Below are 56,174 nucleotides of genomic sequence, written 5' to 3'. Positions count from 1 at the left end.
TCGCGGCGGCCGGTGTCGGCGCCGGCTTATTAGTGGTGAACGCGAACGCCGAGGCCGTCGACCTGTACCATCAGGCCCTGCCCGCCAAGGACGGCTGGGCGGCCTCCGGGTCCGGTACGACCGGTGGCGCCAAGGCCGACTCCGCGCACACGTACACCGTGTCCACCCGCGCGCAGCTCGTGAAGGCGCTGGGGTCGGTTTCCGACACCACCCCGCGGATCATCAAGGTCAAGGGCACCATCGACGCCAACACCGACGACTCGGGCAAGAAGCTGAGCTGCGCCGACTACGCCGCCGGTACCGGGTACTCGCTGGACTCGTACCTGAAGGCGTACGACCCCGGCACCTGGGGCAAGAAGGCGCCGTCGGGCGGCCAGGAGGACGCCCGCGCGGCCGCCGCGGCCAAGCAGAAGAAGAACATCGTCTTCAGGGTGCCCGCCAACACCACCATCGTGGGTGTCCCCGGTACGAACGCCGGGATCAAGGGCGGCAGCCTCCAGGTGCAGAACGTGGACAACGTCATCGTCCGCAACCTCACCTTCGCCGCCACCGAGGACTGCTTCCCGCAGTGGGACCCGACGGACGGCTCGGCGGGCGAGTGGAACTCCAACTACGACTCCGTCACCCTGCGCGGGGCGACCCACGTCTGGGCCGACCACAACACGTTCACCGACGCCCCGTTCTTCGACAGCGCTCAGAAGACGTACTTCGGCCGCAAGTACCAGATCCACGACGGCGCCCTCGACATCACCAACGGCTCCGACCTGGTGACCGTGGAGCGCAATCAATTCACCAACCACGACAAGACGATGCTGATCGGCAGCAGCGACACCGACAGCACCGGCAAGCTGCGTGTCTCCATCCACCACAACGTGTGGAAGGGGATCGTGCAGAGGGCGCCCCTGGCCCGTATCGGCCAGATCCACCTCTACAACAACTTCTACGACACGACCACGCTCAACGGCTACGCGGCCAAGTACAGCCTCGACTCGCGGGCCAAGGCCCAGGTCGTCGCCGAGCACAACGCCTGGCAGCTGCCGTCCGGCGCGAAGGTCGCCAAGCTGCTCAGCGGCGACGGCACGGGGTCGGTCGCGGGCGGCGGCAACCTCGTCAACGGCACGGCCACCGACATCGTCGCCGCGTACAACGCCGCGAACTCGAAGAAGCTGAAGACGACGGTGAACTGGACGCCGACGCTCACGGCGGGTCTGGAGAAGTCCGCGAAGAGCCTGCCGACGGACCTGCTGAAGACCACGGGCGCCGGGGTTCTTTCCTGACTCCCCTGACCACATGAACTCATGGGAGGGGCCTGGGACTTGACGTCCCGGGCCCCGCTCACTAGGCACGGGAACCGTCAGCACAACCGCTCAGTCCCGCTACGGAAGGCGGCGCCCGTGAAGTTCAGCTACGCCATGCTCCCCGACTACCCGCTCCAGAGTCGCTGGCCTCGATCAGAGTCGCCGACGAACTCGGCTTCCATGCCTGCTACGCCGCCGACGAGACCTGGCACAAGGACATGTGGCTGCTGTTCGCGGCGGCCGGGCAGACCAGCCGGATCCGGTTAGGGCCGAGCGTCTCCCCCGTCACGCTCCGCGAGCCGACGCTGATCGCCCAGGCGCTGGCCACGCTCGACGAACTGTCCGGCGGGCGCGCGGAGGGCGTGCTGTCCAGCGGGAACTTCGGGCTCCTCGCGCAGTACGGCATCGACTGGGCCCGCACGCGCCCGCTGTCCCGGGTGAAGGAGGCGCTGCACGTCGTACGCACCCTGCTGGACGAGGGGGCCATCTCGTACGACGGGGAGTTCTTCTCCTACCAGGGACTGTTCACCTTCGCCCGGCCGGTGCAGGAGCGGGTGCCGCTGAAGCTGGGGGCGATGCGCGGGCCCAAGTCCTTCGAGGCGGCGGGTGAGCTGTCGGACGGCTGCCACCACGCGCTGAGCTACACGCGCGAGGCATACGACTACGCGGTGCGGCACATCCAGGTCGGAGCCGAGCGGGCGGGCAAGGACTGGCGGTCGCTGGACATCGGTGCCTGGGTCGTTTTCGCCACCGGGCCCGACTCCGTCGCAGCCAAGGACGCGGCCCGCAGCATGGTCGGCATCTACGCCACCTCGATGCCCGAGGAGCAACTGCGCCGCAATGGCGTGGACCCCGGCGAGCTGAAACCGGTCATCGACGCCATCGCGGCCGGTGACCTCGCCCGCGGCATCGAGCTCACCACCCCCGAGATCGCCGAACGTCTCTCCATCGCCGGCACCCCCGAGGAGTGCCGGGACAAGATTCAGCGGGAGATCGCCCCGGCCGGTGTCAACCACATGATCTGTGCCGTCACCGACCGGACTCTCGTGAAGGCTTTCACGGGCCGTGATCTGGAGGATGTGGCGGATGTGAACACCCAGCTGCGGCTGATCCACGACACGATCATGCCCGCGTTCGCCTGAGGGCCCTGGAGCGGTGGCCCCGGAGAGGCCAGTGCCAGGTCACTCCGGGGCGCCGCCGAAGCGCTCCTTGTACGTCTCCAGGTCCTCGTCCGTGATCTTGGTGAAGAGGACCGGGGGGACCGTGAAGGACGTGCCGACCGGGACGGAGGACAGGGCGCGGGCCTCGTCGGCCGTGACCCACTGGGCCGTGTCGTCGGGCAGGGTGAACGCCGAGCGCATGGCCTTCGCCGAGGCCGGGATGAAGGGCTCCGAGACCACCGAGTAGAGGTGGATGAGGTTCATCGCCGTACGCAGGGTCAGGGCCGCGCCCTCCGGGTTGGTCTTGATCTCCAGCCAGGGGGCCTTCTCCTCCAGGTAGGAGTTGCCGGCCGACCACAGGGCGCGCAGGGCGGCCGCCGCCTTGCGGAACTGGATGGCCTCCATCTGCTCCTCGTACTCCGCGAGGAGGCGGGTGATCTCCTCACCCAGCTTGGCCTCCGCCTCGCCGGGCTCGCCGCCCGCTGGGACGTCGTCGCCGAAGCGCTTGCGGGAGAAGGACAGGACGCGGTTGACGAAGTTGCCGAGGGTGTCGGCGAGGTCCTTGTTCACCGTGGCCGTGAAGTGCTCCCAGGTGAAGGAGGAGTCGTCGGACTCGGGGGCGTTCGCCATCATGAAGTAGCGCCAGAAGTCGGCGGGCAGGATCTCCAGCGCGTCGTGCGTGAAGACACCGCGGCGCTGCGAGGTGGAGAACTTGCCGCCGTAGTAGTTCAGCCAGTTGAAGGCCTTGATGACGTCGACCTTCTTCCATGGCGCGCGGGTGCCCAGCAGGGTCGCCGGGAACATCACGCTGTGGAAGGGGACGTTGTCCTTGCCCATGAACTGCGTGTAGTGGACGTCCGCCTCCGACTCCCACCACCACGAGCGCCAGTCGCGGTTGCCGGTCGGGTCCTGGTCCGCCCATTCCTTCGTCGCCCCGATGTACTCGATCGGCGCGTCGAACCAGACGTAGAAGACCTTGCCCTCGGCTGCCAGGTCCGGCCACGTGTCGGCCGGGACCGGGACGCCCCAGTCCAGGTCGCGGGTGATCGCGCGGTCGTGCAGGCCCTCCGTGAGCCACTTGCGGGCGATGGAGGAGGCGAGGATCGGCCAGTTGTCGGCGCGCTCGTCGACCCAGGTCTCGACCTCGCCGGCGAGGGCCGACTGGAGGAGGAAGAGGTGCTTGGTCTCGCGGACCTCCAGGTCACTGCTGCCGCTGATCGCCGAGCGGGCGTCGATCAGGTCGGTGGGGTCCAGGACGCGGGTGCAGTTCTCGCACTGGTCGCCTCGGGCCTTGTCGTAGCCGCAGTGCGGGCAGGTGCCGATGATGTAGCGGTCGGGGAGGAAGCGGCCGTCGGCGTTGGAGTACACCTGGCGGATCGCCCGCTCCTCGATGAAGCCGTTCGCCTTCAGCTCGCGGGCGATCTCCTGCGTGATCTCGCGGTTCTGCGGGGAGGAGCTGCGGCCGAAGTAGTCGAAGGCCAGGTCGAAGCCGTCGTATACGGCCTTCTGGGCGTCGTGGGCCTGCGCGCAGAACTCGTCGACCGGGATGCCCTGCTCCTTCGCGGCCAGCTCGGCGGGGGTGCCGTGCTCGTCGGTCGCGCAGATGTAGAGGACGTCGTGGCCGCGCTGGCGGAGGTACCGGGAGTACACGTCCGCCGGGAGCATGGACCCCACCATGTTGCCCAGGTGCTTGATCCCGTTGATGTACGGAAGGGCGCTGGTGATGAGGTGTCGAGCCATCGGGGGCTGCTCCCAGGTCGGGTGGTTTTACGAGGCTTGCGTACGAACCTTGAAATCGTATCCGACATGGGTGGGCCGCCCGCTTCCCGTTTTGCGGGGTGGGAAGGGGCGGCCTGGGTGGTGCGGGGAGCTGTGGTGCCGGTGGTGGTCGTGGTGGCCGTGGTGGTAGTGGTGGGGGTGCGGTGGCGTGGTTACGGGCGCCAGGTTGCGAGTACGCCCTCGTAGAGCTCGGCGTCCGTGAGCTCGCGGGGGGTCGGGCCCGCGTGGAAGAAGGACGTGTTGTCGGTCTTCAGTTTGCGGAGGTAGTCGAAGGCCTTGTTGTCGTGCTCGCCGAAGGCGACGAAGGAGAAGAAGACGGAGGGGTGGTTGGCCGCCGCGTCCGTGAGGGACTGGGTTGCGGGGGTCTTGGCGTCGGGGGCGCCGTCCGTCTGGAAGATCACCAGGGCGGGGTGGCCGGCTGCTTCCTTGGTGTGGTGCGTGAGGACGTCTTCTACGGCTGCGTGGTAGCTGGTACGGCCCATGCGGCCGAGGGTGGCGTGTACCTCGTCGATCTTGTTCTCGTGGTCGGTGAGGGTGAGGTCGGCGGTGCCGTCCACTTCCGTGGAGAAGAAGGTGACGTGGACGGTGGCGTCGAGGGCCTCGGGGTCGAGGTGGGCGGCGAGGGCGAGGGTCTGCTCGGCGAGGGCCTGGGCGGAGCCGTCCTTGTAGTACGGGCGCATGGAGGCGGAGCGGTCGAGGACGAGGTAGACCTTGGCTCGGGTGCCGGTGAGGTTCTTTGTCTCGAGGGCGGTGGCGGCGGCTTTGTAGGCGGTGGCCAGGCCAGGTGCCTGCGGCAGCGGGGCGTCGTCTGCGGCCTCGGCTTCGCGGGTTGCCTGCGGCTGCGGGGCCTCCGCTACGGCCTCGGCTTCGCGGGTTGCCTGCGGCTGCGGGGCCTCCGCTACGGCCTCGGCTTCGCCTTCGGCCTTGTTGTTCCCACCCGCACCACCCGTGCTGCTTTCGTTGTCGGGTGCGGGTGGCCCCGGTGGGGTGTCCTCGCCGTCGGCGGCTGACGGCTCTGGGGTGGGGACCGGTTCGGGGGTGACCTCGGCGGTCGGCTCCGGCTCCGGCTCGGCGGTCGGCTCCGGCTCGGGAACGGCCTCCGCAGCCTCCAGCGGCTCCTCGGACACCGCTGCTTTCTCTACCGGCGCCTCGGCCTCTACCGGCGCCTCGGCCTCTACCGGCGCCTGGGCCTCTACCGGCGCCTGGGCCTCTACCGGCGCCTGGGCCTCTACCGGCGCCTGGGCCTTCACCGGCCCCTCAGCGACCGGCTCCGGCGTCGGCTCGGGCTTCTCCGCCGCTGCCTCCGCTGCCTTCTCCGCCGTCGCCTTCTCCGCCTTAGGCGCCTCCGTCGGCTTCGTCGGTGCCGGGACCGTCACCTTGTCGAAGGCGGCCGCGACCAGGTCGTGTTCCTCCTTCGTGGACAGCGTGGATGTCCGGGGCTCGGGTCCCGGTGCCGTCGGCTTCGGGTCGGGGGTGGGCTCCGTCGACGGGGACGGGACCTTCGGTGCCGCCTCCTGCGCGGCAACGTGCTCCGCCTCCTGCGGAACAGCCCGCTCCGCCACCTGCGGAACAGTCCGCTCCGCCTCCGGCGAAACAGTCCGCTCGGCCTCCTGCGAAGGAACCGCCTCGGACCCAGTCACCTTGCGTGACCGGCCGAATGCGTTCCGCAAGAGAGTGAGAATGCCCATGTGCGCAACCCTTCGCGTGAGTTGAAGCCCGTCAATCGCTGGCCAGGACGGACACGTAAGGTTAGCGGCCCCAGACGGCGATCTTGGGCAGGGGCGGGCGCCGACCGCCCCTGACGTCAAGGCCTACATCAGGACGCCGTCGGTCGGCAGCTCGGCAGGACGGCCAACTGGGTTACATCCACCCCGGGTTCACTCTTAGTTCACCGTCGCGCCCCGCTCCCGCACAAACGCACGCCTACCGTCCGTCACGCTGGATTAAAGGGGAAGCAAATGGGGAGAGTAAAAGTGCGCATGCAGTTGCCGTTGATCAGCACCTCGAACGAGTCGCATCCCGGCGGACGATCCGCCCTGACCTGCCGTTTCCGGTGTGGTGACGCCTGTTTCCACGAGGTGCCCAACACCTCCGCCAACACGTACGTCGGCGATGTCATCGCCGGCGCGCTCAGCCGCCGTTCGATGATGCGGGCCGCCGCCGTCGTCACCGTGGCCACCGCCGCCGGTGCCGCCGTGGCCCAGCCCGTCGCCGCGGCCGAAAACAGCGCCACCACCGGAACGACGACGCACAAGCCGGGCACCTCCAAGGGCGCGCGCGGGCTGCGGTTCGCCGCCGTCGCGCCCAACACCGCCGACGTCGTGACCGTGCCGGACGGGTACCAGCAGAACGTCGTCATCCGCTGGGGCGAGCCCATCCTGCGTGGCGCGCCCGCCTTCGACCCGGACAAGCAGACCGCCGCCGCCCAGGCCGGTCAGTTCGGGTACAACAACGACTTCCTTGCCTTGCTGCCCCTCCCGGGGGAGCGGAACCGGCAGCTGCTCGTCGCCAATCATGAGTACACCGATGAGGTGCTCATGTTCCGGGGGTACGACAGCGTCAACCCCACCCGTGAGCAGGTCGAGATCGCCTGGGCCGCCCACGGACTGTCCGCCGTCGTCGTCGAGGAGGACCGCAGGACCGGGAAGCTCACCCCCGTGCCCCGGCACCACCTCAACCGCCGCGTCACCGCCACCACCGAGTTCAAGGTCACCGGGCCCGCCGCCGGGTCCGAGCTGCTGAAGACCTCCGCCGACCCTTCCGGCCGCAAGGTCCTCGGCACCCTCAACAACTGCGCGGGCGGCACGACCCCCTGGGGCACCACCCTCCACGGCGAGGAGAACTTCAACCAGTACTTCGCCAACGCCGGCCGTGCCACCGACAAGCGGTACGGCATCGGTACCGCCGCGAGTGAGCGCAAGTGGGAGCGGTTCGACAAGCGGTTCGACGTCGCCCAGGAGCCGAACGAGGTGCACCGCTTCGGGTACGTCGTCGAGCTCGACCCGTACGACCCCACCTCCACGCCCCGCAAGCACACCGCGCTCGGCCGGTTCAAGCACGAGGGCGCGACCGTGCGGCTCACCCACGACGGGCGGCCGGTCGTCTACTCCGGTGACGACGAGCGCTTCGACTACATGTACAAGTTCGTCGGCAGCAAGCGGATGAAGCAGGGGCACTCGCGGGCCGTGCGGGAGCACAATCTCTCGCTGCTCGACGAGGGGACGCTGTACGTCGCCAAGCTGACCGGTGACTCCCCCGCCATCGAGATCGACGGCACGGGCAAGCTGCCGGCCGACGGCGAGTTCGACGGCAGTGGCGAGTGGATCCCGCTGGTCACCGCGACCGCCAAGGGTGCCGTCTCGCACGTCGAGGGCATGACCGCCGAGGAGGTCTGCGTCTTCACGCGCCTCGCCGGTGACAAGGTCGGCGCCACCAAGATGGACCGGCCCGAGGACATCGAGCCGAACCCGCACACCGGCAAGGTGTACGTCGCCCTCACCAACAACTCCAACCGCGGTGTCGGTACGAACGCCAAGGCCGACGAGGCCAACCCGCGCAACGCCAACAAGCACGGGCACGTCCTGGAGCTGACCGAGCGCTGGAACCAGGCCGACAGCACCAAGTTCGCCTGGTCGCTGTTCCTGGTCGCCGGTGACCCGAAGGACCCGGCGACCTACTTCGCCGGCTTCCCGAAGGACAAGGTCAGCCAGATCTCCTGCCCGGACAACGTGGCCTTCGACTCGTACGGCAACCTGTGGATCTCCACCGACGGCGCCCAGCTCGGTTCGCACGACGGGCTGTTCGGGGTTGCCACGAAGGGTGAGCGGCGTGGTGAGCTCAAGCAGTTCCTGACCGTGCCGAAGGGTGCGGAGACCTGCGGTCCGGTCATCCAGGACCGGCGCGTGCTGGTCGCCGTACAGCACCCCGGCGAGCTCGACGGCGCGTCCCTCGAGAAGCCCGCCAGCACCTGGCCCGACGGGCCCGGCAAGATCGTTCGCCCGTCGGTCGTGGCGGTGTGGCGCAAGGACGGCTGCGACATCGGCGTCTGAGCGGTCTGAGCGGTTAGAGCAGTCTGAGCAGCAGCACTCCCGGCGATCGCGTCCCCACCCTGAGAGGTCTCAGTGCGGTGACGCGATCGCCCTCGCCGCCGCCACCTCCTGCCTGAGCGGCTCCAGCAACTTGCCGGACGGCCCGGTGAGGTCCGTACGCACCGCGTACAGCACCTCCACCTCCCGTAGGCCCTCCGCCAACTCCCGCAGCTGCAAGGCCACTTGACCTACCTCGGCCTCCGACGGTGGTGGCGCCCCGTGCCGTACCCGCACCCGGGCCGCCGTCGTCGCGTCCACGATGCGTTCGACGGCGACGACCAGCGGCCACCAGGCCGCGGCCCGGCGACCGGTCGGCGGCGGCTCGGTCAGGGCACGCTGGAACTCCGTACGGATGACGGAGAGGTCGCGGTAGAGGCGGCGGCGCATACGGGCGCGAGCGGGTGGGTCGACGGCCTCGACCCCCGGCGCGCCGAACGCGCCCTCCACATAGCGCGCGGTGTCCGCGACCGCGTCCGCGAGGCGGTCGCCGACCCGCGTGTGCCAGCTCTCCGGCCAGAGGAGATAGCCCGCCACTAGTGCGATTCCGCAGCCGATGAGCGAGTCCACCAGGCGAGGCAGCAGCAGGGCCGTGCCCTGGTGGTTCAGGACGTCCGACAGGAGGAGGATCACCGGGGTGATCGCCGCCGTCTGGTAGCCGTACCCGCGTGGCGTGAGCGCCGGGATCAGCGGGGCGAGCAGGAGCATCACCGGTACGTCCCACCAGCCCCGCGGCACCTGCGAAAGGACCGCGGCCGCGATCACCAGCCCGGCCACCGTGCCCAGCGCGCGCAGCAGCGCCCGGGAGAAGACCGAACCGAAGTCCGGCTTCAGTACGAAGGTGATGGTCAGGGCCACCCAGTAGGAGCGGGGGACGGAGATGATCGAGACGAAGGCCTGGGCCAGGCCGATGCACAGGGCGAGGCGCAGGCCGTAGCGCCAGGAGGCCGCGGAGAGGGCCACGTTGCGGGCGGCGCGGGCCGCGCGGATGCTCAGGGCGGCGGGCCTGCCGAGACGGTCGTCGATGCCTCGCGGGTCCACGTCCGGCGAGGTCACGACCTCGGCCGCATGGCGCAGGGCGTGGTCGACCGCCCGCGAGGTCTCGGTCACCGGGACGGGGAGTTTGAGGCCTATCGGACCGGTGTAGCCGGTCTCCACGGCCTGGGCGAGGTGGCGAACGGCCTCCTGCGCCTCGGACGGGAGCGCGTGGCCCGCGAGGTGGGCGGCCGGGGCGGCCTCGACGACCGGGGTGATGGCGTTCAGCTGGGCGAGCAGGCGGGTCAGCTCGGGGCTGCGGCCGTGGTGGCGGGCGCGGCGGGCGAGGATGAGGTCGTACGCCTGGTTGAGGGACTGGGTGACGGCATGGCGGGCCTCGTCGTACTCCTCCGTCCGGTCCGTCCCGCTGACGGTGAGCAGGTCGGCCACCGTCCGGTACGCGCCCGCGACCGCCGCCCGTTCCGGCACCCCCGACCTGAGCGGCCAGGCCAGCAGGGCGAGGACCAGGACGAGCAGGCCGCCGCCGGTCATCAGGGCCGGGGCCAGCCACCACTCGCCGGGCATGGCGAGGCCCGCGCCCACTACGGAGTTCAGGAGCAGCAGCAGTCCCGATACGGAGGCCACCGCGCCGATCGTCGAGATCATCCCGGAGACGAGCGCGACGCCGGTGACGGCGGCGACGGCGAGCCAGCCGTGGCCGTAGACCAGCGAACCGAGCGTGATGCCGACGGCGCCGAAGAGCTGCGGGATCGCGATGTTGAGGATCCGCATGCGGTAGGCGTCGGCCGTGTCGCCGATGACGCCGGAGAGGGCGCCCATGGAGCCGATGGCGCCGTACGTCGGCTCGTCGGCGGCGATTCCGATCGCCAGGGGGAGGGCCATCGCGATGGCGGCGCGGGCGACGGCGGGCCAGTTGACCGGCGCCGGCTGTGGTTGGAGGTTCCTCACCAGCCAGTCGGGAGGTGTGAGGCCGATGGGGAACTCTCGGGACATGCGCCCATTATGAGCTGCCCATTTCATCCTCATCCCCGCTGGTGAAGCGCGATGTCCACGACCAGCGCACGGTGGTCGGTGACTCCGTCGGTGACTCCGTCGGTGTCGGCGGCCCGGCATACGACGACGAGGCTCACCCCGGCGAACAGCAGGGCGGCGAGCCATCGTCCGGGGTCGGTCACGGAGAGGAGGTTACGAGCGGCCGTCCACCCGTGCCAGGAATTCCCCGAGCACCCGGTTGAACGCCTCCGCCCGCTCCAGGTTCGGCATGTGCGCCGCCCCCTCGATCACCCGCAGCGTCGAGTCGGGGAGGACGGCGTGCATGTCCTCCGCGTCGGCGACCGGCGTGTACGCGTCGTCGGCGCCCACGACGACCAGCGCGGGGACCGTGACGCGGGTGAGCAGGTCGCGGTAGTCGGGGCGGGCGGCGCGGGCGCGCAGGGCCGCGGCGGCGCCCTCCGGGGGAGCGGTCGTCATCATGCGGTGGACGTGCTCCTTGACGCGCGCGTCCGCGTACGGGGCGACCATCTTCTCTAGGACCTCGTCGGCGTATCCCCGCATGCCCTCCCGCAGGAGACGGTCCGCCATGGCGTTGCGGGCCTTCGCTCCCTCCGGTGTCTCCGCCGCCGGGAAGGTGTCGGCGAGGACCAGTCCCCGGATGCGGTCCGGGAACTGCCGGTAGCAGTCCATCGCGATCTGGCCTCCCATGGACAGGCCGACCAGCACGAACGTCTCCACCTTCACCTCGTCGAGCAGCGCCTCGATGTCCTCGGCGAACTGCGCGAAGCCCGTGACGCCGGAGGTCCGCGGGGAGGCGCCGTAGCCGCGCAGGTCGGGGGCGATCACCCGGCGCTCGGTGGCGAACGTCTCGATCTGCGGGGCCCACATCGTGCGGTCGAAGGGGTGGCCGTGGACGAGGACGAGGGGTGCCATGGCATGATCGGCGCCTTTGTCCTCGTATGCGAGGAACACCGGGAAAGGGGTCATGTGGACGACCCTAGGCCGCCTCAACTCATCGGTGCAATAAGATCTTTGCCCTCGGTGCAATCCGACCTGCCTGCCCGACCTGCCTGCCCGACCTGCTTGTCCGACCTGCTCTTCCGAAGGGGGCCTTGTGGACGACTACCGGCGCATCGCCGACCGGCTCGCCGACGACATCGCCGCCGGACGGCTGGGGCCCGGCGAACGGCTGCCTCCGCAGCGGCTGTTCGCGCGGCGGCGCGGGATCGCCGGGTCGACGGCGGGGCGGGTGTACGGCGAACTCGTGCGGCGGGGGCTGGTCGTCGGGGAGGTCGGTCGCGGCACCTTCGTGCGGGCGACTCCGGCGGAGCCGGGGGCCGGGCGGGGACTCACCGAGCCCGCGACCACCGCCCCCGTCAACCTGGAGCTCAACTACCCTTCCGCGCCCGGCCAGTCCGAGCTCCTCGCCCCCACCCTCGCGCCCCTGCTCCGCCCCGACGTCCTGACCGAGGCCATGCGCCCCGCGCCCGCCGATGGCACCCCGTCGGCCAGGGAGACCGCCGCATCCCTCCTCGCGACTGCGGGATGGCACCCCAGCCCCTACTGGCTCCTCTTCACGGGCAACGCCCGCCAGGCCATCGCCGCGACCCTCGCCTCCCTCGTCCGCCCCGGTGGCCGCGTCGGCGTCGAGCCGCTGACGTATCCCGTGGTCAAGGAGATCGCCGCACGGCTCGGCATCACGCTGGTGCCGCTCACGGCGGACGAGGACGGCCCGCGCCCCGAGTCCGTCGCCGCCGCTCACCGCAGCGCGCCCCTCTCCGCCCTGTACGTCCAGCCGACGCTGCACAATCCGACGTCCCTGACCATGAGCGAGGAGCGGCGACGTCACCTCGCGGACGTCGTCATCGACTTGGGCATCCCCGTCGTGGAGGACCGCATCTGGTCCTTCCTGGCCGACGGCGACCCCTTCGCCGTGCACGCGCCCCGCCTCACCCACGTCGTCGACGGTCTGTCGAAACGCGTCGCTCCCGGGCTCACCGTCGGATTCGCCGTCGTACCGCCGTACCGGGGCGAGGCCGTGGCGGACGCGATCCGGTCCGGCGGGTGGGGTGCGGGCCGGTTCGCGATGGAGGCGGCCGTACGGTGGATCGAGGACGGGACGGTGGAGCGGCTGGTCGCGGCGAAGCGGGCGGACGCGGCGCACCGGCAGCGGATCCTCCGGGAGGAGCTGCACGGCTTCTCCGTACGGTCCGATCCGCGCGCCTACTACGCCTGGTGGGAGCTGCCCGCGCCCTGGCGCGCCGACACCTTCACGGCCGCCGCGGCGGCGCACGGCATCGCCGTCACGCCCGGCCCGGCCTTCGCCGTCGACCCCGGCCGCACGCCGGACGCGGTCAGGCTCGGACTCGCATCGGCCGCTGTACCGGATCTGCGGCGGGCGCTGCGGACGCTCGCCGGCGTCGCACGAGAGGTCCGCTGAGCCGGCAGGTCACGGCCACCGTGAGACCGAGGGCGACCAGCAGCCGGGAGACCGTGCGCAGGGTGGAGGTGAGGGCGTCGTAGAGCGCGCCGGCGGCCGGCTGGTGGGCCGGGTCGTGCAGGTCGGCCAGGGTGAGGCGGCGGCCGACGGCGACCGCGAGGGCGAGGAAGGCGCCGCCCAGTGCCGTGCCGAGCGCGGTGGCCGTGACCGCGCGGCGGCGACAGGCCGCGAGGGCGATGCCGGCGACGGCGAGCACGGCGGCCGTGACGGGCAGCCAGACAGCGGCGATGTCGAGCACGTGGAGTCCCTTCCGGAGCCGAGGGCACCCTTCCAGGCAAGACCCGCGGGGGCGGGTGTGCGAGCTGCGGGACTGCAAACGGGTGGATAAGGGGTCCTTGCACTATGCCCGCCCGGGTCGCGCGGTCTGGAACCGCCGGCCCCGTCGGCTCAGCGGATGCGGTTCCCCTCCGCGTCCTCGCGTGTGTAGTAGCGGTAGAAGAACACCGCGAAGATCGCCGCCGTGATGACCAGACCCAGGACCACGGACGCCCAGACGCCGGCGCCGCCCTGGCTGTAGAGGAAGCCGATCGCCGCCCCGGCGAAGGCCGACTTCGTCAGTGAGTGCAGTTCGCGCATCAGGCGCGGGGCCAGTACCGCCACGGCGATGCAGAGCACGATGAACGCGAGCGCGGTGACGAAGCCGAACAGCACGTTCTCGCCGGTGATCGGCCCGCCGTCGCGCCGGTTGGCCGCCGCCCAGTAGCCGTAGAGGAGCCCGAGGGCGACGGGTATCGCATACCTCGCCACCCTGTGGAACCGCTCGCTGAAGATGTCGGGCGGGCGGGCCGGCCTGACGACCGTACGGCGCGTCTCGCGCGTGCCGCGTATACCGGGCATTCCGTGGGTTCCGTGGGTTCCGTGTGTTCCGCCGGGCGTGGGTGCCGTGTGAGCCATGAGAGCACTCCTCTCTCTCCTCGCCCCCGCCTACCAGAGCACACCTGGGGACACGCCCTGGCAAGTCCGTGGAAAGGACGCGGGAAGGGATGCGGGCGCCGCGGGCCCATGCTTCGCTGAGCCCGTGAGCGGCCGAGTACTGAGACCGGCGGGCGGTCGCCGGAGTGTCCTCGCCCGGCTGCCCCGCGTGGGGCAGGAGGACGTCCTGGGACCGCACCAGATGCTGCGCGTCCGGGGCCGCAGCGTCGCCTGGATGCCGCCGCTGCTGCTGCTCGGCGCGATCGCGGCGGTCGACTTCAACACCAGCGGCGAGTTCCGGATCATCTCCTGGATCGTGCTGGTGCCCGGCATCGCCGCCGCGATCTGCGGGATGTGGGGCACGGCCGGGTTCGCCGTCCTCGCGGTCGTCACGTACGTCCTCGCGGACAGCGCCTGGCCGCACCAGTACCAGACCGGTCTGCCCGACTTCATCCTCGTCGCCGTCGGCGGCGTCCTCGCCCTGCTGGCCTGCGAGGTACGGCTGCGCGGCGAGCGCAGCATGCTGCACATGCGGGACATCGCCGACACCACCCGCCGTACCGTTCTGCGGGACCTTCCGCCCGTCTGGGGCGGCCTCGAGCACGCGGCCGTCTATCTCGCCGCCGACAGCCAGGCCCGCGTCGGCGGCGACTTCTACGACATCCAGCCCGGCCTGCACGGCACCCGCGTCCTCCTCGGCGACGTGCAGGGCAAGGGGCTCGGCGCGGTCGAGGCGGCGGCCGCGCTGCTCGGCACGTTTCGCGAGGCCGGCTACCACGAGCCGGACCTGGCGACGGTCGCCGAACGCCTGGAGATCCGCATGCGCCGGCACGACCTGCTCGTCACGGCCCTCGGCCGGGAGGACGGCGACCGGTTCGCGACGGCCGTGCTGCTCGGCTTCCCGGCGGACGGGCGCGAGGAGGTGGAGGCCGTCGTCTTCGGCCACGAACCGCCGCTGGCGGTCGGTCCCGACGGCGTACGGCCCCTGCCGCCCGGCGGCGGCCTTCCGCTGGGCCTGGGAGAACTCGCCGCCGGCCTGCCGCCCGTGCACCGCGTGCCCCTCGCCCCCGGCACGACCCTGCTGCTGACCACGGACGGCGTGACCGAGGCCCGCGACGGTGACGGGCTGTTCTACCCGCTCACCGACGAGGTGGCCCGCGCCGTCGCCGCCGACCCGCGCGCCGCCGATCCCGGCCGACTGGTCGCCTTCGTGCGGGACGGCACGCTGCGGCACTGCGGCGGACGGCTGGCCGACGACACGACGGTGTTCGCCGTGCGCCGGGCCGACGAGTCCGCTGACGAGTCCGCTCGAAAGGGACGTTTGCAGTCCTGAGGCCCCCCTTTGCAGCCGCAGCGGTTACGGTGCTGACGTACGAGATCGACTGGGGACATCGACGGGGAATTGGGGAGGGACCGATGCCCGGAACCGTGCTGCTGCTCGCCGCCGCGCCAGTGGGCAAGGGCTGTCTGGTGGACGCGGCCTCCGTGCTCCCCGTCCTCGCGGCCGTGCCGCCCGCCGTGCTGTCCGGCACCGACACCGCGAACGTCGTCGAACTCGCCGACCCGCTGGAACCGCAGGCCGTCCTCACGCGGTTGCGTGCCGCGGCGGCGGCCCCGGGGCCGCTCACCGTCTTCGTCACCGGGCAGCTTCTTCTGGACCGCCGTCAGCATCTGCCCCATCTGGCGCTGGCCCGCACGACCACGGCCACGGTCCGCTACACCGGCCTCCCCTGGCAATGGATCCGGGAGGAACTGCGGCTGCGGCAGGCGGGGACGACGACACTCGTGCTCGACCTGCACGCGGACGCGGAGACCTGGGAGTGGCTGCGGTCGCATCCGCTGGACTGCGGTCGCAACATCGCGGTGTACGGCCGTGTGGCGCCGCCGCCTTCTCGGCGGACGGTGGGTGCGCCGACGTACATGAAGGCCGTGGCGACGATTTTGCGGAGTGGGCACCGGCCTGCCGTACCGGAGCTGCATCAGCAGGTGTTGGCTCGGCTGGGCGATGAGGTGTACAGGGACGTGGTGCTGGGCGTGCCGGGCGTCGGGGTGCCTGGTGTTGGGGTGCCTGGTGTTGGGGTTGCCGTCCCTGCTGGGGGCTTCGCCCCCAGACCCCCGTATCGGCCTGAACGGCCTCGTCCTCAAACTCCCCCACCCTCGGCTTCGCTCGAGCGGGGGGACCCCCACGACGGGCTGAGTGACGCTGACCGGTCTCGAGAAGGTGCTGTCGGCCGGTCCGGAGGAAGTGACGCTGACCGGTCCGGAGGAAGTGACGCTGACCGGTCCGGAGCAAGTGACACCGGCCGGTCCGGAGCAAGTGACACCGGCCGGTCCCGAGGAAGTGACACCGGCCGGTCCGTGGCAGCGGCTGCCGCCCGGTCCGTGGCAGGTGCCGCCGCCCGGCAGGCGGACAGCGAGGCCGCCCGGCCCGCGCATGACGACCCCCACGCCTACATCACCGCAGCCGTTCAGTCCGGCCGCCACACCGACGCCGACGCCCTCGCCGCCGAGCACGAGCAGGCCGCCGTGCGCGCCCACGGTGCCGGCTCCGAACAGGCCCTCCACTGGGCCGAAGTCCGCGCGGACCTGGCGATGTTCGCCGGGGACCCGGTCCGTAGCTGTCGTACCTGGCTGGCCGTGGCCACCGCCAGGCTGGGCGCCGGTCAGACGCCGGACACGCCCGCCGTCGAGGCGGCCGTCGACCGGGCCCACCACCAGTGGGGGCAGATCCGCGACGCGGACTCCGCCCGTGAACTCGGGTTCGCGCTCGCGCAGTTGCGCGGCCGGGTGCCCGGCCGTCGCGAGGGTGCACTGGAGAACATCAAACAGCAGCTGAGCCAGTTGCAGACCCAGAACTGACCAGCATCGCCAACGCCCCCGACACCAGTGTCCGCACGCCCGGCGCCACCGTCGACAGGTCCGGCGCGAAGTGGGGGCTGTGGTTGCTGGGCACGGACTCGGAGCGCGTCAGCAGGTCGGCACCCGGAGCGGCGTCCCACAGCTCGGGCGGGGTGGAGGTCACGAACCAGAAGGCGTACGGCAGCTTGCCCTCCGCGAGCCGGGAGAAGTCCTCGCTGCCCATGGCCGGGCCCGGGTCGAAGACCGTATCGGCGCCGAAGACCTCGCGGTGCACGGCGGCGACCCGGCGGTCGGTCTCCGCGTCGTTCACCGTCACCGGGAACGAGTTGCCCAGGGTCACCTCGGGGTCGCGCGGACAGCCCGCGGCCCGGCACTCGCCCTCGGCGATACGGCTGATCGCGGCGACCATCCGGTCCCGGACCGCCTCGGACTGCGTACGGAGGTTGAGGGAGATGCGGGCCGTGGAGGGGATGATGTTGGCGGCCGTGCCCGCCTCGATGCGTCCCACGGTCAGGACGGCCGGCTCACGCGGGGCGATCTCCCGGCTGACGACGGTCTGCAGCCGCGTCACGATGTAGGCGGCCGTGACGACGGGGTCCACGGTCGTCTCGGGGCGCGACCCGTGTCCGCCCCGCCCGTGCACCAGGATGTCGACGTCCGTGGTCGCCGACAGGATCAGCCCCGGCACATGCGCGTACCGGCCCACCGGGCCCGGCGCCACGTGCTGGCCGAGCAGGACGTCCGGGCGCGGGAAACGGTCGTACAGCCCGTCCGCGACCATCGCCTCCGCGCCCTCGCCGGTCTCCTCCGCGGGCTGTCCGACGATCAGCAGCGTCCCGGACCAGGTGTCCCGGCCGGCGGCCAGCGCCTCGGCCGCTCCCGCCAGCCAGGTCACGTGCAGGTCGTGCCCGCAGGCGTGCATCAGGCCCGGCGTCTCGGAGGCGTACGGCAGCCCGGTCAGCTCCTGGACCGGCAGCGCGTCCATGTCGGCGCGCAGCAGCACCGTCGGCCCGTCGCCGTTGCGCAGCAGACCGGCGACTCCTGTGCCGCCGATACCCTCCGCCGTCTCGTATCCCGCGCGGGTGAGGCGCTCGGTGAGTTTGGCCGCCGTCCGGTGTTCCCGGAAGGACAGCTCGGGATGGCGGTGCAGGTCCCGGTAGAAGTCCTCCAGGGCGGACATCGGGAGGTCGGCGGTGAGGTCCAGCGCGGTGCGGGCGGCGGGAGACGTCATGGAGGCAGCGTAGGTGGGGGCGGTGTAAAGGGGAGGAAAAGCCCCCGGCGGGACAGGGGGGAGTGGTCCGCCGAGGGCCGCTGGTGCGGGCCGGGCGTCAGCTCCAGGCGTTGAAGGTGATGCCGGACGGCTTGGCCTTGTTCAGGGTGTTCCGGAAGCGGTCGTTCTTGTCCTGGAGCGGGAAGTTGGCCTGGCCCCAGTCGGAGTTCGCCAGCGCGTTGAAGGCCGTGCGGTTCCTGCTCCACAGGGTGTCGTAGGGGACCAGGGCCGGACGGTCCCAGGCCCCGTTGCCCCACGCCTCCGCCCGCTCGCCCGCACCGGCGAAGCGGAACGAGTGCGTGCCGAGCTCGCCCTCCTTGTGGTAGACGACCTTGAAGCGCTTGCCCTCCCGCTCCACGTCGTTGAACCGCTTGGTGGTGTAGTTGCCGTGGGCGGAGGTGGACACGTAGCTGGGCCACTCGTCGTTGCCGTGGTACCAGACCACGGCGGCTTCCCACTCGTGCCGGTGCCCGATGTCGAAGACGAGGTTGCCCTGGTCCTTCTCGGAGTAGAGGGTGTAGACGATGCCGCACCAGCCGCTGCCGTTGTCGCACTTGGCCCGCGAGTAGGTGTTGGCCTTGCCGAGGTGGTCGCGCCCGCAGCCGCCGTTGAGCGCTCCGGAGTTGTTGAGGCCGCCGTTGAGCCTGCCGCTCGCGTCGACGGCGGCGGCGGGGTAGCAGCCGTCGGAGTCGTAGTCGAAGAACGGCTGGAACATCTCCTGCTTCGGGGCGCCGTCGCCCATGTAGGGGAAGGGCGTCAGCAGGGCGGCGTGGGCGCTGCCGGTCAGGCCGACGGTCAGGGCGGTGGCGGTGGCGGCCACGAGCGCGGCCTTGCCGAGACGGGACTTCGATCTCTTCTTCTTGACTGCCTGAGACATGCGGGGGCTCTCCAGAGGCTCGGTCCGTGAGGGGTGGTGCCGCGACGTGAGGTGCTCCGGCGTGGCGCGACCGAGGCTGGCAAGCAGAGGGTTGATCGGCAAGGTCCTTTCATCAGGACAATTCATTCAGCTCGGCTTTTCGAATAACTGTTCTCGCGGGCGTCACCGGCCGTGCCTCTCACGTCGATCGCCGTCCATCTCGCGTTGGCGAAACGGGTGAAACGGCGAAACGGCGAAACACGGAAGTGCAGGCCCATCAATCTGTCGGCTTGGTGTCGCATTCGAACCAGACCGTTTTTCCGGAGTGGTGGGGGCGGTCGCGGGAGTCGGGGAGGTGATGCCATCCCCATCGGTCGGTGACGGCATCGAGGATGAGCAGCCCGCGACCGCCGTCGGCGAGTTCGGTTGTGGGTGCGGATGCGGGTTCGTCCACAGCTGTGGACGACGGTGACTGCGGTGGTCGGGGATCGGTGTCGGTCACCTCCCCGAAGGCGACGCGGAGCGTCAGCGGAGCGCCCTTTACTCGGGTCGTGGAAACGCGACACTGGCCAAGAAGCGAGTGGCCCAACGGCAACGCGGCACGCCGGCTGTTTCGTCGGCGGGGCTGTTCAGTGGGCGGGCAGCGCCTGACAGGCCCCGGCCTGCGGAAACGTACCAGCACACTCGTTCGAGTGAATGGCTCCGGGTTCCCCGGACCTGCTGCCGGTCTACGCTGGGAGGGTCGCGTCGAGCGAAGGAGGTCTGTCATGGCGACGGCGGAGCCGATCATCATGCCTGGATACCAGGGCGAGGCCATTCACGGTCCCTACGATGACCCTGACGGCGACAGCGACGCGGGCAGCGATATGCCCGACGACTCGGATTCGAGCGTGGAGACAGCCTTCGAGCGCATCAATGCGGCGGCCCCCAGGGGCTGGCGCGTGGAGCTGATCGAAGGGGATATCTACGTGACACCGCCGGCCAACGGGGAGCACGAGGAGTTCGTGTCCGAGCTCAGTGCGCAGGCCTATGAACGACGACGTGACCGGCGCCTGCGCAACTACACCGGCATCGGCCTGAATGTCCCCGGCGCATCCGAAACCGGTCACGTCGTCCCCGACATGGTCATCGCCCCCAAAGGCACTTTCGATGACAACGAGGAGTGGCACGAACCGGCAGGTGTCATCCTCGTAGCTGAAGTCACCTCCACCAGCACCGCCGAGCGCGACCGCGAGAAGAAGATCCACGGCTACGCCCGCGCGGGCATCCCCGTCTATCTCCTGATCGACCGGGAGGCGGGCGAGGTCACCGTCTACTCCGACCCGTCCGGTGACGACTACACCAAGGCGCCGAAGCGCAAGCTCGGCCTGGCCGTACCGCTGCCCGCGCCCCTCGGGTTCGAGCTGGACACGGCTGAATTCTGAGCACTGCGGGGGCGACCGTCGCCCGTGGCGAGACTGCGGCGGTTGTACGGCTGTGTCTAGCGGTCGGCCGGAGCCGCGCTCCCGAAGTGGGCGGCCGGTCGCGCCTGCTGTGGCTCCACAGCCTTCGCCGGCCCCGCGTTCGCCGCCAGGACCAGGGCGACGACGGCGATCACGGCGGCGGCGAATCCCCTCGTGTAACGCTGGGTGGTGCTGGTGCGTTCGAGCACGGTGACCTCGCGGCAGCGGTAACTTAAGCGTGCTTAATACGCCGTTTAACCTAGGGGCTGACGGAGCCGAACGGCAAGAGGCGCTAGGGGAGTTGGGCATGTCGGAGCGCGACGACCCGGTGACCATCGGGCGCAGGTTGCAGCAGTTGCGAGTCGAACGCGGGCTGACGCAGAAGCAGTTGGCCGAACCGGCGTACACGCCCGCCTATATCTCGACGCTGGAGGCAGGCCGCGTCCGGCCCTCCGACGACGCGCTCAAGCACCTCGCCGAGCGGCTCGGCGTCGGTTTCGACGAGCTGGCGACCGGGCGGCCGGCCCGCCTCGTCACCGACCTGCGGCTCCGGCTGACCGAGGCCCAGCGCACCCTCGCCACCGGGAAGGCCGAGGCGGCGGCGGAGCAGTACGGCCGGCTGCTCGCCGAGGCGGAGACGCTCGACCTCGACGAGGTGCGGGCCGCCGCGCTGCTCGGGCTCGGGGAATGCGCCCTGGAGACCGGGGAGTTGGCGGCGGGCCGGCTGTTCTTCGAGCGGGCCGAGAAGGCGTTCGGGGACGTGCCGCTGCCCGCCCGGGTCCCGGCCCTGCGCGGACGTGCCGTCTCGCACTACCTGGCGGGCGAACTCCGCTACTCGGTCTACCTGTTGGAGTCGACCCTCGACGAGCTCAACCGCGGCGGCCTGCATGACCCCGACGCGCTGCTCCTCCTCTACGCCAGCGTCATCGGCCCGTACATGGACATGGGCGCGCACGCCCGCGCCGCGCAGGCCGCCGAGCTCGCCCTCGCCCTCGCGCCGCAGGCCGGTGACCCGGCTCTGGTCGCCCGTATGCACCGGTCCGTCGCCCGTACCCTGCTCGCCGAGGGCCGCGTCGCCGAGGCCGACGCCTCGCTGGCCAAGGCCGCCGAGCTGTACCGGCAGCTGCAGCTGCGCACCGAGCTCGCCAACTGTCACTGGATGCGCGGCTACGTCTACGCCCAGAAGGGTGAACTGGAGTCCGCCGAGGGCGAGTTGCGCCAGGCCCTCACCATGCTCTCCGCCAAGCGGGCCTCCCTCTACTCCAGCCAGGTCGCCGTCGAGCTGGCCGACGTACTGCACCGGCGCGGCAGGTCCGAGGAGGCCGCCGCGCTGCTGCACGAGGTGCTCAGCGACCTCAGCTCCGAACGCGGCGCCCTGCACTCCGCCGCCGCACACCGCCTCCTCGGCATCATCGCCGAGGACGCCCGGGACACCGAGACCGCCGAGGAGCACTACGTCCGGGCGCTGAGCCTGCTGGAGCGTGCGGGCGCCGCCGGTGACCTGGCCGACCTGTGCCGGATGCTGGGGGACCTGCTGCGCCGTACCGGCCGGGTGGAGGCGGCGCTGGACGCGTACCGGACGGGACTGGGACACCGTACGGCCCCCGGCACCACCACCCTCGGGCCCGCACCCGCACAGCCTCCTCTGTGACGTATGTGACGAAACCGGGGCGGCGCACAGCGGCTGCGAGGCCGCCCAGCGGGCCGCTCAGGGCGTCGGCACGTTCCCGGCGCTCCCCGCAGGGGACCCGGTCGAGCTCACGCTCGCGGAGTTCGGTTCACCCGGGTGATCTATGACAGGGGGCGCTCCCTGGAGGGCCGTACGGTCCGGATGACCGCACCTGGCCGCCGGTCCTCGACGCCACGTCGGTGCGGCGGGTGCGGCAGCCGGCGGACCCGTACGAGCAGCGGTGGGGCTGCCCTGAACGCCCCGGGTTTCGCCCCATGGGCGAGGGGTAGTCGGGCGGCGCCCACGCACGACATTGGCCGCGCTGTGGTCGAAGGAGGCGGTGGCCGTGCGGCCCAGGAACGATCGACAGGGTGCCCCCGGTGACGACCCCGGCGGGCGCGGTGCGGCGGGTGGCGGCTGCCCGAGTGCGGGCCCCCGGACGCCGGGCCCTCGCCGGCCGGATGTGGACGACGAGCGCGAGGACCGGCAGGACCGGATGCGGGCCGTCGACGTCATCGCCGAGGAGGTGCGGGACGCCGAGCCCAGGGAGATCCCGGAGCGGCTGTGCGAGGTGGCGGTCGAGCTGCTGCCGGTGGTAGGGGCCAGCGTGGCGCTGCACAGCGACGGCATGCCGGTACGGGTGAGCGCGAGCAGCGAGCAGGCCGCGTTCCTGGCGGAGATCCAGGCCACCCTGGGCGACGGACCCTGTCTGCACGCCGCGCGGACCGGCGCGCCCGTGCTCGCCTGCGACCTGACGTCCGGCGAGGACGCGGGCCGCTGGCCGGTCTTCGCACAGCAGGCCACGGCCGCCGGGGTGCGGGCGGTGTACGCGCTGCCGCTGGGCAACGACTCCGTGTGCGTGGGCACGCTCGACCTCTACCGCGACACCCCTGGCGAGCTCACGGCCCGCGAACTGCGCACCGCGCTGCTGGTGGCCGGCGTGATGACGGTGGCCCTGATGGCGTTGCCGCGCGGCGAGGAGAACGGCAGCCGGGGCGCGGATTCCTGGCTGAGCGGCCTGGCCGCCGACCAGGACGAGGTCTACCAGGCCGTCGGCATGATCATGGCCCAGCTCGGGGTCGGCTCCGAGGAGGCGCTGGCCCGGCTGAGGGCCCACGCCTTCGCGCGGAACCGTACGGCCCTCGATGTGGCGCGCGAAGTGGTCGCGCACCGGACGAGGTTCGAGCGGGACTGAAACCGGTCTCGGCGCAGCGGCGGCGGATGCCCCGCCCCTGTTCAGACCTCCACCCGCCCGTGTTTACGGACCTCCGTCAGGCGCCTCGCCCCCAGTTCCACGGCCCCCTGCGTGACGTCGGACGACACCTCGCCGAGGCCGCCGTTGGAGACACTGATCGCGTCGTCGCCGACGCGGACGGCGGCGACCTCCAGTCTGAGCAGGGTGGTGTCGCCGTCTTCCGTCTCGCCGTACAGGCTGACGCGCAGGCCCTGGCGGGCGTCCCCGGCGTCCGGCAGGGGCGCCTCGCTGACCTGGACACGCTGCACGTAGCCGTGGGCGGTCCTCGCCGTGAACCGGTCGCACTTCCGGGGCAGCGTCTTCATCCAGGCCAGGGTCCGGTCGATGTCGGCCGGGCGCGGGGCGAGGATCTGGTAGCGCATCTGGGCCTCGTTCCAGGGGTCGTCGAGGCCGATCACCGCCCGGGGCCGGGCGTCCGCGCCGAACAGTTCCTCGGCGTAGAGGGCGTCGAGCAGGCGCTGGCAGTCCGGGGCTTTCGTCGTGGCCTTGAGCAGCCCGTCCCGCCAGGTCGCGGGGCCCTGCGACGACGCCCACGGCTCATCCAGGTCGTCCTCCGTGACCAGGGCGGCTTCTGCCTGTGCCCGGGTGAGGGCGGGGGCGGCGGTCGGGGACGCGGATTTCGTGGGCCGGTGGGTGGTGGCCGGGGACGGGGTCGTCGTGGGCGTCACGGCGGGTCTCGGGGCGGTCTGCGGGTGGGGGATCAGCGAGGAACAGGCGGTCGCGGTGAGCAGGACGCCGAGCGAGAGCGCGGAGGCGAGGAGGGCGCGGACCGGCGGTCGGGTCATCGGGGGTGTCTCCTTGGGGCGGCCAAGATCGAGTACGCCCTCTTACGGCACCACCACGCCGGACGGGCCACCAGTGAGCCGGGCCGTCCGGGTGACCGGGTGAGGGCTGAGGGATGAGGGGTGAGGCGATAGGAGTGATGTGGAGGAACCGGCAGGAAAACCGGTCGTCCGTCCCCGCGCCCCGCTGCTACCGTCCCCCCATGCAGCGCGCCCGTGTTCCCGCACACCCGTCTCTCACGACGACGCCGGAGAGTGTCCCGGCGCGCTGACCACTGGACCGCATGTCCGCAGCCCCGGGGCGAGTGCCCCGGGGCTGCGTCGTTTCCTGGTTCCCCTGGTACCTCGCCCCCCGAGCGAGGGAGCTCACCATGTACGACCACCGCATGTACGACCACCGCCGACTCGGCCGTGAACTCGACCTGTTCGACACCGACCCGCTGATGGGCGCGGGCCTGCCGTACTGGCTCCCCGACGGGGCCGTCGTACGGCACACCCTGGAGGAGTACATCCGGGAGGCCGAACGCGCCGCCGGCTACCGGCACGTGTACTCGCCCGTGCTCGGCAAGCGGGAGCTGTACGAGATGTCCGGCCACTGGTCCCACTACAGCGACGACATGTTCCCGCCGATGGCGCTGGGAGCGGAGGAGGTCGTACTGCGCCCCAGCCTCTGCCCCCACCACGCCCTCATCTACCGCTCCCGCTCCCACAGCTACCGCGAACTCCCACTCCGCATGGCCGAGTTGGGCGGCATGTACCGCTCCGAGCTGTCCGGCGTGCTCGGCGGCCTGACCCGGGTCCGGGCCATCCAGCTCAACGACGCGCACATCTTCTGCACCCTGGAGCAGGCCGTCCAGGAGGCCCGCGCGGCCCTGGAGCTGATCGCCCGCGCCTACGCCGACCTGGGCATCCGCGCCGCCCGGTACCGTCTCTCCCTCCCCGGCGAGGACGGCAAGGGCAAGTACGTCGCCGACCCGGAGCTGTGGCGGCGGGCCACCGCACTGCTCAGGGAGGTCCTGGACGGCTCCGGCATCGCCTACGAGGCGGTGGAGGGCGAGGCCGCCTTCTACGGCCCCAAGATCGACGTCCAGATCACCGACCCCGCCGGCCGCGAAGCCACCCTGTCCACCGTCCAGATCGACTTCCACCAGCCCGAACGCTTCGACCTGCACTACATCGGCGCCGACGGGGCGAAACACCGGCCGGTCATGGTGCACCGCAGCATCATCGGCAGCGTCGAGCGTGCGGTCGCGCACCTCATCGAGGAACACGGCGGCGCGTTCCCGGCATGGCTCGCGCCCGTGCAGCTGGTGGTGCTGCCGGTGGCTCAGGCGCAGGTGGAGCAGGGGGAGGAGGTCGTACGGCGGGCTCTGGCGCGGGGGCTGCGGGCGGAGCTGGCCGCCCCCGGTGACGGCACCCTCGGCGCCCGCATCCGGGCGGCGCGGCTCGTGCCGTACCAGGCGGTGATCGGGGAGCGGGAGGCCGACGGCGACCTGGCGGCCGTACGGCTGCGGGACGGCAGGCGCCCCGGGGCGGTACCGGTGGCCGAACTGCTGCGTCGGGTCGGTGCCTGTGTGGAGGAGCGCGGCGCCGAACTGTGGCGGGCTGCGTAAGGTCACTCTCGTAGCCCGTGGAGAGAGGATCTCAACCGTGACCGCCATGACTGCCGTGACAGATCAGCCCATCCCGGTGATCATCGACTGCGACACGGGTGTCGACGACGCTCTGGCCCTGCTCTTCGCCGTACGGCACCCGGGTCTCGACGTGCGCGCGGTGACCTGCGTGGCGGGCAACACCGACGTGGACGGGGTGGTCCGCAACACCCTGACCGTGCTGGAGCAGGCCGGGGCGCCCGGCATCCCGGTCGCGCGGGGTGCCGAACGCCCGCTGATCGAGCCCGTCCGCACAGCCCGGCACGTCCACGGCCAGGACGGGATGGGCGACCTCGGCCTGCCCGCGCCGACCCGGGTCCCGGTCGACGTCGACGCGGTCACGCTGCTGAGGCAGGAGATCCTCGCGTCCCCCCGCCCCGTCACCCTCATCCCCACCGCCCCGCTGACCAACATCGCGCTGCTCCTGCGCACGCACCCCGAGGTGGTCCGCAACATCGAGCGGATCGTGTTCATGGGCGGCGCGGTGGCGACCGGAAACGCCACCCCGGTCGCGGAGTTCAACGTGTGGCACGACCCCGAGGCCGCCGCGATCCTGCTGACGGCCGGGGTGCCGATCACCATGTACGGCCTGGACGTCTTCAAGCAGGTCCTGGTCCCGGCCGGGGACGTCCAGCGCCTGCGCGCGAGCACGGAACCCCGCCTCCGCATGGCCGGCGAACTCCTCGCCCACCGCGACCCCGCCACCTCCGGCGACCCCACCCCCATGGGCGGCCTCGGCGACGCGGGCGCGGTCTGCGCGGTCGTCGACCCGGACGGCATCACGACGGAGAGCCTCCCGGTCGAGGTGAGCCTGTCCCCGGGCCCCACCCGAGGCCAGACGATCGTCGACCGCCGCCCGCGGCCCGGCGAGTCCGAGATTCACGAGGGTGTACGTGAACAGCCGCTGGTGAATGTGGCGTTGGGCGTGGATGTGGAGCGGTACGTGAAGCTGTGGCTGGCGACGGTGGAGGGTGTCTAGCGGGTGTCGGCGGCGGGGCGCACCGCCCACCGCTGCTCCACCCTCGCGAGTCGCCAGTAGGCGATGGCCGCCGCCCACACCACCACGAACAGAGCGACGATGACGTACCCGACGTTGTCGAGGTCGATCTCGGCGATCCAGGTGGTCACGGCGTCGGTCAGGTCGAGCTTCTCGTGCAGCACGCCGACCAGTTCGATCGTGCCGATGAAGAAGGCGACGGCGATGGACAGGCCGGTGATCGTGAGGTTGTAGAAGACCTTGCGGACGGGGTGGGAGAACGCCCACTGGTAGGCGAAGTTCATGAACGTGCCGTCGAGGGTGTCGAACAGGCTCATGCCGGCGGCGAAGAGGAGAGGGAGGGAGAGGATCGCGTACCAGGGGAGACCGGCCGCCGCGCCCGAGCCCGCCATCACCATCAGGGTCACCTCGGTGGCCGTGTCGAAGCCGAGGCCGAAGAGGAAGCCGAGGGGGAACATCTGCCCCGGACGGCTGATGGACTTGGTGAGGCGGCCCAGGACGCGGTTCATGAACCCCCTTGAATCCAGGTGCTGTTCGAGCTCCTTCTCGTCGTACTCGCCGGCCCGCATCGCCCGGAAGACCTTCAGGATCCCGAGCAGGGCGACCAGGTTGAGGGCGGCGATGAGGTAGAGGAACGTGCCGGAGACCGTCGTACCGACGATCCCGAGCGTCTGGTGGGTACGCGACTCGTCGTTCAGGAGCGTGCCCGCGAGTGCGGCGCCGCCCGCGACGAGTGCGGCCATGACCACCACCACGCTCGAATGCCCGAGGGCGAACCAGAAGCCCACCGACACCGGCCGCTTGCCGTCGGCCATCAGCTTGCGGGTGGTGTTGTCGATGGCGGCGATGTGGTCGGCGTCGAAGGCGTGCCGCATGCCGAGGGTGTAGGCGGTGATGCCGAGGCCGATGCCGAAGGCCTTGTCGCCGACCTCGTAGTGACCGGGCACGACGAGCAGGAAGAGAACCCCGAAGGCGACGACGTGCAGGGCGGCGATCACCGCCATCAGACCGGCGGTCTTGAGGGTGTCCTCGCGCCGCCAGCGGAAGGAGGATGTGGGCTCGGGCAGGGTCATACGGTCACGCTCCAGCACCTCGTGGATCAACTCGTGAGATGCCGTGGCCGGTCTCCTGGCTTGGGGGTACCTCCCGCTCGAGCGAAGTCGAGAGTGGGGGAGGGTCGTGCGTCCGCCGTCCCTGCCTTCCCAGTCGTACGACCAGTGGCCCGGCTCGTGCCGGACGGGACGTGAACTCCCCGATCACAGTGGCGAGGGCCGCTCCGGAATGGCCTCCTGAGTGTCCTGAGGGGGCGTCACCGGCTTCCCGAGCACCACGGCCCGCCCACCGTAGGGCGGCAAGCGGTCTCCTGCATAGCTGCGTACTTGCGCAGGTATCCAAGATCACACGGGGGACGTGGTGATGGGCAGATCTGTTCCACCCCCGCGAGGGGAAACCCCAGGTCACGCGGGCGTGCCGGTGGAACAGATCTGCCCATTACCGGGTGATGCTTACGAGCGAGCGGCTCGCTTGCGTCGCGTCGTCAGGACGATGCCCGCGCCGCCCGCCAGGAGTACGGCCGCGCCGATAGCGATCGGGCCGGTCGCGCTGCTGCCGCCTGTCTCCGCGAGGTTGTCGCCGCCGCCGTTCGGCTGGGGGGCCGGGGCGGTGGTGGAGTCGGAGGGGGTCGGGGTCGGGGTCTCGGTGGACGGGGTCTCCGAGGCCGGGGGCTCCGTCGCCGGAGGCGTCGTCTCCGCCGTCGGTGTCGAGGGCTCGGTGGGCTCCTCGGGGGTCGACGGGGGCGGGGTCGGCGTGGCCGGGGGCTCCTCCGTGGCCGGAGGCGTCGTGCAGTTCTTCGTGCCGCCGTTCCAGGCCGCGATCAGTTTGTCCTTGATGACCGGGCGGTCCGGGCCCTTGGGCAGGTCGCCGTGCTGGAAGCCGTCGTTCGCGTCGAGCTTGCCGTCGAACTTGACCGCGCCGCGGTAGAGGTCGATCTGCGCGAAGCAGCCCGCGTCCGGCACCGCGATGTCGAGGGACTCGGTCTGCCCCGGCTTGACGGTCACCGTGTCGAAGTCGACGAAGACCTGCTCGCCGGAGGTCGCGAAGGTCGCGCCGTGGGCGAGGTAGGAGGCGAGGGAGGCGGTGCAGGTGGAGGCGTCACCGGCGGCACGGACCTTGATGTGGACCTTGCCGTCGTCGGTGGGCTTGAGGTTCTGGTCGTCGACCTTGACCGAGTCGTAGAAGTTCGATCCGTCCAGCGAGAACTGGCAGCGGTCGGTACCGGTTTCCGTGCCCGCGCCCGTTCCGGGCTTGTAGCTGCCGCCGGACTTCCAGCCGTCGCCGCCGGGGGTGCCGGTGGCCCAGGCGGCCGAGGCGGGGGCGGCACAGAGGACGAGCGCCGCGGCGCCCGTCCCCAGCAGGCGGCGCGCGGTGACACGTCTAGCTATGGACATGCGGATCCCATCGGGTGAGGGGGGTGGCGAGTGTTCCGAAGAACACCGGGTCTGAAAAACGCACACAGAGCCCTGAGATACACAGAGTGATGCACAGGGTCTGAAAACACTGGGCCCATTGGTCACATGGGCCACGGTGTCCGCACATCGTGGATCTCCTGGCAGAACGCTGTCAACCTGCGGCTATGGAGGGCGACTTCAGAAAGCCATCACAATTTCGTCACACGGGGAATGAACTGCTCCGGACAGCGTTCGAGTTCGCTTTCCCGACAATGTGGACAGGTACCTGAGTGCCCGTCCGATTGCCCACCTGAGTGCCCCGCGCCACTGCCACGAGGGAGACCACGTGACCGACCCCGTTACCGACCACCCCGACCGCTCCGACCGCTCCGACACCACTGCCGACCTCTCCTCCCGCGACCCCAACTGGTGGCGCCAGGCCGTCGTCTACCAGGTCTACCCCCGCAGCTTCGCCGACGCCGACGGCGACGGACTCGGGGACCTCAAGGGCATCACCCGGCGGCTGACCCACCTCGCCGCGCTCGGCGTCGACGCCCTGTGGCTGAGCCCCTTCTACCCCTCCGAACTCGCCGACGGCGGCTACGACGTGGCCGACCACCGGGACGTCGACCCACGCCTGGGCAGCCTCGACGACTTCGACGCGCTGGCCACCGAGGCCCACCGGCTCGGCCTGAAAGTGATCGTCGACCTGGTCCCCAACCACACCTCCCACCAGCACGTGTGGTTCCAGGAGGCCCTCGCCTCCGGCCCCGGCTCCCCCGCCCGCGACCGCTACGTCTTCCGCGACGGCCGCGGCACGCACGGCGAACTCCCGCCCACCGACTGGCAGTCCGTCTTCGGCGGCAGCGCCTGGCAGCGGGTGCCGGACGGACAGTGGTACCTCCACCTGTTCGCCCCCCAACAGCCCGACCTCGACTGGGCGAACGAGGAGGTCCGCGCCGACTTCCGCACCACCCTGCGCTTCTGGTCCGACCGCGGTGTCGACGGCTTCCGCGTCGACGTCGCCCACGCCCTGGCCAAGGACCTGAGCGAGCCGCTGCGCGACCTCGGCGCCCCCGAACTCAGCGGCGAGGACGCGCTCCCCCAGTTCCCGCCCGGCACCCACCCCTTCTTCGACCGCGACGAGGTCCACGAGATCTACCGCGACTGGCGCAAGATCCTCGACTCCTACCGCCCGCCCCGCATGGCGGTCGCCGAGGCCTGGGTCCAGGGCGCCCGACGCACGCTGTACGCCCGCCCGGACGAACTCGGCCAGGCCTTCAACTTCGAGTATCTCCAGGCCGGTTGGGACGCGGACGAACTGCGCCAGGTCATCACCGACTCCCTGGACAGCGCGCACCAGGCGGGCGCCTCCGCCACTTGGGTGCTGTCCAACCACGACGTCGTACGGCACACCTCCCGGCTGATGCTCCCGCCCGGCACCGACGACAACGCCTGGCTGCTGTCCGGCGGCCACGCACCCGCGGTGGACGAGTCCCACGGCCTACGACGGGCCAGGGCGGCCACGCTCCTGATGCTGGCGCTGCCCGGATCGTCGTACGTCTACCAGGGCGAGGAACTCGGCCTGCCCGAGGTCGCCGAACTGCCCGTCGAGGTCCTCCAGGACCCGATCTGGGAGCAGACGGGTCGGGTGCGCAAGGGGCGCGACGGGTGCCGGGTGCCGTTGCCGTGGACGACGACGGGACCGTCGTACGGCTTCGGGGCGGGTGGTGCCTGGCTGCCGCAGCCGGACAGCTTCGCGGCGTACGCCGTCGAGGCCCAGGACGGTGTCGAGGGCTCCACCCTGGAGCTCTACCGCACGGCCCTGCGGCTGCGCCGCAAGCTGCTGGAGGGCGAGTCACTGGTCTGGGCGGACGACACCCCGGCCGGGGTACTGGACTTCACCCGGCACGACGGCTGGCGGTGCGTCACCAACCTGTCGGGGACGGCCGTACGGCTGCCGGCGGGGGAGGTGCTGCTGAGCAGCGCCCCTCTGGAGGACGGGCTGCTGGGCCCGGACACGACCGTCTGGATCGGCTGACTGTCTCTCGGCCCCCATTCGGCGGTGGGTCGCCCATACGGCCGTGCACCACATGCCACCTGCGGAAACAGGCCGGGAGAATCGCTCGCAGCGGTGTCGCCGGTGTCGCCGACGTCCGTCGTGAGGCCGTGAGGAGTTCGCCGACGATGAGCAGGTCCAGGAAGTCAGTCGCCCTGGTGGGCATAGCCCTGGCGGGCGCGATCGCCGTCCTGTGCGGTTCGTCGCCCGCGGTGGCGTACGCCGGTGAGCCCGGCCGTGAGCTGTGGGGTGCCGTGACCATCGGCCCGGGGCGGGCAGGGGTCGTCGAGGTCGCGGGGTACGCGGGGCCGCCGTTGGGCGCCGGGTCGGCGTTGACGCTGACGGCGCCGGACGGGGTCGCGGTCACGGGCGTGCCGCTCGACGCCGCCGGCTACCGGGGCGCTCTCGCGCGCGACAGGGGCAGCGGGATGTACACCTTGACGGGTTCCGCCGGGGCTGAGGCGTGGCGGGGCCGGGCCTTCCCCTTCGTCCTGGCCGTGCCCGCGTACGCCGTGCCGGGCACACGGCTGCGGGGCTGTGCGCTGTGGCTCACGGACGTGAGCGGGATGGTCCGGCAGCGGGGCGCGTGCGCGGTGATCGTCGGCCTGCCCGAGCCGAAGCTGACCCGCCCCGAGTCGGGGGTGCCGTTGCCCGACCGGCCGGAGATCTCCGGTACGGCCTATCCGGGCTCCCAGGTCACCGTCCGGGACGCGGCCGAGAACAAGGTCTGCGCGACGACGGCCGGCACCGACGGCACCTGGTCGTGCCTACCGGGCCCGGCGCTCGCGGCCGGCGCGGGGCGGCTTCAGGCGACGGCTTCCCTGAACGGTGTGAGTGCGGCGAGCGAGCAGATCCAGATCATGGTGGGCGGCACGTCGTCGAAGGGGTTGTCCAAGGCTGGGCGATGAGATTCCGGTGCGGGCCCGGTCCACACGTCATGAGTACTCCTGGAACCGAGCCGCAGCTCGTGAGACTCGACCCGGCGATGACAGCGGTGATCCGCGGCGTCGTTCCGATGGCTCAGCTGCGGGACTTCTTCGACTCCTCCTTCCGTACCCTGGCCCTGACCATCGACGCTCAGCGGATCGCCGTGGCGAGCCCTGCCTTCTGCGTCCACCGCGGACTTCCCGGACACGGACTTCCCGGAGAGACCGTCGACCTCGAGGTCGGCTTCGCCACGGACCGGGCCGTGCGGCCCCAGGGCGACGTCGTCGCCGGTTCGCTGCCCGGCGGCCTGGTCGCGCGGCTGACGCACGTCGGGTCGTACGACGCTCTCGACTCCTCCTGGCAGCGGCTGCACTCCTGGCTGCGTGCCCAAGGGCTGTCGGCCGGAGAGGTCAGGTGGGAAACCTACGTCACACAGCCCACGCCGGAGATGGACCCGCGTGACCTGCGCACCGAGCTCAACTGGCCGGTGGCGGACTGACGGACCCGGCCGCTCCACGCCGGGCTTCACCCGGACAGCCGCGCCCCCATGGCGGCGGCTCTCGTCTCGCCCGATCGTCGAGTCGAAGGACGAGACCCTGGCGGACGGCTCACGGCTCACAGCTCACGGCTCACCGTGCCGCCCGCCCCGGCAGAGACGGGATACCGCCATGACCCAGCAACCGCACGCGACACCGCCGCCGACCGGAGGGGGCCGGACGCCCACGGGCCGGGAGCAGACGCCCCCGGCCCGGGACGACACCTTCCGGCCGGCCGGTCCCGCGTCCGCCGAGGCCGGCCCCGCGATGACGCCGACCCAAGCCGGCTGGGTCACGGGCGGGGTCGTCTTCGCCGGTGTGCTGATGCTGATGAACGGCGTCCTGGCGATCTTCCAGGGCATCTCCGCGCTCGCGGAGGACGACGTCTGGGCCCGCCTCGGCGACTACGTCTACAAGATCAACCTGACCGGCTGGGGAGTGATCCTCATCGTCCTGGGCGCGGTCATCGCCGCCACCGGCTGGGGCATCCTCAAGGGCGCCGCCTGGGCCCGGATGACGGGCATCTTCCTGGCGTCCCTGAGCATGGTCGCCCAGTTCCTGTTCCTGCCGTACGCCCCGGTCTGGTCGGTCATCATGATCGCCATCAACTTCTTCGTGATCTGGGCACTGGCGGTGTACCGGCCCAGGACGGCGGGGGCCGCCCTGTAGAGGGGCAACCCCCGCACGTCGTAGATGATCACGCGCAGCCGAGGCCGCGATCATGTATGCCCCAGTCCTCCGCTCCCGAAGGAGCCGCTGGAACCCGGCAGCCAGCGCTTCCGGTGCTGGTCCTTACCTCGTTTGCTTGCGGAGTGGTGGAGCTGATACGGCATGAGCCGTTCCCGCCCGTCCGGGGGCACCGGAACTTCGTCCGGCTCCCGTAGCTCCCGGACCTCGCGGATCGGGCCGGACTCGGGCAGCTTCGGCTGCTCCTCCGGGCGGGGGTGGGGCAGCTCCTGGTCCATGGCCTTCATGCCCAATCGCACGGCCCAGATCAAGGCACCGGCGATGAACAGGCCTCCGACAAAGGCGGCGATCACGTTGAGCACATCGCTCCCCGCGGCCGCTAGTTCATACATCGCCGTACTCATATTCCGATTATCGCCGATATGAGGCTTTGAGCGACGTGGACGCCGACCACATTATTTTTGCGTGATCGCCGCCGGGCCGTGGGCGTCGGCCTCCTGGCGGAGGTGCGGTGGCGAGGGGTGCGGTGCCGGATAGGCGAGGTGCGCGAGCCGCAACTGTTCCTGGCGCATGTACATGACCGACTCAAGGATGTAGCCCACGAGCAGGACCAGCGTCGCGATGGTCATGATCGCGGCGGCGAGGATCGCCGTCGGGAAGCGTGGCACGGTGCCGGTCCGGACGAAGTCGGTGATGACGGGGATACCGAGAATGACCGAGACGAGGGCGAGCGCACCCGCGATCACGGTGTGGACGAGCGAGGGCCGCTCGCGCCGGGCCAGATCGAGGATCAGCCGGAGGATGCGCCAGCCGTCCCGGCATGTTCGCAGTTTACTCTCGCTTCCGTCGGGCCGGACTCTGTAGTCCACCACCGCCTCCGCCGTGGGGAGGCGGAGGTGGAGTGCGTGGACGGTCATCTCGGTCTCGGTCTCGAACTCGCGGGAGAGTGCCGGGAAGGATTTGACGAAGCGCCGGGAGAAGACCCGGTAGCCGCTCAGCATGTCGGTCACGTCATTGCCGAACAGAGAGCGCACCGCCCCGGTGAGCAGTTTGTTGCCGACGGTGTGCCCCGTCCGGTAGGCACCGCTGACCGTCTGGCGACGAGCGCCGACGACCTGGTCGTAGGGGCCCTCGAAGAGCAGGTCCACCAAGTCGCGCGCCCGTGACGCGTCGTACGTGTCGTCGCCGTCGATGATGAGCAGCGCGTCGGCGTCGACATCGGCGAAGGCGCGCCGGATGACGTTGCCCTTTCCCTTGCGGGGCTCCTCCCGGACGATCGCACCCGCCTCGCGGGCGACCTCCACCGTGCGGTCGGTCGAGGCGTTGTCGTACACGTAGATGTCGGCCTCGGGGAGCGCCGCCCGCAGATCGCGCACCACCTTGCCGACGGCCGCCTCCTCGTTGTGACACGGCACGACACACGCGATCGTCGGTCTCACGACCACTCCTTACGCTCCTTGCGCTCCTTACGCGAAACGCTCCCTTGCGCGAACAGGTGCCGCATGACAAAGGCGCCGTATATAAGAAGAAATGATGCGTTATGGGCGAGTCCGGGAGGGGAGGGCGCGCCGTGTCGTTACTCTCGTTTTGTGCCGGTTCTCGCGTGTCTGACGCTCCGTATGCGTGACGCCGTCAGAGGCGTCTGGCGCGAGGCCGCGAAGTTCGGGATCGTCGGGGCGCTGGCCTTCGTCGTGGACAACGGCGGCTACAACCTGCTGGTCTTCGGCCTCCCCGGTGCCGCGGGTGGCGGATCGATGCGGACCGCGCCCGTCCAGGCGTCCGTAATCGCGACCAGCGCCGCAACGCTCTTCAGCTGGGTCGGCAATCGCTACTGGACCTACCGTCATCAGCGTCGCGAAAAGGTGACCCAGGAGCTGACCCTGTTCCTCTTCGCGAACATCGTCGGCGTCGCCATCACGGCGGGCACGGTCTTCCTGGCACGGCACGTGATCGGGCTCGAATCGGCCCTCAGTGACAATGTCGCCCGCGTCTTCGGCTGGGTTCTCGCCACGCTGTTCCGCTTCTTCGCCTACCGGCGCTACGTCTTCATCGCGCCCTGATCCGGCCGGTCCCACCAGCGCTGTTAGCATCCGACATATGGGACATAGTCGATGGATCCGGGGCGACGGGCGCTGGATCGGGGTACTGGCCACTGTCGCCGCGGTCTGTTGTCTGGCCACGACCGTCGTTTTCGCCCCCGGGTACATGAGTCCCGACAGCATCGACCAGCTCCGGCAAGCCATGGGAAAGACGCCCCTGACCGACTGGCACCCACCCGTCCTGAGCCTGGTATGGCGTGCGCTCATCGCGGTGACCGGCTCGCCCGCGTCCATGGCCGTCCTCCAGTCCGTCGTCTTCTGGGGGGCGCTCTGGGTGATGGCCTGGTGCGTCTGGGAACTGACCGCGAGCCGTGCCGGTTCGCTCGCCGTCCTGGGCCTCGGGCTGACGCCCCACGTTCTGACGTTCGTCGGGGTGGTGTGGAAGGACGTCCACACGGCGTTGGCGCTTCTCGCCGCCTGCGCGGTCGCGTTCGTCGGCCTGCGTCTGCGAGACGGCCGCCCTAGGCCCTGTCGTCAAATTCCCGCCTGCCTTGCGACGCCATGCACGCACTCTCGCCGCACCGGGCGCAGGCCCACGTACAACCAGTACGAGGGCCTGCGCCCGGCACGCCGAGAGCACGCACCTGACGCCGCAAGGCCCGCCCTCCGGGCGGACGACGGGAATTTGACGACAGGGCCTAGCCCCGCACTGCGGTGGGGCCTCCTCTGGCTGGGCGTGCTCTTCCTCGCCTATGCCATGTTGGTTCGCAAGAACGCGTTCTTCGCCGCGATTCCGGTCTTCTTCATGCTCGTACTCGCGCTGTGGCGCAAGCCCGGACGCCGCACGTGGGCCATGTGCGGGGCGGCGCTCGTTGTCGGCCTTGTCGTGCCGGCCACCGCGATCTCCTGGATCGCACGGCCCGTACCGACGAAACAAGGCGCGCAGATCATGCTCGACGACCTGGTCCACGTACTGACCGTGAAGGAACTGCGGTCGGCAGATGTGTCACCGGACCTGCGGAACCGCCTCGTGTCCGCGGCGGAGAAGTGCGACCGCGTCAATTCTCTGTCCGACGCCTACTGGACCTGCTACGAACGCCCGGCGAACGGCTTGGTGGGGCACGCGGATCAGATCACGTCCCTGTGGATGCGCGAGATGAGCGGCCACGTTCCCGGCTATGTCCAGTACCGGCTGCGGCTCTTCACGGGATTGCTCTTCGAGACCGGCTATCCGTATCAACCGGGGGTCCGCGACAACGAGCTGGGGCTCAAGGTGTCGCACGATCGATTGGAGGAGACGCTCGAAACGTACGTCATTGGTGCGGTCACGGATCTGCGGCCGCTTTTCAGGGGGTGGTTCTGGCTCGCACTCGCGCTGGTGCTTTGCCTCCGCCCGGGCAGGGGGCCGTTCTCGATGCTGATCCGGGCGCTGGGGGTCAGTGCGGCGGCATACGTGCTCGGTTACCTGCCCATCATGCCGGCGACGAATTACCGCTACGTCTACTGGCCGGCGATCGCCTGCACGCTCGGTCTTCTCCTCCTCCTGCTGGATCGCGGCACGGCCTCCTCGTCTCCGGCAGGCTTCGGCGCCGACGACCGCGGCTTGACGGTGCGTCAGCCGACGGCCGCCAAGGACGAATCTCCGGCCGGGTGACACGGAAATCCACCAGGATGCCGGTCTGCGGCCTCTGGTGCCGTGACCGATGGAGCAGCGAGGCGAAGCCGAGGAAGTGGCGATCGTGTGGCCGGGAGGGCTCGGGCTACAGGTCGAAGATGGCTTGGAGCCCGATGTCGACGGCCTCCATGACTCGCTCGTCCACCGGCCCCAGGTCTTCGCTGAAGCGAGGGGCGGACAGGGTGCGGAACTCGCCGAGCACGATGGTGCCGACGGAGGGGGAGCTGACCGGGATGTCGACCAGCGTTGCCTCGCGTACCTGCTGTGGGTAGATCAAGACACACGTGGCGGTCTTGTTCTGGGCGTTGAACGCGTCGGACGAGATCACCAGGACGTGCGCCGGGCCTCCGGCGAAGGACAGCGTGTAGACGTGCCCACGCTTCACCGGCCCGCCACCCGACCCCATCGCTCAAGGGTGGCGTCCTCGCTCTCGGCGGGCTCCGCGGCTGTGCTCACGATCCCGGCCTCGGCCCGCACGCGCGCGGATTTCTCCAGCTCCTCGACGAGCATCTGACGGCGCAGTATCCGCGCGGTGTACGCCGAGGCGTTCCCCTTGGCCTTCACGAAGGCGGCCACGTCGTCCGGGAGACTCATCGTCATGTTGACCGTCATGCCGAGCATCATACAGCTACTCATGCTCCCGGTACGGCCAACCGCCTCGCCGCCGGAGAGCTTCTTGGCTAATTGCCCATATTTGGCATATAAACCAAACGTCATCTGGCATTCAACGGCCGGCAATTCCGCCTCAACAGGCAACCTCGACACGGCTCTTACATCTCTCACAGGGTGCTCACATACTCGATCGAGATCGCGTGGGAGACCAGGAACCGATGACCAGTCAGGAACACAGAAGTCGCTTAAAGCGCTCGGCGCTCGCCGCGGGGGCCGCGCTCACCGTCGTCGTCACGGGGGCCGGGGCCGTTCCCGGGAGCGGGGCGGCGGCTGCTGAGCGTGCGGCCGGGCAGCCGCAGTTGAAGCTCGTCGCCGCGTCCAACTCCGTGACCCTCGACCGGTGGGACGAGAGGGGTGTCTTCCTGGACCTCGGCACGTACGTCACCGTCGACGGCGCGCCGCTGGAATTCAAGGTGACGCGGAAGTCGTACAAGGATCCCGTCGTCGCCCAGCAGATACTGCGTGACGGGACGCGTACGAAGACCAAGAAACTGCCCGCCGGGCTGGTGAAGGACTTCTCCGGGCTTCCCGGGTTTCTCGAGATGTCCCTCACCAACGCCGCCGGTGAGGAAATGAAGAAGGTCGACGGGACCTTCTGTCCCAACAACGCGTCCGGGCGGCTTCGTCCCGACGCGCCGGCCACCTCGCACTATCCGGAGGGCTGTTCCACCAACCCCTGGACGCTGGGCTCGGTCTGGGGCGTCGAAAAGGGCTGGGCGGCCAATTCCACGAGGGTCGACTGGGACAACCCGGTGGACCTGCCCGCAGGTGAGTACACGGCCAAGGTCGCGGTGGCCAAGGTGTACCGGGACCTGTTCGGCATTCCGGACGATCGCCCGACCATCAAGGTGACCGTACGGGACATGAGTGACGAGAACGGGGCGGGTCTGGCCTCCTCCATGCGGTCCTCCGCTCACCACGCAGGTGGGCACGACGCCCACGCCCACGCCGACTCCCACTCCAACTCCCAGTCCACCGGCCACCACTACGGCCCTCGCGGCGCCGACGCTCCTCCCGCGCCCGAGCTCTCCAACGCCCTCGAGGACCGTGGCACGGCCCACCACCTCGGCGACGGGCAGGGGCACACCGACGGTTCGCGTGTCGCGCCCGCGCTGGAGCCGGCCGCCAAGCGGCCCACCGGTCGGGCGGGCGCTCCCGCCAACGTGCCCAAGCCCGACCTGCGTTCGCTGCCCGCCTGGGACATCGCCATCACCGACGGCGAGGACGGGGACGTAGCGGGCAAGGACTACCTCGCCTTCTCCGCGAACGTGTGGAACGCGGGCCCCGCGCCCCTCGTCGTGGACGGATTCCGCAGTCCTGGCAAGGACCTGATGGACGCTTACCAGTACTTCTACGACGCCAATGGCAAGCAGGTCGGGTACACGCCCACCGGCACCATGGAGTGGGACCCGCGGGAGGGTCACGAGCACTGGCACTTCACGGACTTCGCCAGCTACCGGCTGCTGAGCGAGGACCAGACCAAGGAGGTGCGCAGCGGCAAGGAGGCGTTCTGCCTGGCCAACACCGACGCCATCGACTACACCGTGAAGAACGCCAACTGGCACCCGTACAACACGGATCTGTCCACCGCCTGCGGTGAGCAGAACTCGATCTCCGTGCGGGAGGTCCTCGACGTCGGCTCCGGCGACACGTACACCCAGTACCGTCCCGGCCAGTCCTTCGACATCACCGACCTGCCGAACGGCACGTACTACATCCAGGTGATCGCCAACCCGGAGAAGCGCCTCCAGGAGACGAACACCGACAACAACGTCGCCCTGCGCAAGGTCATCCTGGGCGGTGAGCCCGGCGCCCGGACCGTCGACGTGCCGCCGCACGATCTGATCGACGCCAAGTAAGTCCCGTAAGTTCCGTAAGTTCCGTAAACCGGAGACCGCTTGGGCGGGCAGTGCGCCTCGTGTCGCACTGCCCGCCCACTCGTGTTCGCGGGGCTCGGGTCAGGTGCGGTGTTGGAGCACCACGTAACCCTGCGTGGCTCCCACGATCGCGTACTGATCGTCCGGGTGGAGCTGGCGGGCGTATTCCTCGACGTCGCGGATGCCGCCGTCGGTGTTGTCGAGGGCGATGTAGTCGGGGGTGACGCCCCGGGTGTCGCCCACCCAGAAGACGCGGCAGCGGGAGGTGAGGCGGCTGGTCGGGCCGATGTTGGCCTCGACGGTCGCGTCGTCCGGGATGCTGCGGTTCAGCATGCGTTCTATGGCGGTGACGCGCGCGGGCTTCTCGTAGGCGGCGGATTCGGTCAGTGCCGCGACGGGGAGGGCGGTCGTGAGGGCGAGGGCCGCCGCGGCCACGGCGGTGGGCAGGTGGAACGCGTACGAGCGCAGCCAAGGGCGGGAGCTGCGGCGGGCGGTGGTGAGGGCATCGGCGAGGGCCAGTACGACGACGGGCATCAGGACCGCGCTGTAGTGCCAGTCGGTGCCCCAGTAGTGGTCGTCGGCGGAGACGAAGCGCCAGCCGAGGGTGGGCAGGGCGACGGCGAACAGCGGGGAGCGCAGGGCGAGCAGGCCGCTGGTGGGGATCAGCAGCCAGCCCAGGGTGCGCAGCTTGGTGTCGACGCCGTCGAAGAGGGCGAATCCGCTGTCGACCTTGGTCCAGTAGTCGTAGTCGCCGACGCTGTTGAAGGCCGGGATGACCGCGGTGAGGGTCAGCAGAGTGGCGGTGACGCCCAGGGCCGCCGCCCCGAGGGCGTACAGGGTCGTGCGGGGGGAGCTGTCGCGGGCGCGCAGGGCCACGACCACGGCGATCGCCGCCGCCGTCAGGCCGAGGTCCTCCTTGACGAGGATCAGCGGCAGCGCCCAGAGCAGGGCCCGGCGCCAGCGCTGGGCGAGCACGGCCTCCAGGGAGAAGGCGATCAGCGGTACGGCGAAGCAGATCTCGTGGAAGTCGAAGTCGACGGCGCGCTGGACGCCCCAGGACAGGCCGTAGGCGACACCGAGCGCGAGCCCTCTGCGGCGTCCCAGGAGGTTCGCGGCCGCGCGGGTGACCGGTACGGCCGACAGCGCGAACAGCGCGGCCTGGGCGACGAGCAGCGTGATGGGGGAGGGGAAGAGCCGGTAGAGGGGCGCGAGGAGCGCGGTCACCGGACTGAAGTGGTCGCCGAGGACGTTGGTCCCCGGGCCCTTCAGGTCGACGACGGGCGCCTGGAGGTGGGCGTAGGCGCGGATGGCCTGCTCGAAGATGCCCAGGTCCCACGACATGGTCGCCAGATGCCGGAAGCGCGAGATGGAGACGGCCGCGTAGACGAGGAAGAGGGCGGCCGCGAGGAAGTAGGGGTCGCGGCTGCCGGGCGGGTGGGGGCGCCGGTCACCTGGGGGGTGGGTGACCGGCGGGGATATGTGGGGCGCGGGATCGTCGTGTGCGGTCTGGGTCGGTATCGGTGGCGCCTGTGCGGCCGGCGCGTCCTGCGGCGGGCCAGGGAGAGCCTTGGGCACGGGGAGTCCTTACGGGCGGGGTCTTGCGAGCAGGTCTTGCGAGTGGGGCCGTGGTGGTGAGGGGCTTGAGAGTCTGGGGTGCGGTGAGGGCACTTTGGGGTCGGGGGTGTGACGAAGGGTGGCGGCTTTGGGGTCGGGTGTGTGGTGAAACAGGGGCCTGTGGGCAGGGGGCGTACGCCGGAGCCTTGTGAGCGGAGCGCCCTCCGAGTCTCGCGCCTCGTGCGCCGGGGCTTGCGAGCGGGTCCCTGTGGCCGACCGGTGCGGGACTGCCGGGAGGGCGTAGAACCGGGTGTGGAACTCTCGACCCGCTCGACCCGCTGGACCCGCTGGACCCGCTGGACCCGCTGGACCCGCTGGACCCGCTCGACCCTCTAGCCTTCTAGACCCGCTCGAGCCCCTCGGGGTTCCAGCCCCGGCTCCTTTCGGAGGCGACACGCCATGCGGAAGCGGTCCGCTCGGCGCGCCGCCATCACGTCAGTACGCCGTCTTCGCCATCCGCCGCTGCTCCCGCTCCGACAGCCGTCGCGACGCCATGCACGCTCCCCCACTGCCTTGAGGGCGTGGGAGGTGCCCCCACTCGCCGCACCGGGCGCAGACCCACGTACAACCAGTACGAGGGTCTGCGCCCGGCACGCCGAGAGCACGCACCTACAGCGACACAAGCCGCTGCCGCGGGGGAGCGACCCGCGGGCCTGGACCGGCGAGACGGCGCTGACCGGGAACGGCCGCCTGATGCCGGCCGGCTTCGTCGGCGGGATCCTGCTGTGCGAGTGGCTGCTGCATGGCTGGGACCTGGCGGTGGCCACCGGACAGAAGCTGACCGTGGACAGCGATCTCGCGGCGGCCGTGTACGAGGACGTCGCCGGCCGGGCCGAGATGGCCAGGCAGTTAGGGGCGTTCGGCCCGGAAGTCCCCGTACCGCCGACCGCCCCGCTGTTCGACCGAGCCCTGGGCCTGTCGGGCCGCGACCCCGCGTGGCAGCGCGAGACCTGACCGCCGACGCCCTCACGGGCGTTGGCGGCGAAGCCGGCCGTCGTGTCGGCGTCGTGGACGGGCCCTGGGTCAGCCGAGGCAGATCACGAGGACGCAGAGCTGCGGTGAGGTCGGCGAAGTCGCCGCCGGGTCGGGGCTCGTCTGCGAACTGCCCGAGTCCGAGCCGCCGTTGTCGCCGGCGGCGGGCGGAGCGGGCGTCGGCTGGGCCGCCGTACCGGAGTCGGACCCGCTGCCGGTGTTGCTGCCGGTGCCGGTCTGGTCGGTGACCGATCCGGCCGAGACGGAGGTCGGGACAGTGATCCGCGGCTGCGGAGTCACCGGCGTCCGGGGGACGGTCGCGGCGTCGGGCCGGGCGTTCGGTGGCGTCGTGGGGGTCGAGGCGGGGGCGGGCCGGCGGCGCTGGTCGTCGGCCGCGGGCGCCTGCTCCCGCTGGGTGCGCGAGGTGCCACGCGTGGTGGGCGGTGTCGAATCCGGGCGGGTGTGCTGGTCCGTCGTCTCCTGCGCGCCGCCCATGCCCGTGACGTCCGGGGCCGTGGCCGCCTGCGTCTTGTCCGTGGGCTGCCGGTCCATCGAGAGGACGGTCAGGCCGCCTCCGACGAGTGCGACGGCCGTTGCGACCAGCGCCCGGCGCTGGGTCTTCTTCCACCGGGCCTGCTGCCGACGGCGTGCCGCGCGCCCTTGCGGCGCGGGTATCGCGTGGTCGAAGTCATCTGCGGTGGGGTCGACCGGCGGGGCTTCGCGCGGGGCGTCCGAGGGGGTGACACCCCATACCGCCGTACCCGTCGACGCGGCGGTGGCCGGGCCCGGCACGGGGTGACCGTCGAGGAGGCCCGGTGCGATGTCCGGAGCGTAGGCACCGCACCCGGGGCACACGAGGGCGCCGTTCAAATGCCGACGACACGTGGAGCAGTAGTCCATCTGTGGTCTTCCTGAGTTGACATGCCGACGACCCTCCGGGCCGTGCAGTACTCGCGTTCGCACGCGGCAGCGAGTGGTCAGTAACGCTAACGACACGATCGAACGACTGTGTGCAGCCTGTGTGACACTCCTGCGCGGATTCTCTGGTCACGGGTTTACACACCCTCGTCACGCAGGCCTCAGAACGCAGCCGACGTCACATACCCGGGCACGCCGGAGCTGTTGGGCCGACTGTGATCGCGGCGGCAGACCTGTGTCCGCCGCAGCAGAGTTTCACCCGGGGCGACTAGAGTTCCCCTGCGGGGAAAACCAGCCCCTGTGGCGGGCCGTGCTCCGGCGGCCCGCGGGAAGGCGCAGATGCCCTCGGAAGACCAGCAGTACGCCACCGACCGGCTCGACGACGACCACTTCCCGGCGTACACCATGGGCCGGGCCACCGAGCTGATCGGTGCCACGCCCGGGTTCCTGCGAGCCCTGGGCGAGGCGGGGTTCATCGTCCCGACGAGGTCGGAGGGCGGCCACCGCCGCTACTCCCGCCACCAGCTGCGCCTGGCCGCCCGGGCTCGTGAGCTGGTCGACCAGGGGACCCCGATCGACGCGGCCTGCCGCATCATCGGCCTCGAGGACCGGCTGGAGGAGGCCCTGCGCGACAACGAGGAGCTGCGCCGGCCGGAGGAGCTCGGGTCCGACCCGGGCGGCCAGTGAATATCTGACACGGCCGGGGTAGAAATTCGAGCAGTCCCCCAAAATAATTCTGCGGTGACCTCTACCGATATTTTCGGGCAATGCCGGCTGCCTCGAGGCTCTTCCTTCTCGTCTTCTCGACGCCCATTTGTTTCGCGGGTGTCGTGCTAGGCTGGACGTCAGTTGCAGTTGTGGTTGCCATTTTGCTGCCGGTTTTTCCGGGCAGGTGATCATCACGGCGATGGGGAGGTCCGCGCGGTGCGGGCTTCCAGCACTGCCTCAGGAGATATGACATGGCCACCGGTACTGTGAAGTGGTTCAACGCGGAAAAGGGCTTCGGCTTCATCGAGCAGGACGGCGGCGGCGCTGACGTCTTCGCCCACTACTCGAACATCGCCACCCAGGGCTTCCGCGAGCTGCAGGAAGGTCAGAAGGTGACCTTCGACGTCACGCAGGGCCAGAAGGGCCCGCAGGCGGAGAACATCGTTCCCGCCTGATGTTTGCTTGACGTTTGCGTTCGAGCCATTCGCGCATACGGCGAAACAGGGCCTGCACCTCGGGTGCGGGCCCTGTTTGTTTACGCTTTTCTGTGCGTTTCCCTGCCGAGAAACCGTTCACCCCGACCTTTGGTGAGGCACCATGCGCGTTGTGATCGCCCGTTATCCCTTCGACTTGGACAAGAGCGAGGTGGAGACCAAGATGAAGGGTGTCCGCCCCGAGGATGTCACCGGGGCCTGTGTGGTCATCGGGCGCCGGCTGTACCCGGTCAAGCAGGTGGGCGAGGTGATCACCCGCCAGGACCGTCGCGACTTCAGCGCCGGTGAGGTGACCAGGGCACTGACCCGCCTCGGCTTCACCTGCCACGCGACTCCGCCTGTGGCCGCGTCCGAGGACCCCTCCCCGGCACCCACGCCGCCCCTGTGGACGGGCGCCTGACCAGGGCACCAAGTTCGCGGACCGGGCGGAACGCTCTGAACGGCCTCTCTCATAGTCGATTCTGACTGGAGGAGAGGCCGTCGTCGTTTACGAGGAGACGTCGGAGACGCCGGAGACGGGGAGGCGGCAGAGACGGCAGAGACGGCAGAGACGGCGGCAGGTCACCAGGTCATCCCACGAGCGACATGTACAGCCGGGTGCCTCCGGGCCGGTACCCGACGCGTCGCCGTGAGCGTGAGTGCGTACGTGTACGTGTGAGTGCGTACGTGTACGTGTACGTACTGGAGTTCGCCGCACCGCCCCACGGCGGTGCGGTGAAGGACAGCCGAATATTGTGCTGTTGCTATCTCGTTAACGGGTGCCGCTTGACGCTGCGGCCGTCGCGGCGTTGGCTTTCCCCCACTTGGTCGCCACTCCCCCCACCCCGGAAGGCACCTGATGTGAAAGCTCGTACCCCCCGCAGCACCGCCGTGCGTCGCCTCGCCATCGCCCTGGCCGCCTCCGCGTCGGCCCTCTCCCTCGCCGCCTGCGGCGTCATGGACGCCGTCGGCGGGAGCGACAGCTCCGAGAGCCCGACGAAGGGCAACGACATCACGGTGGGTCTCCTCCTGCCCGACAAGGAGACGGCACGCTTCGAGAAGTTCGACTACCCCCTGATCAGGGAGAAGGTCGCCTCCCTCACCGGGAACAAGGGCAAGGTCCGCTACGCCAACGCCGGGGCGAGCGCGAACAAGCAGAGCGAGCAGTTCCAGCAGATGATCGACGCGGAGGTGGACGTGGTCCTGGTGGACGCGGTCGACGCCAAGGCCATCGCGCCGGACGTGGAGAAGGCCAAGGAGGCGGGCATCCCCGTCATCGCGTACGACAGGCTCGCCGAGGGCCCGATCGACGCGTACGTCTCCCACGACAACGAGCTCGTCGGTGAGGTGCAGGGCCGTGCCATCGTCGGGGCGCTCGGGGACAAGGCCGCGACCAGCAAGATCGTCATGATGAACGGCTCGCCCGCCGACCCCAACACGGCCCGCTTCAAGACGGGCGCGCTCGAAGAGCTGGACGGCCAAGTGGTCATCGCCAAGCAGTACGACACCAGGGAGTGGCTGCCCTCGGTCGCGAAGGCGAACATGAAGAAGGCGATCCAGTCCGTCGGACTGGACAACATCGCCGCCGTCTACTCGGCGAACGACGGCATGGCGGGCGCCGTCATCGACGCGCTGAAGGAGGCGGGCGCCACCGAGATCCCGCCGGTGACCGGGCAGGACGCGAATCTGGACGCGGTGCAGCGGATCGTCTCCGGCGAGCAGTACATGACCGTGTACAAGTCGTTCCTGCTGGAGGCGGACACCGCAGCGGAGATCGCGGTGGCCAAGGTCCAGGGCCGCTCGATCGAGTTCGACGCGCTGACCCCCGACAAGGTCGACAGCCCGACGGAGGAGGACATCCCGTCGCAGCTGGTGCAGGTGGTCGCCCTCACGCAGGACAACATCAAGGACACGGTGATCCGGGACGGCGTCTACACCGTCAAGGACATCTGCACCGCGCAGTACGAGGACGACTGCGCGGCGATCGGCCTGACGTCGTAGCGCGACCGGCTCGGACACGATGGGCGTCGTGGCGGGCGAAACCGAGCGGCCTCGCCCTGACCTGCACGCTCTCCGCCCTGTTGACGCGTCGGCGTCACCGTCACCCCGACGGGCATCGGCCCTGGCCTGCCCGTTCTCTCGGAGTGGGGGCGTGAAGGGCGCACTTCCGTAGGTCGGCGCCCTCCGCGCGCCCTCCCGTCCGCTTACTCAAAGTGACGTAGGGCTGCTCGGACCCAGCCCCCTCGGACCCGGTCAGCAAGCTGCACTGCCCGCCCGCCGTCCGTGACGACCCCGCGCTCGGCGAGACCGTCAACGAGCGGCTGGTCGAGTGGGCCGAGGAGATCGGGATCTATCCCGGCCAGCTCGACAAGGTCCGCAAGGCCGGCTTCGGCCGGCTGATCATGCTCGCGCACCCCGAGTCGGACGACCCGGACCGGCTGCTCGCGGCGGCGAAGTGCGCGCTGTCGGAGTGGTCCGTCGACGACCACTACGTCGACGGCGAAGTGGAGGAGGCCCGCCCCGAACTCCTCGGGCAGGGCCTCGCGATCGCCCACTCGGTGATCGACCAGGCCCACCTCCCGTCGGCGTACGCGCCGCAGCTGGAGGACGTCGTCCAGGCCGATCCGGTGATGCGCGCCCTGCGCTCCGGGCTCGACAACCTCGCCCGGTACGCGACGCCGACCCAGGTGCGCCGGCTCCGGCACGAGCTGGCCATCATGTTCGTCGCCTACAACCAGGAAGGCGTCTGGCACACCGCCCGCCAGACCCCGCCGGTCTGGGAGTTCCTGATGCACCGGCACGAGAACAGCTTCGTGCCCTGCATGGTGCTCGTCGACGCGGTCGCCGGGTACGAGGTGCCGCAGGCCGAGTTCGCCGATGTCCGGGTGCGCCGCGCGTTCACCATGGCGGGCACCGCGAGCGTGATCGTCAACGACCTGTACTCCATGGGCAAGGAGGACCCGACGGACTTCAGCCTGCCCCGGCTGATCGCCGCCGAGGACGGATGCTCGATGGAGGAGGCGGTCGACCGCACGGTCGAGATCCACAACGAGTTCATGCACACCTTCGAGGCCGAGGCCGCCGCCCTCTGTATGACCGGCTCCCCCGAGCTGCGCCGGTTCCTGGCCGGCAAATGGGCCTGGCTCGGCGGCAGCCGCGAATGGCACGCGGGCAGCGGCCGGTACCACGCGGCCGACGCGAACGCCGCCTGACGCCGGGCGAGTTCGCCAGGAGAGTCCGCAAGGCCAGCTCGCCAGGCACACCGTTCACGCCTTTCACGCCCTCACGAGTAAGGACCCCTTCATCCCCATGCCCCGGATCTCCACGCAGATGGAGGACATCGCCATGGGCGACGTCCTGCGCACCGAATACCAGAAGTCCGTGGCCGCCTACTGGAACGCCGAGAAGGACCCGGTCAACATCCGCCTCGGCGAGGTCGACGGCCTCTACCACCACCACTACGGCATCGGCGACTTCGACCCCGCCGTCCTTCAGGGCCCGGCCGAGACCCGCGACCAGCGCATCATCGAGGAGATGCACCGCCTGGAGACCGCCCAGGCCGAGGTACTCCTCGACCACCTCGGCGACATCACGCCCACCGACCGCCTCCTGGACGCCGGCTCCGGCCGCGGCGGCACCAGCGTCATGGCGAACGCCCGCTTCGGCTGCCACGTCGACGGCGTCAGCATCTCCGAGCAGCAGGTCGCCTTCGCCAACGAACAGGCCGACAAGCGGGGCGTGGCCGACAAGGTCCGCTTCCACTTCCGCAACATGCTCGACACCCGTCTGGAGACGGGTTCGCGGCGCGCGATCTGGACCAACGAGACGACGATGTACGTCGATCTCTTCGAGCTGTTCGCCGAGTTCTCCCGCCTGCTGGAGTACGGCGGCCGGTACGTGTGCATCACCGGGTGCTCCAACGACGTCACCGGCCTGCGCTCCAAGGCCGTCAGCAGGATCGACGAGCACTACACCTGCAACATCCACCCCCGCAGCGAGTACTTCAAGGCCCTCGCCGCCAACAACCTCGTCCCCATGCAGGTCATCGACCTGACGCCCGACACGATCCCGTACTGGGAGCTGCGCGCGAAGTCCTCGGTCGCCACCGGCATCGAGGACGCCTTCCTCACCGCGTACAAGGAGGGCAGCTTCCATTACCTGCTGATCGCCGCAGACCGCGTCTGACCGGTCGGTGTTCCGGCCCGGGCGCCGCTCGACGGTGCCCGGGCCGAACGCCGCTCTCTCAGCTCCTGTGGACCTCCAGCGCGGCCCGCACGCCCGACTCCAGGGCGCCCTCGATCCACGACGGCTTGACCGAGGTGTGGTCGCCGGCGAAGTACAGCGGGCCCTCGGGGGAACGGATGGCGGCGAGGAGTTCCGTGTGCTGGCCGGGGAGCAGGACGGACGCCTCGCCGTACGCGTACGGGTCGCGCAGCCAGCTCTGGGTGCGCCCGGCGCCGGTGTAGAACACCTCGACGCGCTGGCCGTAGACCTGCTGCAGCCCCCGCAACGCATGCGGGTATCGCGCCTCTTCATCGAGGGAGTCCCAGCGGGAGGCGTCGTCGGCCCAGCTGTAGGACGCGAGGACGACACCGCCCTTGCTGCCCTCGACCGGATGGGAGGGGTTGATCATGAAACGGTTGGAGTTGTCGGAGACGGATCCACCGCCGACGATGTGCGCCGCCTCCGGCTGATCGCGGGTGGCCCAGCGGTTGGCGGCGTAGTGAACGCGCTGCGCGTCGCTGATGTGGCCGGACGGGACGGAGGGATGCGCGCCGAGCAGACTCCCGTCGCCGGGTGCCTTGCCGTTGCGGTAGTCGTCGTACAGCCCGGGGCGTACGGCGTCGAGCTCCCGCTTCCAGTCGCCTTCGTCGAACTCCCACCAGCGGCGGCTGAATTCGAGCAGCACCTTGGTAGCGCTGTCGTAGTGCAGTTCGGCGACGGCACGGCGTTTGCCGTACGACATCAGCGGGCTGATCTGGACCTGCCGAAGCCCCGAGAACGGCACGGTGACGATCGCGAGGTCTCCGGTGAACTGCTCGCGCACGACCTTGCCGTCACGTCCCTCGGAGACGGTGTCGATCCAGACGTGTGGGCCGTCGGGGCCGACGTGGGAGGAGCGCCCGTCACGGTTTCGGCCCTCGTCCCAGTACTCGATGTGGGTGGCGCGCCGGTCGAGCCGCAGGACATCGGCGACCTGCTTCAGCAAGGCGTCCGGAAGGGTCGCCGTACCGCCGACCAGCTCCCAGAACTCGGTGTCCGGGCTGATCAGCGACTGACTGATGAAGCTGTGGATGAAGGACAGCGGCAGCCGTGAGGTCAGATTCTCCAGCGTGCCGATCAGATCGATGGTCCGCTCGTCGAAGCCGGCCCGCTCGGTCAGGAACCGGTACATGGACCAGTCGCCGTACTGCTGGATCACCCGCGCCCAGCCCTTGACCCGCTCGGGCAGCGGCTTGTCGACGCGCTTGCCGTCCGGCCCGACCGTACTGAACTCGTCGCGTACGGGGTCGAGGGCATCGCGCAGGATCTTGCTGGAGGGCGTGTCCCAGTACTTGCGCGGCACCCCGAAGGACCGGTTGACCTTGCGCGGCGCCTTGGCGTACTCGGCGCGGCGCACGCGGATGCCGTTGACGTGCAGCCAGGCGCGGTTGACGGGCTTGCCGTCGCCGTCGACGTCCACGAGATGGAACCGCCGCTTTTCGACGTCGAGCTGCTCGATCAGGCTCATGACGAGAGGGTGACTGCCAGGGATGCGCATGGCGCCGGCTTCGGCGTACTGCTTCTGATCCGCGAACGGCTGCGCCGCCTGCTCGTGCCCACCGGTACGGAAGGTCTTGATCCGGCCGCCGACGCGGTTGCCGTTGGCCTCCAACAACGTCACCTGATGCCCGGCCCGCTTCAACAGCCAGGCCGCCAGGAGCCCGGCCGGCCCGGCACCGACCACGAGGATCTTCTTGGCGTCCTTGGTCTTGGCGCGGGGGAGCCCGGAGTCGAGGATCTTCTCGTACTCCGGGACGAGGGGTCGGTCGTGGTCGTCGACGACGAGCAGGGCGCGGGCTACGGCGAGGCAGGTGGACCAGGGGGCGGTGGATCTGGGTGGGCAGGGGGTGGCTGCGGGGGCGGTGGTGGGGGCGGCGGTGGCCGTGCCCTGTGTAGCCAGGGTGCCCAGACCGAGGGCCGTCGCGGTTACGGCCGTACCGGCGGCGGTCGTGAACTGCCGTCGGGAGAACGGAGGATGGGTGGCTGCGGTGCGGAGTTCATCCATACGTCCTGGATATGCGTGAGGCGGCATGCCCGGCAGGAAGACCGACGGTGGTCCACCTGAATGTGGGAGCGCGCCGGGACGCCGGCTCTGCCACGGTCGGCGCCTGAGCGGGTATGAGACGCCGCACGCCCCCCGAACGCCTCGGCTGGGAGGTTTGGCCGCATCAGCATCACCCCTTTCCGAACGCTTCGGTCACCAGCCTGGCCAGATCGTCCTCGGTCATCGTGGTGACGACCTCGATGGTGCGCAGCTCGAGACGCGACGCGCGGGGTGCCACGTGCCGGATCGCCGGGGGCGGGGGAACCTGCCCCCGGCGCACCGTCGGTTCCCGGTCCCGTCCGGCAGCTGGGAGCGTCGTTGCCCCGTCGGTCCTACGAAGCCTCCTTGACCAGGCCGGACAGCATGTAGCCCACCACCTGTGCCGCCTCCTTGCCCGCCTGCTCGTGGTCCTCGGCGAAGGCCAGCGCGGTAGCCGCCTCGCAGAGCGTTCCGAAGATCACGGTCGCGGTCATCTCGATCGGTACCGGCTGCAACTCCCCCCGCTCGGCCAACTGGTTAAGGAGTCCCAGCACCAGAGGCAGCGCCAGTTCGTTGTCCATCTCCCGGCAGCGCTGCACGCCGAGGACGCCGGCGGACTGACGCAGCAGTGACCTCCGGCGCGCGTCCGCGACGTAAGCGCCCAGGAAGCCCTGCACGGCGGCGCTCGCGACCGACCCCGGCGACTGCTCCTCGCCGCCGAGCGCCTTGAGGGCGACCGTGACCTGGTCGAGGACGCCGTGCTGGCTGACCTTGAAGACCTCGTCGAAGATGGCGCGCTTGTCCGCGAAGTGGTGGTAGACGGCGCCCTTGCTGACGCGGGCGGTGCCGGCGATGTCGTCGACGGAGGTGACGTCGAAGCCCTTCTCGGCGAAGAGTTCCGCGGCTGCTTCCAGCACCGCGGCGCGGGTCAGCGCCGCGTACTCCTCACGTCGTGACTTGACTGCCATGTTTCCTCCAAAGAATACTGACCGACTGTGAGTCGTTTGCAGACTCCGAGTCGGAGTACGACTCGGAGTTGCGTCATTATCCGGCCTGCCCCCTGACTTCTCCAACGCTGGGAGCCGTCGTATGTCGCCCGCTCGCACGGCCGAACCGATGCCCTCAAAAGGCCTCGCCCACCACGCTTCCCGGCTGATCAAGAAGGCCCGCTGGCCGCTGCTCGCGCTGTGGCTGGCAGCCTTGGCGATCAGCGGCGTGGGCGCCTCGTCCATCGCCGACTCGCTCAGCGGTGGCGGCTGGTTCGTACCGGGAGCCGACTCCACCAAGGCGGCACAGCAGCTCGAACACGGCTTCAAGGGCAGGGGACAGACCACGGTCACCCTCGTCATCCACGACAAGCGGTACGAGTCCGACGACCCGCGGTTCGAGCAGCGGGCCCGGAACATAGCGCGGCAGGTGACGGCGGAACCGGAGCTGAAGGTCACCGACAGCCACGGCTGGACCAGCCTCACCCGTCAGAACCGGTCCGACTACGCCGGCGACGACCACCACACCGTCATCGACTCCCTGGCCCTGGATCTCGACGACGGCACGGCCCGCCGCGAACTGCCCAGGGTGCAGGCGGATCTGGAGGACCGTTTCGGTGCGCAGGGCCTCGACGTCTCCCTGGTCAGCCCCTCGTCCTTCTGGGGTGAGGTCAACACGCTCAGCCAGGAGGGACTGGCCAAGGCCGAGCTGATCACGATGCCGCTGATCATCGTGATCCTCCTGCTGCTGTTCCGCAGCGTCACCGCCGCCCTGGTCTCGCTGGCCGTCGGCGTCTCCGCCATCGTCTTCACCCTGGGCGTGCTGGCCCCGGTGGCCCAGAACCACGAGTTGTCGGTCTTCGTGCAGAACGCCGCCACCATGCTCGGACTGGGTGTCGGGGTCGACTACTCACTTTTCGTGATCACACGGTTCAAGGAACAGCTGGCCCGGGGGCAGGACGTCGAATCAGCCGTGGCGGCGACCCTGCGCACGTCCGGGCACACCGTCGTCGCCTCCGGCGCCACCATCCTCCTGGCGATGTGCACCCTCTTCCTCATCGACCTCAACGTCATCTTCTCCCTGGCGCTCGGTGCCGTCGTGGTCGTCGCCTTCTGTGTGCTGACCACCGTCCTCTTCCTGCCGGTCCTGCTGCATCTGCTGGGAGACCGCGTCAACGCGGGCCGCGTCCGCGTGCCGAGGAGCCTGCGCGAACGGTTCCGGCGGGCTGTGGGGGAGGCGGACGACCGGGCGGCTGCCGCGACGTCGGCGCCCGGCGAGGAGAGCAGTCGCTGGTTCCGCCTGTCCCTGAAGGTCATGGCCAGGCCGGTGCTGTTCCTCACCGCGACCAGCGTGGTCCTCGTCGCGCTCGCCGCTCCGGTCGCGCAGTTGCGCACCTTCTCCCCCGACGCCCGCATCCTGCCGGAGGACTCGGCCGTCCGGGTCGGCTACGACCACATGCAGGACTCGTTCGGGGTCGGCACCACCTCCCCGATCCAGGTGGTCGTCACCTCCCGTGCGCCGCTGGAGGAGTCGGAGCACTCCGAGGACCTGACCCGCTTCAGCAGCCGTCTGGAGAAGCTGCCGCACGTCGACCGGGTCGACTCCGCCCTGCCCGTACTGGAGTCCGCCTCCCCGCAGGCGCCCCTCAAGGCCCTGGCCGCGCCCTCCCTTGACCGGCTTCCCGACGACGCCCGCGACACGGTGCGGCACTACGTCGCCGAGGGCAACCGCGCCTTCGTCCTGGAGGTCGTCGCGGACACCACGGCTTCCGACGACGCGGCGCGGGACCTGCTCAGCCGCGTCCAGGACGAGGCGGACAAGCTCCCCGCCTCCTCGCTCACCCCGGTGATCGGCGGCGAGACGGCCGAGGGCATCGACGCCAACCGCGTCATCCAGGACGGTCTGCCGCAGGTCATCCTCATCATGCTCGCGGCCGTCTACCTCGTCCTCCTGCTGACCTTCCGGTCCCTGCTGCTGCCGCTGAAGGCCATCGCGATGAACCTGCTGTCGATCGCCGCGACTTACGGCGTTCTCGTCCTGGTCTTCCAGAAGGGCCTGGGCACCGGGCTCCTCGGCTTCGAGCAGACCGACTACCTGCAGAACTTCGTGCCGGTGCTGCTGCTGGCGCTGCTGTTCAGCCTCAGTACCGACTACGAGGTCTTCCTGCTCGACCGGGTCCGCGAGGAGTACCTGACGACCGGTGACAACACGGTGTCCGTGGCGCGCGGCCTCACCCGTACCGCACCCCTGATCTCGGGAGCAGCCGTGCTCATGGTCGCGGTCTTCGGGGCGTTCGGATTCGCCGGGATCGTTCCCATCCAGCAGCTGGGCTTCGGCATGGCTGTCGCCATCCTCCTGGACGCCACGCTCGTACGGCTCCTGCTGGTGCCGGCGGCGATGCGTCTGATGGGCCGTTGGAACTGGTGGCTCCCCGGCCGCGGCGACCGGGCGCCCGTTCAGCGGCCGGCCGCCGCAAGGGCCGAAGCCGACTCGGAACCCGAACGCGCCGAAGCGGGACCCCCTTGGCCCCCGGCCATCCCCACAAGGGCACCGACGAAAGGACGGACATGGACGTGCTGATCCCCACTTTCCTTCTGCTGGGCACCATGCTGGGCGCCGTCGCCCAACTACCGGTCCACGTCAGCCTGATCGGCGGCGCGGTCATCGGCGCCTGGCTGACCGTCTTCCTGGTGCGCGAGCACCTCACCGGACGCTGAACGGAGTGTGACCCCCATGCCACTGACCGCAACCCGGCCGTCGCCCGGCAGGACGTGCAGGCTCTCGAAGGAGCCGAACCCGCACGAGCTGAGCGCGAAGGCTCCGAGCGGCACGAGGGACGTTGGCGCCAGGGACACCGACGGCATGGCCGTGGCGTCCTTCATGTTCGGCCTCACGGGACTGCTGGTGGGGAACCTCATTCTGGGCCCCACCGCCGTCGTGCTCTCGACGCTCGCGCTGGGGTGCGGTACGCGGCGGCCGCGGCGCGCCTGGTTCGGCATGTTCCTCGGTTTCGCCGACATCGCCGTCTTCGCGGCCCTGCTCGCCGCCAACGACTCAGTCACCTGGCACCTGTAGGCGCGCCCCGCAGCCGCGCCCTGTGACCCGCCGGATCGCCGGCGGGTCACACCTGGGTCACCTGGGTCTGACGCCGTCCGGGCGGACCCGGCGAGCCGACGGCGGTGAAGTCTGGGCTCCGCCAAGTACGCCGCGGCGAGGTCAGCGGCTGCTGGTCCAGCTGTGGGCCACGTCCACCACCAAGCGGTCGGCCAGCTGCGTCACCCGGAACGGCAACCGCGCCCGCACGCCAAGCCCGATCTGCGTCTCGCCCTCGAAGCTGCCCGCGAAGCGGGTGTCCCTGAAGGTGCGGTAGCCGGTGATGTCCACACCGGGGAGGGGGCGGCCCACCTTGCCCGGGTACACGGCCGCGCCGGTCTCCGGGTTGTAGCTCGGCGCGGCTACGCGGACCTCGAGTATCGCCCCGCCGCCGACCGGGATGTAGTCGCCCGAGCCGGCCTGGTGGAGGCGGTCGACGTACTGGACGTAGTAGCCGATGTCGCCGCCGCCGGGGACGTCGAAGACCATGCGGTCGAAGCAGTCGTGCTTGCCCGTCCTGATGTCCTTCAGCGGTACGGCGCCGGCCGTGACACTGCCCTTGACGCCGCTGCCCCAGCCCGTCGGGCAGGCCGTGACCCCTGAAACCGGGGCGGCGGCCGCGGTGGCCGTGCCCGCTCCCAGTACCGTGCCCGCGAGGGCGAGTGCCGCCGCTGCCGCTCCCATTCGCCTCATGATGTCCCCCTTTGTTGCCTAAAGCTGGCATTGGGTAAGACGATCCGGTGCCACGGAAAGTTGCATACGACGGCTGTATAACGGCTGCTGTATAACCGGGGCCATGATCTATCACGTCGTCCCCCGCGATGAGTGGCACGCCCGTCCGAACCAGCCGTACGCGCCCGCTTCCCTCGCGGAGGAGGGCTTCGTGCACTGCTCCCCGGACGAAGCGACCACGCTCGCCGTCGTCAACGCGTTCTATCGGACCGCGCCCCGGCCGCTGCTGGCGCTGGTGCTCGACGAGGAGCGGCTCGCCGCCAAGTGTGAGTGGGAGGCGGCTGCTCCCGCTCCGCCGCCCGGGGTTGCCGAGGATGTCCTCTTCCCGCATGTGTTCGGGCCGCTGAACCGCGATGCCGTCGTGCGTGTTCTGGAGGTTCGGTGGGATGAGGAAGAGGGCCGGGCGACGGGCCGGGCGACGGGCCTGGCGGACGTCGGCTGAGGCTGAGGCTTGGCCCGCCTCAAAGACCCGCCTCAAAGACCCGCGCGCAGGTGGCTGACCGTGACGAAGCGGTAGCCGCGGGCGGTGAGGGTGCGCAGGATCTCGGGGACCGCGGCGACCGAGGTGGGGTGGATGTCGTGCATGAGGACGACGTCGTTGCGGCCCGTTTTGGTGATGACCGTCTGGGCGATCTTCGCGGCGTCGCGGTACTTCCAGTCCTCCGTGTCCACGTCCCACAGCACAGGGGAGAGCCGCGTCACCTTCCTCACCTTGGCGTTGATCGCGCCGTACGGCGGGCGGAACAGCGTCGGCTCCTTGCCGGTGGCGGCTTTGATGGCCGCGCTGGTGCGGTCGAGCTGGGAATTGATCTGCGCGGGGGAGAGACCCGTGAGGTCGGGGTGGTTCCAGGAGTGGTTGCCGATCTCGTGTCCGGCGCGGGCCTCGGCGCGTACGAGCTCGGGGTGGGCGGCGACGTTCTGGCCGACGGTGAAGAAGGTGGCCCGCGCGTCGTACTTCGCCAGGTAC

49 protein-coding genes, 3 pseudogenes and 1 riboswitch (2 of these 53 running past the window's edge) are annotated in these 56,174 nt (G+C 70.4%); of the genes and pseudogenes, 29 read left to right on the top strand and 23 right to left on the bottom strand.

The annotated features are described in order from the left end of the window. Together CLM62_RS22225 and CLM62_RS22220 are read left to right on the top strand one after the other, a co-directional pair. A protein-coding gene (locus CLM62_RS22225) for a polysaccharide lyase family 1 protein (protein ID WP_095751609.1) crosses the window boundary here: on the top strand, nt 1-1,277 show its 3' portion. The gene continues 64 nt to the left of window position 1, outside the view; only the last 1,277 of its 1,341 coding nucleotides appear in the window; its start codon lies off the left edge, out of view; its stop codon occupies nt 1,275-1,277. Nucleotides 1,278-1,394: 117 nt separating this feature from the next. Then, a pseudogene (locus tag CLM62_RS22220) lies at nt 1,395-2,440 on the top strand (LLM class flavin-dependent oxidoreductase). A gap of 39 nt (nt 2,441-2,479) precedes the next feature. On the opposite strand, the gene metG reads toward CLM62_RS22220, so the two are convergent. Both metG and CLM62_RS22210 read right to left on the bottom strand, forming a co-directional pair. Continuing rightward, the gene (gene metG / locus CLM62_RS22215) at nt 2,480-4,198 is read right to left on the bottom strand and encodes a methionine--tRNA ligase (protein WP_095751608.1); all 1,719 of its coding nucleotides are present in this window, start codon (nt 4,196-4,198) and stop codon (nt 2,480-2,482) included. A gap of 191 nt (nt 4,199-4,389) precedes the next feature. Next, nucleotides 4,390-5,925, bottom strand: a complete 1,536-nt coding sequence (locus CLM62_RS22210) for a VWA domain-containing protein (RefSeq protein ID WP_095751607.1) — start codon at nt 5,923-5,925, stop codon at nt 4,390-4,392. 285 nt (nt 5,926-6,210) lie between these two features. Between CLM62_RS22210 and CLM62_RS22205 the strand changes: the two genes are divergently transcribed. Continuing rightward, nucleotides 6,211-8,286 carry a PhoX family protein gene (locus CLM62_RS22205; RefSeq protein WP_179382191.1) on the top strand — a complete coding sequence of 692 codons (2,076 nt, stop codon included), beginning with the start codon at nt 6,211-6,213 and terminating at the stop codon, nt 8,284-8,286. Between the two features lie 69 nt (nt 8,287-8,355). On the opposite strand, the gene CLM62_RS22200 is transcribed toward CLM62_RS22205, so the two are convergent. The 3 genes from CLM62_RS22200 to CLM62_RS22195 are packed head-to-tail and all read right to left on the bottom strand — an operon-like array spanning nt 8,356 to nt 11,298. Continuing rightward, on the bottom strand, nt 8,356-10,311 hold the full coding sequence (locus CLM62_RS22200; protein ID WP_095751606.1) for an FUSC family protein: 1,956 nt from the start codon (nt 10,309-10,311) through the stop codon (nt 8,356-8,358). A 29-nt stretch (nt 10,312-10,340) separates the two neighbouring features. After that, nucleotides 10,341-10,493: a hypothetical protein gene (locus tag CLM62_RS50165; RefSeq protein WP_179382158.1), complete on the bottom strand. Its 153-nt coding sequence runs from the start codon at nt 10,491-10,493 to the stop codon at nt 10,341-10,343. 10 nt (nt 10,494-10,503) lie between these two features. Continuing rightward, nucleotides 10,504-11,298 (bottom strand): alpha/beta fold hydrolase, encoded by a 795-nt coding sequence (locus tag CLM62_RS22195; protein WP_095751605.1) that lies wholly within the window; start codon nt 11,296-11,298, stop codon nt 10,504-10,506. A gap of 127 nt (nt 11,299-11,425) precedes the next feature. Here CLM62_RS22195 and CLM62_RS22190 point away from each other — a divergent pair, with 127 nt between their 5' ends. Beyond that, nucleotides 11,426-12,751 carry a PLP-dependent aminotransferase family protein gene (locus tag CLM62_RS22190; RefSeq protein ID WP_095751604.1) on the top strand — a complete coding sequence of 442 codons (1,326 nt, stop codon included), beginning with the start codon at nt 11,426-11,428 and terminating at the stop codon, nt 12,749-12,751. Here the strand turns inward: CLM62_RS22190 and CLM62_RS22185 are convergent. Beyond that, nucleotides 12,666-13,070 (bottom strand): annotated as a pseudogene (locus CLM62_RS22185) (hypothetical protein); the annotation flags it as partial. The gene CLM62_RS22190 and the pseudogene CLM62_RS22185 overlap by 86 nt on opposite strands. Before the next feature lie 128 nt (nt 13,071-13,198). Continuing rightward, a complete protein-coding gene (locus tag CLM62_RS22180; protein ID WP_095751603.1) occupies nt 13,199-13,648 on the bottom strand; it encodes a hypothetical protein in 450 nt (149 codons plus the stop codon). Between the two features lie 181 nt (nt 13,649-13,829). Between CLM62_RS22180 and CLM62_RS22175 the strand changes: the two genes are divergently transcribed. Both CLM62_RS22175 and CLM62_RS22170 read left to right on the top strand, forming a co-directional pair. Further along, entirely contained in the window at nt 13,830-15,056 is a 1,227-nt protein-coding gene (locus CLM62_RS22175; RefSeq protein WP_373559175.1) for a PP2C family protein-serine/threonine phosphatase, read from the top strand. Between the two features lie 83 nt (nt 15,057-15,139). Next, nucleotides 15,140-16,582 (top strand): hypothetical protein, encoded by a 1,443-nt coding sequence (locus CLM62_RS22170; protein WP_095751602.1) that lies wholly within the window; start codon nt 15,140-15,142, stop codon nt 16,580-16,582. Here the strand turns inward: CLM62_RS22170 and CLM62_RS22165 are convergent. Then, entirely contained in the window at nt 16,545-17,813 is a 1,269-nt protein-coding gene (locus CLM62_RS22165; RefSeq protein WP_095751601.1) for an amidohydrolase, read from the bottom strand. The two genes, CLM62_RS22170 and CLM62_RS22165, sit on opposite strands and share 38 nt — an antisense overlap. 97 nt (nt 17,814-17,910) lie before the next feature. Beyond that, nucleotides 17,911-18,729, bottom strand: a complete 819-nt coding sequence (locus CLM62_RS22160; protein ID WP_095751600.1) for an NPP1 family protein — start codon at nt 18,727-18,729, stop codon at nt 17,911-17,913. Between the two features lie 845 nt (nt 18,730-19,574). Here CLM62_RS22160 and CLM62_RS22155 point away from each other — a divergent pair. Then, nucleotides 19,575-20,132: a Uma2 family endonuclease gene (locus tag CLM62_RS22155; RefSeq protein WP_257004011.1), complete on the top strand. Its 558-nt coding sequence runs from the start codon at nt 19,575-19,577 to the stop codon at nt 20,130-20,132. A 56-nt stretch (nt 20,133-20,188) separates the two neighbouring features. Here CLM62_RS22155 and CLM62_RS50160 read toward each other — a convergent pair whose 3' ends face one another. Further along, nucleotides 20,189-20,359 (bottom strand): hypothetical protein, encoded by a 171-nt coding sequence (locus CLM62_RS50160; protein ID WP_179382184.1) that lies wholly within the window; start codon nt 20,357-20,359, stop codon nt 20,189-20,191. A 98-nt stretch (nt 20,360-20,457) separates the two neighbouring features. Here CLM62_RS50160 and CLM62_RS22150 point away from each other — a divergent pair, with 98 nt between their 5' ends. Further along, complete coding sequence (locus CLM62_RS22150) at nt 20,458-21,801, top strand: tetratricopeptide repeat protein (protein ID WP_095751598.1); 1,344 nt, start codon at nt 20,458-20,460, stop codon at nt 21,799-21,801. Nucleotides 21,802-22,159: 358 nt separating this feature from the next. Further along, nucleotides 22,160-23,014, top strand: a complete 855-nt coding sequence (locus CLM62_RS22140; protein ID WP_373559174.1) for a GAF and ANTAR domain-containing protein — start codon at nt 22,160-22,162, stop codon at nt 23,012-23,014. Between the two features lie 41 nt (nt 23,015-23,055). Here CLM62_RS22140 and CLM62_RS22135 read toward each other — a convergent pair whose 3' ends face one another. Further along, nucleotides 23,056-23,859 carry a hypothetical protein gene (locus CLM62_RS22135; RefSeq protein ID WP_095751597.1) on the bottom strand — a complete coding sequence of 268 codons (804 nt, stop codon included), beginning with the start codon at nt 23,857-23,859 and terminating at the stop codon, nt 23,056-23,058. Nucleotides 23,860-24,242: 383 nt separating this feature from the next. On the opposite strand from CLM62_RS22135, the gene thrS reads away from it, so the two are divergent. Together thrS and CLM62_RS22125 are read left to right on the top strand one after the other, a co-directional pair. Continuing rightward, nucleotides 24,243-25,469, top strand: coding sequence for a threonine--tRNA ligase (thrS, locus tag CLM62_RS22130; RefSeq protein ID WP_095751722.1), 1,227 nt, complete (start codon nt 24,243-24,245; stop codon nt 25,467-25,469). A 55-nt stretch (nt 25,470-25,524) separates the two neighbouring features. Next, nucleotides 25,525-26,487: a nucleoside hydrolase gene (locus CLM62_RS22125; protein ID WP_095751721.1), complete on the top strand. Its 963-nt coding sequence runs from the start codon at nt 25,525-25,527 to the stop codon at nt 26,485-26,487. Here CLM62_RS22125 and CLM62_RS22120 read toward each other — a convergent pair. Then, nucleotides 26,484-27,578 (bottom strand): HoxN/HupN/NixA family nickel/cobalt transporter, encoded by a 1,095-nt coding sequence (locus CLM62_RS22120; protein WP_179382183.1) that lies wholly within the window; start codon nt 27,576-27,578, stop codon nt 26,484-26,486. The two genes, CLM62_RS22125 and CLM62_RS22120, sit on opposite strands and share 4 nt — an antisense overlap. Before the next feature lie 27 nt (nt 27,579-27,605). Beyond that, nucleotides 27,606-27,852, bottom strand: a riboswitch (cobalamin riboswitch). Between the two features lie 158 nt (nt 27,853-28,010). Beyond that, complete coding sequence (locus CLM62_RS22115; RefSeq protein ID WP_095751595.1) at nt 28,011-28,952, bottom strand: LAETG motif-containing sortase-dependent surface protein; 942 nt, start codon at nt 28,950-28,952, stop codon at nt 28,011-28,013. Nucleotides 28,953-29,298: 346 nt separating this feature from the next. On the opposite strand from CLM62_RS22115, the gene CLM62_RS22110 reads away from it, so the two are divergent. From CLM62_RS22110 to CLM62_RS22095, 4 genes are all read left to right on the top strand, one after another. Continuing rightward, complete coding sequence (locus CLM62_RS22110) at nt 29,299-30,993, top strand: alpha-amylase family glycosyl hydrolase (protein ID WP_095751594.1); 1,695 nt, start codon at nt 29,299-29,301, stop codon at nt 30,991-30,993. Between the two features lie 146 nt (nt 30,994-31,139). Continuing rightward, on the top strand, nt 31,140-31,919 hold the full coding sequence (locus tag CLM62_RS22105; RefSeq protein WP_095751593.1) for a hypothetical protein: 780 nt from the start codon (nt 31,140-31,142) through the stop codon (nt 31,917-31,919). A gap of 29 nt (nt 31,920-31,948) precedes the next feature. Beyond that, on the top strand, nt 31,949-32,437 hold the full coding sequence (locus CLM62_RS22100; RefSeq protein ID WP_095751592.1) for a GyrI-like domain-containing protein: 489 nt from the start codon (nt 31,949-31,951) through the stop codon (nt 32,435-32,437). Between the two features lie 169 nt (nt 32,438-32,606). Next, nucleotides 32,607-33,143, top strand: coding sequence for a hypothetical protein (locus CLM62_RS22095; RefSeq protein ID WP_095751591.1), 537 nt, complete (start codon nt 32,607-32,609; stop codon nt 33,141-33,143). A gap of 50 nt (nt 33,144-33,193) precedes the next feature. Here CLM62_RS22095 and CLM62_RS22090 read toward each other — a convergent pair whose 3' ends face one another. Then, nucleotides 33,194-33,565 carry a DUF6479 family protein gene (locus CLM62_RS22090; RefSeq protein ID WP_095751590.1) on the bottom strand — a complete coding sequence of 124 codons (372 nt, stop codon included), beginning with the start codon at nt 33,563-33,565 and terminating at the stop codon, nt 33,194-33,196. Between the two features lie 51 nt (nt 33,566-33,616). Further along, nucleotides 33,617-34,606, bottom strand: coding sequence for a glycosyltransferase family 2 protein (locus tag CLM62_RS22085; protein WP_095751589.1), 990 nt, complete (start codon nt 34,604-34,606; stop codon nt 33,617-33,619). 144 nt (nt 34,607-34,750) lie between these two features. Between CLM62_RS22085 and CLM62_RS22080 the strand changes: the two genes are divergently transcribed. Both CLM62_RS22080 and CLM62_RS51735 read left to right on the top strand, forming a co-directional pair. Further along, on the top strand, nt 34,751-35,221 hold the full coding sequence (locus CLM62_RS22080; RefSeq protein ID WP_257003993.1) for a GtrA family protein: 471 nt from the start codon (nt 34,751-34,753) through the stop codon (nt 35,219-35,221). 37 nt (nt 35,222-35,258) lie between these two features. Beyond that, on the top strand, nt 35,259-36,854 hold the full coding sequence (locus tag CLM62_RS51735) for a hypothetical protein (protein ID WP_257003992.1): 1,596 nt from the start codon (nt 35,259-35,261) through the stop codon (nt 36,852-36,854). Between the two features lie 106 nt (nt 36,855-36,960). On the opposite strand, the gene CLM62_RS22060 is transcribed toward CLM62_RS51735, so the two are convergent. After that, nucleotides 36,961-37,260 carry a type II toxin-antitoxin system PemK/MazF family toxin gene (locus tag CLM62_RS22060; RefSeq protein WP_179382182.1) on the bottom strand — a complete coding sequence of 100 codons (300 nt, stop codon included), beginning with the start codon at nt 37,258-37,260 and terminating at the stop codon, nt 36,961-36,963. Then, nucleotides 37,257-37,487, bottom strand: a complete 231-nt coding sequence (locus CLM62_RS22055; protein WP_143659124.1) for a hypothetical protein — start codon at nt 37,485-37,487, stop codon at nt 37,257-37,259. Before CLM62_RS22055 ends, CLM62_RS22060 begins: the two co-directional genes overlap by 4 nt. A 218-nt stretch (nt 37,488-37,705) precedes the next feature. Between CLM62_RS22055 and CLM62_RS22050 the strand changes: the two genes are divergently transcribed. Beyond that, entirely contained in the window at nt 37,706-39,406 is a 1,701-nt protein-coding gene (locus tag CLM62_RS22050; RefSeq protein ID WP_095751585.1) for a lysyl oxidase family protein, read from the top strand. Nucleotides 39,407-39,505: 99 nt separating this feature from the next. On the opposite strand, the gene CLM62_RS22045 is transcribed toward CLM62_RS22050, so the two are convergent. Further along, a complete protein-coding gene (locus CLM62_RS22045) occupies nt 39,506-40,999 on the bottom strand; it encodes a DUF2079 domain-containing protein (RefSeq protein WP_373559173.1) in 1,494 nt (497 codons plus the stop codon). Between the two features lie 732 nt (nt 41,000-41,731). Between CLM62_RS22045 and CLM62_RS22040 the strand changes: the two genes are divergently transcribed. Beyond that, the gene (locus CLM62_RS22040; RefSeq protein ID WP_095751584.1) at nt 41,732-41,992 is read left to right on the top strand and encodes a hypothetical protein; all 261 of its coding nucleotides are present in this window, start codon (nt 41,732-41,734) and stop codon (nt 41,990-41,992) included. 69 nt (nt 41,993-42,061) lie between these two features. Here CLM62_RS22040 and CLM62_RS22035 read toward each other — a convergent pair whose 3' ends face one another. Beyond that, complete coding sequence (locus CLM62_RS22035) at nt 42,062-42,802, bottom strand: hypothetical protein (RefSeq protein ID WP_306457926.1); 741 nt, start codon at nt 42,800-42,802, stop codon at nt 42,062-42,064. Nucleotides 42,803-43,267: 465 nt separating this feature from the next. Between CLM62_RS22035 and CLM62_RS22030 the strand changes: the two genes are divergently transcribed. From CLM62_RS22030 to CLM62_RS22005, 6 genes and pseudogenes are all read left to right on the top strand, one after another. Then, on the top strand, nt 43,268-43,615 hold the full coding sequence (locus tag CLM62_RS22030; RefSeq protein ID WP_095751582.1) for a MerR family transcriptional regulator: 348 nt from the start codon (nt 43,268-43,270) through the stop codon (nt 43,613-43,615). A gap of 272 nt (nt 43,616-43,887) precedes the next feature. Next, a complete protein-coding gene (locus tag CLM62_RS22025; RefSeq protein ID WP_010986199.1) occupies nt 43,888-44,091 on the top strand; it encodes a cold-shock protein in 204 nt (67 codons plus the stop codon). Between the two features lie 142 nt (nt 44,092-44,233). Beyond that, complete coding sequence (locus tag CLM62_RS22020; RefSeq protein ID WP_095751581.1) at nt 44,234-44,530, top strand: SCO5918 family protein; 297 nt, start codon at nt 44,234-44,236, stop codon at nt 44,528-44,530. Nucleotides 44,531-44,970: 440 nt separating this feature from the next. Next, a complete protein-coding gene (locus tag CLM62_RS22015) occupies nt 44,971-46,110 on the top strand; it encodes a sugar ABC transporter substrate-binding protein (RefSeq protein ID WP_257003991.1) in 1,140 nt (379 codons plus the stop codon). Between the two features lie 245 nt (nt 46,111-46,355). After that, nucleotides 46,356-47,321: pseudogene (locus CLM62_RS22010) on the top strand (family 2 encapsulin nanocompartment cargo protein terpene cyclase); the annotation flags it as partial. Nucleotides 47,322-47,418: 97 nt separating this feature from the next. Then, complete coding sequence (locus CLM62_RS22005; RefSeq protein WP_257003988.1) at nt 47,419-48,294, top strand: geranyl diphosphate 2-C-methyltransferase; 876 nt, start codon at nt 47,419-47,421, stop codon at nt 48,292-48,294. A gap of 58 nt (nt 48,295-48,352) precedes the next feature. Here CLM62_RS22005 and CLM62_RS22000 read toward each other — a convergent pair whose 3' ends face one another. Both CLM62_RS22000 and CLM62_RS50155 read right to left on the bottom strand, forming a co-directional pair. Next, entirely contained in the window at nt 48,353-50,377 is a 2,025-nt protein-coding gene (locus tag CLM62_RS22000) for an FAD-dependent oxidoreductase (RefSeq protein ID WP_095751580.1), read from the bottom strand. 371 nt (nt 50,378-50,748) lie between these two features. Beyond that, nucleotides 50,749-51,363, bottom strand: a complete 615-nt coding sequence (locus CLM62_RS50155; RefSeq protein WP_179382181.1) for a TetR family transcriptional regulator — start codon at nt 51,361-51,363, stop codon at nt 50,749-50,751. Nucleotides 51,364-51,511: 148 nt separating this feature from the next. Between CLM62_RS50155 and CLM62_RS21990 the strand changes: the two genes are divergently transcribed. The 3 genes from CLM62_RS21990 to CLM62_RS21980 are packed head-to-tail and all read left to right on the top strand — an operon-like array spanning nt 51,512 to nt 54,457. Beyond that, nucleotides 51,512-53,962, top strand: coding sequence for an MMPL family transporter (locus CLM62_RS21990; protein WP_179382180.1), 2,451 nt, complete (start codon nt 51,512-51,514; stop codon nt 53,960-53,962). Beyond that, nucleotides 53,950-54,099 carry a hypothetical protein gene (locus CLM62_RS50150; RefSeq protein ID WP_095751578.1) on the top strand — a complete coding sequence of 50 codons (150 nt, stop codon included), beginning with the start codon at nt 53,950-53,952 and terminating at the stop codon, nt 54,097-54,099. The genes CLM62_RS21990 and CLM62_RS50150 overlap by 13 nt, the downstream gene beginning before the upstream one ends. A 16-nt stretch (nt 54,100-54,115) precedes the next feature. Then, nucleotides 54,116-54,457, top strand: a complete 342-nt coding sequence (locus CLM62_RS21980; protein ID WP_257003987.1) for a hypothetical protein — start codon at nt 54,116-54,118, stop codon at nt 54,455-54,457. Nucleotides 54,458-54,598: 141 nt separating this feature from the next. Here CLM62_RS21980 and CLM62_RS21975 read toward each other — a convergent pair whose 3' ends face one another. Next, nucleotides 54,599-55,168, bottom strand: coding sequence for a hypothetical protein (locus CLM62_RS21975; protein WP_095751577.1), 570 nt, complete (start codon nt 55,166-55,168; stop codon nt 54,599-54,601). Between the two features lie 103 nt (nt 55,169-55,271). Between CLM62_RS21975 and CLM62_RS21970 the strand changes: the two genes are divergently transcribed. Further along, nucleotides 55,272-55,649: a DUF952 domain-containing protein gene (locus CLM62_RS21970; protein WP_095751576.1), complete on the top strand. Its 378-nt coding sequence runs from the start codon at nt 55,272-55,274 to the stop codon at nt 55,647-55,649. Nucleotides 55,650-55,681: 32 nt separating this feature from the next. Here CLM62_RS21970 and CLM62_RS21965 read toward each other — a convergent pair whose 3' ends face one another. Next, nucleotides 55,682-56,174, bottom strand: partial view of a polysaccharide deacetylase family protein gene (locus CLM62_RS21965; RefSeq protein ID WP_095751575.1) — the 3' end only. 965 nt of this gene lie beyond the right edge of the window; the window shows 493 of its 1,458 coding nt (coding positions 966-1,458); the start codon falls outside the window, past its right edge — the gene reads right to left on this strand; its stop codon occupies nt 55,682-55,684.

The sequence above is a fragment of the Streptomyces sp. SA15 genome (assembly GCF_002291145.1).
Lineage (GTDB): Bacteria > Actinomycetota > Actinomycetes > Streptomycetales > Streptomycetaceae > Streptomyces.
The sequence above is the reverse complement of the archived record's forward strand: the minus strand, read 5'-3'. Positions and strand labels throughout refer to the sequence as shown.

Excerpts from the sequence above, each read along its gene's own strand:
- CLM62_RS50150 (WP_095751578.1), top strand. The coding sequence starts at position 53,950 with ATGGACGTGCTGATCCCCACTTTCCTTCTGCTGGGCACCATGCTGGGC.
- CLM62_RS22210 (WP_095751607.1), bottom strand. The coding sequence starts at position 5,925 with ATGGGCATTCTCACTCTCTTGCGGAACGCATTCGGCCGGTCACGCAAG.
- CLM62_RS21980 (WP_257003987.1), top strand. The coding sequence starts at position 54,116 with ATGCCACTGACCGCAACCCGGCCGTCGCCCGGCAGGACGTGCAGGCTC.
- CLM62_RS22135 (WP_095751597.1), bottom strand. The coding sequence starts at position 23,859 with ATGACCCGACCGCCGGTCCGCGCCCTCCTCGCCTCCGCGCTCTCGCTC.
- CLM62_RS22180 (WP_095751603.1), bottom strand. The coding sequence starts at position 13,648 with ATGCCCGGTATACGCGGCACGCGCGAGACGCGCCGTACGGTCGTCAGG.
- CLM62_RS22100 (WP_095751592.1), top strand. The coding sequence starts at position 31,949 with ATGAGTACTCCTGGAACCGAGCCGCAGCTCGTGAGACTCGACCCGGCG.
- CLM62_RS21970 (WP_095751576.1), top strand. The coding sequence starts at position 55,272 with ATGATCTATCACGTCGTCCCCCGCGATGAGTGGCACGCCCGTCCGAAC.
- CLM62_RS22095 (WP_095751591.1), top strand. The coding sequence starts at position 32,607 with ATGACCCAGCAACCGCACGCGACACCGCCGCCGACCGGAGGGGGCCGG.
- CLM62_RS22040 (WP_095751584.1), top strand. The coding sequence starts at position 41,732 with ATGCCGGCCGGCTTCGTCGGCGGGATCCTGCTGTGCGAGTGGCTGCTG.
- CLM62_RS22155 (WP_257004011.1), top strand. The coding sequence starts at position 19,575 with ATGCCCGACGACTCGGATTCGAGCGTGGAGACAGCCTTCGAGCGCATC.
- CLM62_RS22200 (WP_095751606.1), bottom strand. The coding sequence starts at position 10,311 with ATGTCCCGAGAGTTCCCCATCGGCCTCACACCTCCCGACTGGCTGGTG.
- CLM62_RS22020 (WP_095751581.1), top strand. The coding sequence starts at position 44,234 with ATGCGCGTTGTGATCGCCCGTTATCCCTTCGACTTGGACAAGAGCGAG.
- CLM62_RS22165 (WP_095751601.1), bottom strand. The coding sequence starts at position 17,813 with ATGACGTCTCCCGCCGCCCGCACCGCGCTGGACCTCACCGCCGACCTC.
- thrS (WP_095751722.1), top strand. The coding sequence starts at position 24,243 with ATGTACGACCACCGCCGACTCGGCCGTGAACTCGACCTGTTCGACACC.
- CLM62_RS22050 (WP_095751585.1), top strand. The coding sequence starts at position 37,706 with ATGACCAGTCAGGAACACAGAAGTCGCTTAAAGCGCTCGGCGCTCGCC.
- CLM62_RS21975 (WP_095751577.1), bottom strand. The coding sequence starts at position 55,168 with ATGAGGCGAATGGGAGCGGCAGCGGCGGCACTCGCCCTCGCGGGCACG.
- CLM62_RS22170 (WP_095751602.1), top strand. The coding sequence starts at position 15,140 with ATGCCCGGAACCGTGCTGCTGCTCGCCGCCGCGCCAGTGGGCAAGGGC.
- CLM62_RS22160 (WP_095751600.1), bottom strand. The coding sequence starts at position 18,729 with ATGTCTCAGGCAGTCAAGAAGAAGAGATCGAAGTCCCGTCTCGGCAAG.
- CLM62_RS51735 (WP_257003992.1), top strand. The coding sequence starts at position 35,259 with ATGGGACATAGTCGATGGATCCGGGGCGACGGGCGCTGGATCGGGGTA.
- CLM62_RS22055 (WP_143659124.1), bottom strand. The coding sequence starts at position 37,487 with ATGACGGTCAACATGACGATGAGTCTCCCGGACGACGTGGCCGCCTTC.
- CLM62_RS22115 (WP_095751595.1), bottom strand. The coding sequence starts at position 28,952 with ATGTCCATAGCTAGACGTGTCACCGCGCGCCGCCTGCTGGGGACGGGC.
- CLM62_RS22005 (WP_257003988.1), top strand. The coding sequence starts at position 47,419 with ATGCCCCGGATCTCCACGCAGATGGAGGACATCGCCATGGGCGACGTC.
- CLM62_RS22120 (WP_179382183.1), bottom strand. The coding sequence starts at position 27,578 with ATGACCCTGCCCGAGCCCACATCCTCCTTCCGCTGGCGGCGCGAGGAC.
- CLM62_RS22090 (WP_095751590.1), bottom strand. The coding sequence starts at position 33,565 with ATGAGTACGGCGATGTATGAACTAGCGGCCGCGGGGAGCGATGTGCTC.
- CLM62_RS22030 (WP_095751582.1), top strand. The coding sequence starts at position 43,268 with ATGCCCTCGGAAGACCAGCAGTACGCCACCGACCGGCTCGACGACGAC.
- CLM62_RS50155 (WP_179382181.1), bottom strand. The coding sequence starts at position 51,363 with ATGGCAGTCAAGTCACGACGTGAGGAGTACGCGGCGCTGACCCGCGCC.
- metG (WP_095751608.1), bottom strand. The coding sequence starts at position 4,198 with ATGGCTCGACACCTCATCACCAGCGCCCTTCCGTACATCAACGGGATC.
- CLM62_RS22000 (WP_095751580.1), bottom strand. The coding sequence starts at position 50,377 with ATGGATGAACTCCGCACCGCAGCCACCCATCCTCCGTTCTCCCGACGG.
- CLM62_RS22150 (WP_095751598.1), top strand. The coding sequence starts at position 20,458 with ATGTCGGAGCGCGACGACCCGGTGACCATCGGGCGCAGGTTGCAGCAG.
- CLM62_RS22025 (WP_010986199.1), top strand. The coding sequence starts at position 43,888 with ATGGCCACCGGTACTGTGAAGTGGTTCAACGCGGAAAAGGGCTTCGGC.
- CLM62_RS22105 (WP_095751593.1), top strand. The coding sequence starts at position 31,140 with ATGAGCAGGTCCAGGAAGTCAGTCGCCCTGGTGGGCATAGCCCTGGCG.
- CLM62_RS22195 (WP_095751605.1), bottom strand. The coding sequence starts at position 11,298 with ATGACCCCTTTCCCGGTGTTCCTCGCATACGAGGACAAAGGCGCCGAT.
- CLM62_RS21990 (WP_179382180.1), top strand. The coding sequence starts at position 51,512 with ATGCCCTCAAAAGGCCTCGCCCACCACGCTTCCCGGCTGATCAAGAAG.